Below are 43,613 nucleotides of genomic sequence, written 5' to 3' on the forward strand. Positions count from 1 at the left end.
ATATTCGTCCGGCGCGCCTGGGCGCCGCCTTGCCAGCCAACGACCTGCGCCAGGACTATGTGCGCTCAGTGGTCCGCGAAGATGACGGCGCCCTCGTCGCGACGCCGTTCGGCATCCAGGATTCCTCGATGCTGCGGATGCTGGCGGACGCCAACGGGCTGATCGTGCGGGAGCCGTTTGCCCGCGCTACGGCCCCCGGCGAGCCCTGCCGGGTGTTGATGCTACGCTGAAGACCGGACAGACAAGCTATTGATGATAAATAGTTCTCGGGTTTTACTCCGAGAGCAACGTCCGCGTCAGCGCATGCGCCGGATCGGCGAGGCCGTCGACGACATCGAAATGGTGACGATCAGGCTCTATGACGGTGCTGGTGGTGGCGCCAAGGCCAGTCCAGATATTGGCGAGCAAAACGGTCTGGCGCAGGAACTCGGCACGCTCGCCGCCACCGGCCCAGCACGTGATGCGGGTGCCATCCATCGGCCGCAGCAGCGCCGGGCTTTCAGCCAGCCCCTCCTCCTCGTCGAGCGCCAGCGTCGTGTTCATCCCGGTGCGCATGAGCGGACGCAAATCGTGGACGCCTGAAATCGAGACGACGCGGCGAATTCGCTGTGCCACCTCGCCCGCCAGCGGCGTGGTCGTGGTCACCATGCGGCTGGCGAGATGTCCGCCGGCAGAATGCCCGGTCAGCATCAGCGGGCCTTCGACCAATCCCGCCGCCATGGTGATCGCGGCACCGATTTCCCCGACGATGCCGGCGATGCGGATGTTCGGACACAGGGTGTAGGAGGGCATCGCCACGGCAAAGCCGCTGCTGACCGCGCCACTGGCAAGGTGCGACCAGCCGCTCTTGTCGGACTGCAACCAGTAACCGCCGTGGATAAACACCACCAATCCCTTGGGCGCGGCAACGGGAAGGAAGAGATCGAGCCGGGTGCGCGGTGCATCCCCGTAGGGGATATCCAGCCTTGCCCGGCCGTCGGCCGAGAGCGCATCGCGAAAGGCCTGCGCCGGTTTCGCCCAGGCGGCTGGCCAGCGGTCGCTGTCGGCGATGTTCGCGCCATTGGCGTAGGCATTATCCCAATCGGCGATGTGACGTTCGAACATTGGCCCCTACCCCAAACGGCATTTGTCGCGGCACCAGCAATGGCCATCGGCACGCCAAGCGTCAATGCTTCAGCGCCAAAACATTTTAGGCTTGAAACAAATTTCGACCGGTGCGATCCTCTGCGACGGACAGCGACAATGGGAGGTCCGCCGCTCTGCCGTAAACCGAGGACGCTTGACGTTCTGAGGCAAGGTGTAACAGCGGCACGCGACGCCTTCCTGGAAAGCAGCACTCTCAGATCCACCCTTCGGGCCAGGTGCACTGGCAAGGCGGCAGATAGGACAATGGCGACATGCTTGGGCCTTCAGCGCATATCGACACGTTCACGCGCGATAACCTGCCGCCGTCCAAGCAATGGCCTGATCTCCTGCTCGATGGTTTTGACTATCCAGAACGCCTCAATGCAGGCGTCGAACTGACCGACAGGCTGGTCGAAAAGGGTCTCGGCGACCGCACCGCCCTAATCGGCAACGGCCGCCGCCGCACCTACAAGGAACTATCGGACTGGACGAACAGGCTGGCCCACGCGCTGGTGGAAAATTACGGCGTCGTGCCAGGCAACCGGGTGCTTATCCGCTCGGCCAACAACCCCGCAATGGTCGCCTGCTGGCTGGCCGCCACCAAGATCGGCGCCGTGGTCGTCAACACCATGCCCATGCTGCGCGCGGGCGAGCTTGCCAAGATCGTCGACAAGGCCGAAATCACGACCGCGCTTTGCGACACCAGGTTGATGGACGAAATGACGGCCTGCGCCAAGGACAGCGTGTTCCTGAAGCAGGTCATCGGCTTCGACGGTACCGCCAATCATGATGCCGAACTCGACCGTGTCGCCCTCGACAAGCCGGTGACATTCACCGCCGTCGACACCGGGCGCGATGACGTCGCCCTGCTCGGCTTCACCTCGGGCACGACAGGCGTGCCGAAAGCGACGACGCATTTCCACCGCGACCTCCTGATCATCGCCGATAGCTACGCCCGCGAGATCCTGCAGGTGACACCGGAAGATGTCTTTGTCGGCTCGCCACCGCTCGCCTTCACTTTCGGCCTTGGTGGCCTCGCCATCTTCCCATTGCGCTTCGGCGCGGCGGCGACCTTGCTGGAGCAGGCAACGCCGCCCAACATGATCCACATCATCGAGACCTACAAAGCCACGATTTCCTTCACCGCGCCGACTGCCTATCGCGCGATGCTCAAGGCCATGGACGAAGGCGCCGACCTGTCTTCCTTGCGCGTCGCCGTGTCTGCCGGCGAGACCCTGCCCGCTCCGGTCTTCGAAGAGTGGACGAGAAAGACCGGCAAGCCGATCCTCGACGGCATCGGCGCCACCGAAATGCTGCACATCTTCATCTCCAATCGCCTTGACGACATGAGACCGGCGTCGACCGGCAAGCCGGTGGGTGGCTACGAAGCGCGCATCGTCGACGACGAGATGAACGAACTGCCGCGCGGCATGGCAGGCAGGCTGGCCGTCCGCGGGCCGACCGGTTGCCGCTATCTGGCCGATGACAGGCAGAAGGACTATGTCCGCGACGGCTGGAACCTGACCGGCGACACGTTCATGCAGGACGAAAACGGCTACTTCCATTTCGCCGCGCGCTCCGACGACATGATCGTCGCCGCCGGCTACAACATTGCGGGGCCCGAGGTAGAAGCGGCGCTGCTGTCGCATCCGGACGTCGCCGAATGCGCTGTGATCGGCGCCGAGGACGCCGAACGCGGCCAGATCGTCGAGGCGCATGTCGTCCTGCTGCAAGGTGTGGCGCCGGATGCCTTGACCGCCAAGCGCTTGCAGGACCACGTCAAGGCAACGATCGCGCCCTACAAGTATCCGCGATCGGTCAAATTCCTCGCCGCCCTGCCCAAGACCCAGACCGGCAAGATCCAGCGCTTCCGGCTGCGCACGGAGAAGATCAATTGACCGAGCCGTACGATCCGGCGTCCGAAGGCGCGCAGATGTCGTTCCAGGAGCGCATGTCCTACAGCGACTACCTGCACCTCGACAAAGTGCTCGGCGCGCAGGCGCCGCTGTCTTCGGCGCATGACGAAATGCTGTTCATCATCCAGCACCAGACCTCGGAACTCTGGATGAAGCTGGCCTTGCATGAGATCGGCGCCGCGATCCGTTCCATCCGCGCCGACCGGCTCGAGCCGAGCTTCAAGATGCTGTCGCGTGTTGCCCGGATTTTCGAACAACTGAACAATTCCTGGGATGTGCTGCGCACGATGACGCCCAGCGAATACACCGAGTTCCGCGAGGCGCTCGGCCAGTCCTCCGGTTTCCAGTCCTGGCAATATCGCGCCATCGAATTCATGGCCGGCAACCGCAACCTCGCCATGCTCGGCCCGCACAAACACCGGCCCGACCTCAGCCAGAAGCTGGAGGCGATCCTGGCCGCGCCATCCCTCTACGACGAGGCCCTGCTGCTGCTCGCCCGCAACGGTTTCGACATCGGTGCCGATGCCACGCGCAGCGACTGGCGCGAGACCCGCGTCGAAAACGAGGATGTGCTGGTCGCCTGGCAGACCGTCTACCGCGATCCGCGACGCTATTGGATGCTCTACGAACTGGCCGAGAAGCTGGTCGACTTCGAGGATTATTTCCGCCGCTGGCGCTTCAACCACGTCACGACGGTTGAGCGCATCATCGGCCTGAAACACGGCACCGGTGGCACCTCCGGCGCCTCCTACCTCAAGAAGATGCTCGAGGTCGTCCTATTTCCCGAGCTGTGGACGGTTCGTACCAGGCTCTGACTACGTCGCGATGAGACAGGCAACCGAAGCAGCGCTTGTCGCGGAAACCTTCGGCAATAACCGAGGATAGACCGAAAATGAGTGGAATTCCCGATCTGGCCGCGATCGAAGCGATGGATGCCACGGACCCGCTGCGCGCCATGCGCGATCGTTTCATCCTGCCGAAAGGCGTGATCTATCTCGACGGCAATTCGCTTGGGGCGGCGTCGCATGCCGTCCTTGGCGAGTTGAAGCAGGCGGCGAGCCACGAATGGGCCCAGGATCTCATCCGGGCCTGGAACACCGCCGGATGGTTCGATATGCCGATTGAACTTGGTGACCAGATCGGACGCCTGATCGGCGCGGCGGCCGGCCAGACCGTGGTGTGCGACACGACGTCGATCAACATCTACAAGGTCTTGCATGCGGCGCTGGAGATACGGCATGGCAGGACGGTGATCGTCGCCGAGGGCGACAGCTTTCCCACCGACCTCTACATCGCCGAAGGTGTCGCCTCGACCCGTGATGGCGCCTCGCTGCGTCTTGCGGGCGTCGATGCGCCAACGATCGAGGATCTGATCGACGAAAACGTCGCGGTGATCCTGGTCAATCACGTCAACTACAAATCGGGTGAACTGCGCGACATGGCGGCGTTGACCAGCAAGGCCCATGCCGCCGGGGCGCTGATCATCTGGGATCTTTGTCATACCGCCGGTGCGCTGCCGGTCGAACTCGACCAAGCGAATGCCGACTTCGCCGTCGGCTGCAGCTACAAATACCTCAATGGCGGCCCAGGCGCACCGGCCTTCATCTATGCCGCGCAGCGCCACCATGGCGATATAAGGCAACCGCTCAGCGGTTGGTGGGGACATGCGCGGCCCTTTGCTTTCGAGCGAGCTTATGTCGCCGGCGACGGGATACGCCGTTTCCTGTGCGGTACGCAGCCGGTGCTGTCGATGCGAGCACTCAAAGGCGCGCTTGCCATCTGGAACGACGTCGACATGGCGGCACTGCGAAGGAAGAGCGTCGCGCTGACCGAACTGTTCATCCAACTCGTCGAAGCCAAGTGTGGCGCCTACGGCCTGACCCTCGAGAGCACCCGCGACCCGACCAGGCGCGGCAGCCAGGTGTCGTTCCTTCACGATCATGGCTACCAGATCATGCGGGCCTTGATCGAGCGCGGAATTATCGGCGATTTCCGCGCGCCCTCGACCATCCGTTTCGGTTTCACGCCGCTCTATGTCGGCTACAAGGATGTGTGGCAGGCCGTCGAGGTGCTGGAAGACATTCTGCGCACCGATGCATGGAAGGACCCGCGTTTCGCCATCAAGGACGCAGTCACCTGACCTTGTCGCCGACGGTATATCCAAGTCGCGGCATTCATATCCGCCATAGGGTTGGCGTTTTGTCTTCGTTTCGTTCACGGCAAACCTGCGCGAACAAGGGCTGACGGCTTAGGGCGCGGAGATCTGCGAGGGGTGGTGGCAAGCGCAAGCGCAGGACCGTTTACCAGCTATTAACCAAACAATTTCAACGGCGGCACTTCGCGTCCGCGGCGGGTTCGTGCCGCTCTGCCCCATTGCCCGGTTGGAGATAATTTCCGCCAGCTTAACAAATTCATTAAACTTTAAACGGTTGCGGAACACAACTGGAACAGATAGTGTTTGTTCTGGGTTTGTTTTTCCGATTCCGTTGCAGACCTTCGTTCACTCCGTGGGGGCCGCCATGCTGACGCGCAAGCAACATGAACTGCTGATGTTCATCCATGAACGCCTCAAGGAGAGCGGCATCCCGCCATCCTTCGACGAGATGAAGGAAGCGCTCGACCTTGCTTCCAAATCGGGCATCCACCGGCTGATCACGGCGCTGGAGGAGCGCGGTTTCATTCGCCGGCTGCCCAACCGGGCACGCGCGCTGGAAGTGTTGCGCCTGCCGGACTCGATCGCGCCCGGGCTCAACGCGGCGAAGAAGTTCTCGCCAAGCGTCATCCAGGGCAGTCTCGGCCAGAACGGATCTGGGCAGGGTGGACTTGGCAGGCAAATCAAGCCGGCGTCGTCGCGGATGCCCGCTGGCAATGATGACGACGCTGTCGCCGCTGTGTCGATCCCGGTGATGGGTCGCATCGCCGCCGGTGTGCCGATCGACGCCATCCAGCATCAGACACATTCGATTTCGGTGCCGCCTGATATGATCATGGGCGGCGAGCACTATGCCCTGGAGGTCAAGGGCGACTCGATGATCGAGGCCGGCATCTTCGATGGCGATACCGTCATCATCCGCAACGCCGACACCGCCCAGCCTGGCGAGATCATCGTGGCGCTGGTCGACGAAGAGGAAGCGACGCTGAAACGGTTTCGCCGCAAGGGCGCTTCGATTGCATTGGAAGCCGCCAATCCGGCATATGAGACGCGCATTTTCGGACCTGACAGGGTCAAGGTGCAAGGCAAGCTCGTCGGGCTGATCAGGCGCTACTGAACAGGGGCTGTCGGCCTTTCCGGTTTGCGGTAGGGAGGCAGGCCCCTCGCCTCGCGTGAGAATGCGCGCTGGGCATGCCAAGGCCGATACGGGCTGTCGACCGCGAAGCTCACGGTCGCAGGCGCGATCGCCGATTGTCGATCGAAGAACACGGCAGCACTTCCCTTGCGGGCGAGTTGCCGCTTGGTGATGACGAGAACCAGCGGGTTGTGACAGGGGTCATAGGCGGTTGCATCGTCGATGACGATCAGGTTCGCGAAGGCGCAAGCTTTCCACGCGTCCTTGCGATCCTCGACATGCGCGATGATGGCTCCGGAAGGATGTCTGGCGAGACAGACGCCTTCGGTGCAATAGAAGGGCGCGCCAGGCGGCAGTTCGGCGGCATCCGCCAGGTTGAACTGGCCTTCACCCTTGCTGAACACTTCCGGCACGACGATGCTCTCGGATTTCAGCGCGCGTTTCCAGTTGTCGACGGTGAATTCGTTCGGACGTGGCCGGCTGACGGCGAGTTCGCCGCCACCAATTGGCAGTGCAATCAGCCGGGCATCCTCTGAGATCAGCACGTCCGGCGTTCGCGTCTGCGAGACGGTGAGCAGTCCGGCAAGCGCGACTGGAAGGGCGGCCAGCCGCAACCAGGTCGTCGCCGTCGTCGCAATGACCAGGGCTATAGCCACCAGAATGACGGACTGGCGCGAAATCAGCCCGACCGCGTCGACCGGCGACCGTTCGGAAATCCACGCCGATATCGCGATCATCGCCGTCAGGCCTTTGCCCATCAAGTAGAGGGCTGGCCAATCCAATCCGAACGGCATCAGCAACGCGCTCGCAACCGCCAGGAACATCACGACGGACACGATCGGCATGATTGCCAGATTGGCAAACAGACTGAGCGGCGACACACGCTGGAAATGCCAGATGGCAAACAGCGCCGTGGCACTGCCGGCAATGATCGAGGTCATTGCCAACCCACCTGCCGAGTGCAGGACTTTCCGTGTAAGGAAGCCTGGCAACGACCGCTTCGGCGGCGGCGATCTTGTCTGGCCCGCCCGGTGGTCCGCCCAGCCGGCATAGGCGCCGACCAGGGCCGCGGTCGCGGCGAACGACATCTGGAAACTCGGGCCGATCACTTCATGGGGCGACACCACGATGACGGCGATCGCCGAGATCGCCAGATTGCGCATGGTCAGCGCCGCCCTGTCGAACAGCACGGCAATCAGCATCACCGCCAGCATGATGAAGCTGCGCTCGGCGGCAACAACCACGCCCGAGATGACGAGATAGGCGGCAATCGAGAACAGGGCCGCTGCAGCGGCGTATTTCTTCACCGCACGGCGTGCGGACAAGTCCGGAAACAGCGCCAACGCGCCGCGCAGCAGCCCCATGACGGTCCCCGCGACCAGGGCCATGTGCAGACCGGAAATGGAGATGATGTGGTAGATGCCGGTGCGCCGCATCGATTCGTTGATCTCGTCGGGAATACCGGCTCGCACGCCGACGATGAGTGCCGCGGCAATCTCGCCTTCCGCGCCACCCACAATGCTCCTGATATGGTCAGCTATGGCCTCCCTGGCATTCTCGATCGAGGAGGACAAGCGCAAGGACAAAGGCACATCGTTGTCACCGGCGGCAACAATCCTTGGATTGCCCAGAAAGAACCCGCTGCCGCCAATGCCGGCGAAATAGCTATCGAAGGAGAAGTCGTAGCTGTCGGGCCGCACCGGACCGGTTGGCGGCAACAGCTTGGCGTAGCCCGATATCAGCGAGCCGGCCGTCATGTCCGCCGGGATCCTGCGTGCCGAAAGCCGAACCCTCGTCGGCATGTAGCGCAGTTTCGGCCGGGCCGTCGACACAACGTCGATGGTCAGCCGGATGCGGCCGGTCTCCATCTGGTCGAGCGAGACGACGCGGCCGGTGATTTGGGTCGAGATCTCCGAACCCAGCACTTGGGTCCCTGCCCGCCATGTCTCGACCTTCGCGGCCAGCAGTCCGAGTGTGCACAGAAATGCCGCCATGAAGCACAGATGGGTTTTCGGCCAGGACCGCGAGACAAGCGCACAAAGCCCGGTCAGCACAACGACCGCAATGAGCCTTGCGAAGTCAGGCTCCGCGGCCAGCGAAAAATAGGCGATCGCCCCAACTGCGAGGCAGACGGGCACCAGCAGGAAGCCGATGCCCCGGTCCAGTTCCAGATCGGCCGCCACGGCCACGTCGTGGCGCAGGCGAGGCAGTGATATCGGACCGATCCACCGGCGCACACGCTCGACCACACCGGCTTGGGCAGGCGGGCTAGACGCCGGCATATCCACCCGAGACGGGTCGTTGCCGGGGCGATTCGCCGGCGGCAATGCCGGCAGAGGCGGGCCCGGCATAGGCGCAAACAGGGATCGCTCGCTGACGCCGATGACAGCGTCCTCGCCCTGATCCGAGCCCCGGCCTCGTCCAGCCATCGGGTCTGCCCCTTGCACCCTTGACGCCCTATGCTACATGAACGCCACCAGCGCGAAAGCCCGCGCATCCGCACCCCATCTCAGACGCTTTCCGAGAGTTCCATGTCCGACAAGGTCGTCACCCGTTTTGCCCCTTCACCCACCGGCTATCTGCACATAGGCGGTGCGCGCACAGCGCTGTTCAACTGGCTGTACTCGAAGCACACGGGCGGCACGATGCTGCTGCGCATCGAGGACACCGACAGGGAACGCTCGACCGACGCGGCGACGGCAGCCATCCTCGACGGCCTCACCTGGCTCGGTCTTTCCTGGGACGGCGAGCCTGTATCGCAGTTCGAGCGCGCGCCGCGCCACCGCGAGGTGGCCGAGGAACTCGTGCGCATGGGGAAGGCCTATTACAGCTACGAGACGCCGGCCGAGCTCGAGGCGATGCGTGAAGCAGCGCGTGCCAAGGGCCTGCCGCCGCGCTACAACGGCCAGTGGCGCGAGCGCGATGCCTCCGAGGCGCCAGCAGGCGTCAAGGGCGCGATCCGCGTGAAGGCGCCCACAGAGGGCGAGACGGTCGTCCATGACCGCGTCCAGGGCGAGGTACGCTTCCCCAACAAGGATCTCGACGATTTCATCATCCTGCGTTCGGACGGCAATCCGACCTACATGCATGCCGTCGTCGTCGACGACCACGACATGGGCGTCACCCATATCATCCGCGGTGACGATCACCTGACCAACGCGGCCCGCCAGACCGTGATCTACGACGCCATGGGCTGGAAGGTGCCCTCCATGTCGCATATCCCGCTTATCCACGGTGCCGATGGCGCCAAGCTGTCGAAGCGGCACGGGGCGCTCGGCGTCGAGGCCTATCGTGCCATGGGTTACCTTCCGGAGGCGCTGCTCAACTATCTGGCGCGCCTAGGCTGGAGCCATGGCGACGACGAGATCATGTCGATCAAGGACATGATCGCCTGGTTCGACATCGGCGATGTCAACAAGGGCGCCGCCCGTTTCGACTTCGCCAAGCTGGAAGCGATCAACGGCGCCCATATGCGCCGCATGGCCGATTCGGACCTGTTCGATATCTTCATTGCCACCTTGCCCTATCTCGAGGGCGGGCCGGAAATGGCCGCACGCCTGGACGACCATAACAAGGCACAGTTGCTCGCAGCACTTCCCGGCCTGAAGGAGCGCGCCAAGACGTTGGTCGAGCTGGTCGACGGCGCCGCGTTCCTGTTCGCCAGGCGGCCGCTCCCGCTCGACGACAAGGCCGCCCAGCTGCTGACCGACGACGCACGCAAGATCCTGCGCGGCGCTCACGAAGCTTTGAACGGGCTTTCCGGCGACTGGTCGGCCCCGGCGGCGGAGGCCGCGATCCGTGACTATGCGCAGGCCGGAGGGCACAAACTCGGCGGCGTAGCCCAGCCTTTGCGGGCCGCCCTGACCGGCAGGAGCACCTCGCCTGGCGTGTTCGATGTGCTGGCCGTGCTCGGCCGGGAGGAAAGCCTGGCGCGCATCGCCGATCAAATCGATTAGCGCCAAACTGGCCCAAGAAGATTGGCATTGAAAGGTGGGTTTCGCAGTGCAACATTAGGCCTTGGCCCAATCTGACACGCACTCCCGAAAAATGCGGTGGCGACTACGCGCATTGCGGTAGTTCCGATGTGTCGCTTCGCGGAATGTGCCGTTGCCGGCATGAGGAAACAATAAGGAGTTTGCAATGACCGAAGCTGCGACAAAATTGGAATTTGGCGGCAAGACCCAGGACGCCACGGCGAAGCTGGAGTTCGGCGGCAAGACTCACGAATTCAAGGTGCGAAGCGGCTCGGTCGGGCCCGATGTCATCGACATCGCCTCGCTTTACAGCACGACCGGCGCCTTTACCTACGATCCCGGCTTCACCTCGACCGCGAGCTGCGAGTCGGAAATCACCTTCATCGACGGCGATGCCGGCATACTGCTGCATCGCGGCTATCCGATCGACCAGCTGGCCGAACACGGCGACTTCCTCGAGGTATGCTATCTCCTGCTCTACGGCGAATTGCCCACCAAGGCGCAGAAGGACGATTTCGACTATCGCGTGACGCGCCACACCATGGTGCACGAGCAGATGTCGCGCTTCTTCACCGGCTTCCGCCGCGACGCGCACCCGATGGCGGTGATGTGCGGCGTGGTCGGCGCGCTGTCGGCCTTCTACCACGACTCCACGGATATCACCGATCCGTACCAGCGCATGGTGGCGTCGATGCGGCTGATCGCCAAGATGCCGACCATCGCCGCCATGGCCTATAAATACCATATCGGCCAGCCGTTCATTTACCCGAAGAACGAGCTGAATTTCGCGGCCAACTTCCTGCATATGTGCTTTGCCGTGCCGTGCGAGGAATACAAGATCAACCCTGTGCTGGCGCGCGCCATGGAGCGCATCTTCATCCTGCATGCCGATCACGAGCAGAACGCCTCGACCTCGACGGTCCGCCTTGCAGGCTCGTCGGGCGCCAACCCGTTCGCCTGCATTGCCGCGGGCATTGCCTGCCTGTGGGGCCCCGCGCATGGCGGCGCCAATGAGGCGGCGCTGAACATGCTAGGCGAGATCGGCCATGTCGATCACATCCCGGAATTCATCGCCCGCGCCAAGGACAAGGACGATCCGTTCCGGCTGATGGGCTTTGGTCACCGCGTCTACAAGAACTACGATCCGCGCGCCAAGATCATGCAGAAGACCGCGCATGAAGTGCTGGGCGAGCTCGGCATCAAGGACGATCCGCTGCTCGACATCGCCATGGAACTGGAAAAGATCGCGCTGACCGATTCCTATTTCATCGAGAAGAAGCTCTACCCGAATGTCGACTTCTACTCCGGCATCACGCTGAAGGCGCTGGGCTTCCCCACCACCATGTTCACCGTGCTGTTCGCCGTCGCGCGCACCGTAGGCTGGATCGCGCAGTGGAAGGAAATGATCGAGGATCCGCGCCAGAAGATCGGCCGCCCGCGCCAGCTCTACACCGGGGCGCCGGAGCGCGACTACGTGCCGATCGCCAAGCGCTGATCGCGCGCTTTTGTCTGACTTGAAAGGCGCCGTCAGGGCGCCTTTCTTATCTGACGCAGCACCACGCTCGCCGCGATGTCGCCGGACGGTTTTTCCGTCGCCATGCGCCGTCTGATCTCGTCAAAGCCCTGCTTCTGCCAGGCGCGCATGCCGCTGTCGGCGAACAATGCTTCCAACTGTCGGCACAAATTGTTCGGCTTGACGTACTCGTTGTAGAATTCCGGGATCAACGCGCGATCCGAGATCAGATTGGGCAGCAGCGCCGACCAGACGGACACCAGATACGGCGCGGCGGTGCGCGCAACGGGGTCGAGCCTGTAGCAGGATATCATCGGCACACCGGCCAGCGCCAGCTCCAGCGAGACGGTTCCCGATGCGATCAGCGCGGCATCAGCCTTGCCGAAGGCCTGCCATTTGCGCTGGGGATCAAGGATGATCTCGGGTTTTTCATCCCACCTTGTTACCCCCGCGCGGATGAGTTCCGCGACATGCGGCACCGTCGGCAACATCAGCCGAAGGCGATGCCCTCGAGCCCGCAACAGCGACACGGTCTCTCCAAACGGCTCCAGCAGACGCCGCACCTCGCCGCGCCGCGAACCGGGCAGGACAAGAAGCGTCTTCACCCGGTCCTCTGCAAGGTCGCGCGGGAGATCCTGCGCCTTGGCCGCCGCGAGTACACCGGCATCGTGCATGAGGCGATGCCCGACATAGGTGCCGGGCGGCCCGCCCAGCCGTTCCAGCTCCTTCACCTCGAATGGCAGGATGCACAGGATATGGTCGACATAGGGCTTCATCGCGGCCGCCCTGCTGGGACGCCAGGCCCACACGCTGGGGCAGACATAGTGGATGATGGGGATCGACGGATTGGCTGCACGCACCTTCCTGGCGACGCGCAATGAGAAGTCCGGACTGTCGATCGTGATCAGGCAATCCGGCTTTTCGTCGGCGATGGATTTGGCCAGTTGGTTGATGCGCCGCATCAGGCGCGGCAGGTCGCGCAGGATGGCGCTGAAGCCCATCAGCGCGATCTCGCCGGCATCGAATGGTGGAACCAGCCCCAACGCCTGCAAGTGGCGGCCGCCGAGACCAACCAGTCGCACCTCCCGACCGGTCGCCTTGCCGAGCGAGCGCACAATGTCGGCGCCAAGCAGGTCGCCGGACTCTTCGCCGGCCACGATGGCGATCTTCAACGCCTTGTCAGCCATGATGCGGCTCCGCGCCAGGAGGCAAACCGATCACGAACAGGCCGAGCGCATTGGCACGCGCCATGGTCGCGGGACCTTCGAGAACCAGGGAGCGTCCCGCCTCGACGGCAATGCCCGCAAGCCCGGCGGCGTGCGCCGAATCCACGGTTTGCGGACCGATGGACGGGAGATCGGCGCGCAACTCCTGACCGGGCTTGGCGCATTTGACCAGTACGCCCCGTGTCCTTCCGGCGATGCGGCCGTGTCCGCGAAGCAGCTTCGCCCGGTCGAGCAATCCGGCCGTTCCTTCGATGCCTTCCAGCGCAATGGTCCTGCCGCCCACGGCGATCGCCGCCTGGCCGATATCCAGCGCTCCTATGGCCTTTGCCGCCGCGAGGCCCGCCTCAATATCGAGCCAGTCGGATTTCGTTGGCGCAGCTTCTGTCAGCACACCTTCGCCGGCGACAAGGTTCGGCACGATTTCGTGGGCGCCGACGATCTTTATGCCGCGCGCTTCGAGGCCCCGCGCCACCACTTTCAGCAAGCCGTCATCACCGCGCGCCAGCGCCTTGACCACCAACGGAATGACCGCGAGCAGGCTGAGACTGGGGCGCAATGCAAGCAGGTGTGGCCTGCGCTTGATTTCGCCGGCCAGCACCAGATGGGTGACGCTGTGGCGTCTCAGCAAAGGTATCAGCGAGCCGATGCCTTCCAGGGCCAAGCTTTCGTGCTCGTAGCGGGAGAGTTCCGCCATGCGGTCGACCTCTCCCTCCATGATGATGACAAAGGGAGGATAACCTTGCTCCGCGGCACTCGCCGCGACTTCCACCGGCAGGCTGCCGCCACCGGCAATGATGCCGACCCTGGAACCCGGCGGAAGAAGGAGATCCGTTGTCGCCCTCTCAGTCTTCGTCATCGACATCGTCGCCGTCGCCGCCCTTGAGCGAAGGCACAGCATAATGCCGCTTGCCGCGGCTGCTGATGAAATCGATGATCTTCATCGCGGTCGGTGATGACGCGAACTCCACCTTGGCGAACTCTATGTTCTCGCCGACGGTGCGCGAACGATCGAAGATCATTCGGTAGGCCTTACGCAGCAGCTGGATCTCCGACCTGGGCAGGCCGGACCGCTTCAGGCCAATGATGTTGAGCCCGCGCAGGCTGGCCCGGTTGCCGACGGCGATGGCATAGGGAATGACATCGCCGACGATCGCCGAGCAACCGCCCAGGAACGCGTTGTCGCCGATGCGCACGAACTGATGCACCGCGCTCAGGCCGCCGATATAGACATTGTTGCCGACCTCGCAGTGGCCGCCCAGCGTCGCTCCATTGGCGAAGGTCGCGTTGTTGCCGACCACGCAGTCATGGGCGATGTGCGCATAGGCCAGGAAATTGCCGTTGTCGCCAACCGTCGTCTCGCCCCTGCTTGAATCGGTGCCGAGATGCATCGTGACGCCTTCACGAATCGTACAGCCCGTGCCGATGACCAAGGTGGTGCGGCCACCCTTGTGCTTGGTGTTCTGCGGCGGCCCGCCCAGCGTCGCCATCGGATAGACCTTGGTCGAGGCGCCGATGGTGGTCGCGCCCAGAACCGAGACATGACTGACCAGTTCGACGCCGTCGCCGATCACCGCATCGGCGCTCACATAACAAAACGGCCCAATGCGCACGCCTTGCCCGATTTGAGCGCCTTCTTCCACCACGGAGGAAGCATGGATTGTTGTGTTGATTTTCATAAGCACTCGATCGTCAGTCGCTGGTCACCATCATGGCCGAAATCTCGGCCTCGGCAGCCTTGGCGCCGTCGACCATGGCTTCACAAGCGAATTTGAGCAGGTTGCCGCGTTTCTTGATCTTCTTTACATAGATTCGCAACTGGTCGCCGGGCACGACCGGTTTTCGGAACTTGGCATTGTCGATGGTCAGGAAATAGACCAGCGAAGGCTTTTCCGTGCCAAGGCTGCGAATGCAGATGGCGCCGGCCGTCTGTGCCATCGCCTCGACGATCAGCACACCCGGCATGACCGGCTGATCAGGGAAATGGCCCTGAAAATGCGGTTCGTTTATGGTCACGTTCTTGATGCCGACGGCAGACTCGTCGCCGTCGATGTCGATGATGCGGTCGATCATCAGGAAAGGATAACGATGCGGCAGGAGCTTCATCAGCCCCATGATGTCGACCGCTTCAAGCGTCGTCGCCGCGATCATGTCAGCCATTGCCTCCCTCGCCCTGTTTGCGGTTCCTGGCCAGCTTGCGCAGCATGGCTATCTCGCGCATGGCTTCCGCCATCGGCTGCGCCGGGTAACCGCCCCAAATCTCGCCCGCGGGGACATTGCTCATAAATCCGCTTCTGGCGGCAAGCTTGGCCCCTGCCCCGATGGTCAGGTGATCCGCCAGCCCGACGCCGCCGCCCATGGTGACATTGTCGCCCACGACCACGGATCCCGAGATACCCGAAAGCCCGGCTATAATGCAATTGCGGCCGATGCGGACGTTATGGGCGATCTGCACCAGATTGTCGATCTTGGTGCCCTGGCCGATCACCGTATCGGACATGGCGCCGCGATCGACGGTGGTGTTCGAACCGATCTCGACGTCGTCCTGGATCACGACCCGTCCGACCTGCGGGACGCGTTCCGGGCCCTTGGCTCCGCCGACGAAGCCGAAGCCATCCTGACCGATCCTGGCGCCGCCATGGATGATGACGCGGTTGCCGACCAAGGCATACTGAATACTGGCGCCCGGGCCGACATAGCCGTCGCGGCCGATCTGGCAGGAGCGTCCGATGACAGCATTGGGGGCGACGACCGTGCCGCTGCCGATCGAGGCACCTGGCCCAATGACCACGCCGGCCTCAATGATCGCCCCGGCCTCGACGTGAGCTGTCGGATCGACAAAGGCATGCGGTGAGACACCGGTTTCACTTGTGACGGCGCCCGGCGTCGCGGCCGTCGGGAACAGCAGGCGACCGACCAGCGCGAAGGCCTGTTGCGGACGCGGATGAACCAGAACGGCCATGCCGGCCGGCGCCTTGGCGGCAAACTCAGCCGTACACAGCACCGCGGCCGCGCGCAGCGACGGCATCAGCGCGGAGTTGCGCCTGCCGTCGACAAACACCAGGGCGTGCTCGCGGCTCTCATTGGCGGGAGCGAGCGCTTCGATCGCAATATTGGAGTGGCCGGAATCGACAAGCACCGAGCCGGTCAGATTCGCGACTTCGCCCGCCGTATACCGGCGTGATGGCGCGAAGAACACCGGATCGGTCATTCCAGAAGCTATATCCAGCTAGGTCGGAACATTTCTCCCGGACCAAGAAAATCCGGGAGCATCGTTGGCCGCCGATCAGAAGCGGGTCGATATGCCGAAGTTGAATTCCTGCACGTCGTCGCGAGCCTGCTTCTTGACCGGGATCGCATAGTCGATCCGGATCGGGCCGAACGGCGAGGCCCACATCAGACCAACACCGACCGATGCCCGCAATTCCAGGTCAGTAGACTCCTGAGCGACGCTGGTGACCTTGCTGCCGTAGAGTGTGGCAGCGTCCGCAAACACGGCGCCACGCAGGCCAAAGCTCTCGGGAACGACCGGCAGCGGAAACTGCGCTTCCGCGGAGGCATTGAAGTAAGTGGTGCCGCCGAGATGGTCGCCCGTGACAGGGTCCACAGGGCCGATGCCGCCATAAGCAAAGCCGCGGATCATGCGATCAGTGCTCTGGAACTGATCGAAGATGCGCAATTCGCCATCGCCGCCGTAGCCCTGAACGTGGCCCGCACCGCCAGAAATCAGGCCGACAAGATCAAGCTGCTCCGAGAGCGTCTGATAGATGCTGCCGCGACCGGTCAGCTTCACATATTTGGCATCGCCACCGAGACCGGCAAACTCCGCCGTCGTGGTCGCGTAAATGCCCTCATGCGGGTTCTTCATGTCGTCAATGGTGTTGTACACCAGCCCGAGGCTGATCGATGACTTGATCCATGGGCTTTGGTCTATGCCATCAAGGATGGCTGGCGATATAGTGCAATTTGGACCGTCTGGATCGCCGATAGTGGGCGTGCCGCAGCCGTCATCCAGTTCATACTTCTCACGAGAAATATTATATGCCAACTGGGTCGAGATGCTTTCGGTAATGGGCAAGCCGAAACGGATCGTCGCACCGGTGGTGTCGCTGTTGTAGTTGTTCTTGTATTGCCTGGTCGACTGGTAAATGTCGAAGCCGGCAGCGATACGCCGCCCAAGGAAATAGGGTTCGGTGAAGGACAGGCTATAGTCACGCGAATTCTTGCCGCCGCCGGCCGACACCTTGATGAACTGGCCACGGCCGAGGAAGTTGCGCTCAGTGATCGATCCTTCGACGGACGGGCCGGCCGTATCGCCGCCGGTCGAGTATCCGGCGCCAACCGAGAATTCACCAGTCGACTTCTCGACAACGTCGACCACCAGCACGACCTGATCGGGCTGCGAGCCCGGCACGGTCGAAATGTCGACCTTCTCAAAGTAATTAAGGTTCTCCAGGCGCTTCTTCGCGCGCTGGATGAGCACCTGGTTGAAGGCATCGCCTTCACTGACGTCGAATTCGCGACGAATGACATAGTCACGCGTACGGTCGTTGCCGCGGATCTCGATGCGCTCGACATAGGCCTTGGTGCCCTGGTCGACGGTGTAGACCACAGAGATGGTGTGGTTCTCGAAATTGCGGTCGCCACGCGGCGTCACCTGCGCAAAGGCATAGCCCGAACCGGCCACCTTTTCGGTCAGCGCGATGATGGAGTCCTCGACATTCTTGGCGTTGTAGACGTCGCCCTTATGGGTCTCGACCACCGATTCCAGTGACTTCGCGTCGACTTCCGGGATCGTGCTTTCGACGCTGATGTCGCCGAACGTGTAGCGGTCGCCTTCCTGCACGGTGATGGTGACCGTGTATTTGTTCGTCGCGCTGTCGAGCTCGCCGACTGCGGACACGACCTGGAAATCGGCATAGCCGTGATTGTAGTAGAAGCGGCGCAGCAGTTCCTGGTCGGCGCGCAGCTTGTCGTCGTCATAGACGTCATCGCGCAGAATGAACGAAACCCAGGACGAACGCTTGGTGTTGATGATGTCCGACAGGCGGCGGCTCGAATAGGCGCTGTTGCCGACGAAATTGATTGCCGCGATCTGCGTGCGGTCGCCTTCAGTGATCTGGAAAACCACGTTGACGCGATTGTCGCCGAGATCCATGACCTGGGCGGTCACCCCGGCATCGTCACGACCGATACGCTTGTAAGCGGCCTTCACGGACTCGACGTCGCCATCGAGCGTCGCCTGCGAGAACGTGCCGCGCGGCTTCAACTGGACCGCGGCCTGGAGCGCATTGTCCTTGAGCTTCTTGTTGCCCTGGAACAGCACCTGGTTGACGACCTTGTACTCGGCGACCTTGACCACCAGCGTCGAACCGACCTGATTGATCTGGACGTCGGAGAACAGGCCGGTCCCGAACAGTGCCTTGATCGCGGCATCGATGTCGGAGCTGGAGAAAGCCTTGCCCGGCTTGATGGTGATGTAGTTGCGGATCGTGTCGGCGTCGACGCGCTGGTTGCCGCTCACTTCAACCCGGCTGACGACAGCGGCCTCGGCCGCCGATGTGGCAACGAATTGTACCGCGAGCGAACCTGGCACGACCAGAGCGGCGGACAGGGCCGCCGCGGAAGCGGCGCTCAGAAACTTGGATGCTGCCTTCATCGGGCTTTATAACCTTTTCTCGTAGTCCCCACGGCGAGAAAACCGGACGTGCGGTAATTTCTCCTACCGTATTAACCGGATTTTCCCTACACGCAAGGCTTCTGGTTAATTTGTATTTACTTAACCCTGTCGCGTGGCTTTCGCGTCACTCATATCCCCGTGCATGGTAAACGGCGTCTCAACATCGCGGGTGCCAAAGCCAAATTTCTTAATGATTTCAGCATCCAAACAGATCGTTCCAGAAAACGAAACCCATGAAGCAGACGACCAGAAGCAACCCGGCGCGATAGGCCATTTCCATCATCCGTTCCGACACGGGACGGCGTATGACGGCCTCCACCCCGTAGAACAAGAGATGCCCTCCGTCGAGGGGGGGAATCGGCAAAAGGTTCAGAATCCCGATGCCGACGGACAGCAAAGCGACCAGTTGCACGAGCCATTCGAAGCCAAGTTTCGCCGCCCTGCCCGCCATGTCGGCGATCTTCACCGGGCCGCCCAACTGGCACTTGTCCTCGCGCCCGACGACGAAGCGCTGCATGAACTGGCCGGTACGCTGGATGACGTGACCCGTTTCCTCGACCGCGGCTCCGATCGCCGCGACCGGGGTGTAGGTGATGAGCCTCGGCTGGCCAAGTTCCTTGTTGTTGACGACGCCGATCACGGCGACCTTGACCTTGTTGCCGAGCGCATCCTCCTGCTCCAACAGCCGAGGCGTAGCGGTCACGGTGACTTCCTTGCCGTCGCGCAGGAGGACGAAGGTGATCGCATCGCCGGCACGGCCGGAGACAAGACGCTGGACGTCGCCAAAGGTTTCGACCTTGCTGCCGTCGACGCTGACGAACCGGTCACCGGGCAGGATGCCGGCATTCGCCGCTGGGCTGTCGGCGGTCACCTCCGCCACCATAGGCTCCGCGACATAGCGGCCATAGGCGGCAAACAGCACCGCGAACACGGCGATCGTCAGCAGGAAATTGAACAGTGGCCCGGCCACCACGGTCGCCGCGCGCTTCCAGATCGGTTGCGTATGGAAGGCGACCTTGCGTTCCTCTTCCGTCAGCGTCTCGAGCTCTTCCGAGGTCGGCTGGCTCGATGTGGCGTTCATGTCGCCAACGAACTTGACGTAACCGCCAAGCGGGATCGCGCACAGCTTCCAGCGCGTGCCGTGACGGTCGTTGAAGCCGAGGAGTTCCGGGCCAAAGCCGATCGAGAACGCCCTGACCCCGATCCCGCACCAGCGGCCGACAAGGTAGTGCCCCATCTCATGGACGAATACGACCACGGTCAGCACAAAGAGGAAAGGCACCAGCGTGCCAAGGGCAAAGCCTTCCGTGCTGAAAAGCGCGTGGAGAATCTCGTTCAACTCATACCCTCAAATTCTTCCGCGGCGCGGGTAGCCCGTGACTGTCACAGCAATCCGGGCGAATCCAAGGCGCGGCGCGCATTGGACCTTGAACCGGCGCCCCTCAAACGGGAAACAGCCCCTGCGCTGGATGATCGGCCGTCGCGGAAATCCAACCGATGACGTACAGCGCGAAAGCCGCCGCGACAAGCCCGTCGACACGGTCCATGACGCCGCCATGACCCGGTATCAGCGTGCCCGAATCCTTGCAGCCATGCCGGCGCTTGACCCAGGATTCGAACAGGTCTCCGGCCTGCGAGACGATTGAAAGCACGAGGGCTACAAGGCCAAGCAGTGGCAGATTGCCGGCGCCGGCGACGGCGGCCAGGACAAGCCCGGCCACGACAGCACCGACGGCGCCGCCAAGTGCTCCGCTGCGCGTCTTGCCGGGCGAAATCGACGGCGCGAGTTTTGGACCGCCGACAGCGCGGCCGACGAAATAGGCAAATATGTCGGTCGCCCAGACGACCGCGAACAGGAACAGGATGGCGACGAGGCCTGAACGGTCGCCATCGCGCAGCAAGGCAAGCGACAGGCCTGAAACGGCCGCATAGGCAAGGCCGGATGCTTCCCATTGCCCAACCTTGCGAACCGAGGCCGCGACCGCCGTCGCGGCGACGATGACCACGACAAGGGGTAGCAGCCAGGAGGCCCCGAGACCGGCGACCAGGGCGCAGATGAACACAATGATCAGTGCTTCGGGCAGGAAGCCCAGCGCTGGCGCGCCGGCCTGACGCGACATGCGCGACCATTCATAAAAGATCACCGCCGACATCCCGGCGCACAGCAACCGGAACGGCAATCCGCCAATCCAGGTCAAGCCAAGGGTGACGATGGCAAGCACGATTGCCGAAATGACGCGAAGCTGCAGATTGCTCATCCCGCCGCCGGTCGCGAAGCGACGTCCTGGGGGCCAAGTCCGCCGAAGCGGCGTTCGCGGCCGGCAAATTCGCGCAGGGCCTCGACGAGGTGGTCGCGGCCGAAATCGGGCCAGTAGCAGGGCAGGAAAACGAGCTCGCTATAGGCGGCCTGCCACAAAAGAAAATTCGACAGCCTCAGTTCGCCGCTGGTGCGAATGACCAGTTCGGGATCGGGAATCCCCTGTGTGTCGAGAGAGCCGGCAAAGCTTTCAGCGGTGATCGACTCGCTGTCGAGTTCGCCGCGTGCCGCGGCGGCGGCAAGCTTGCGGGCCGTTCGCACGATCTCGTCGCGTCCGCCATAGTTGAAGGCGATGACCAGCGTCAGCGCTTCGTTCCCGGCGGTCAGCGATTCGGCCTCGTCGAGCAACCCCCTGATGTCGGGCCGCAGCCCTGCCCTGTCGCCGATGATCCTCACGCGCACGCCGCTCTGGTGCAGTTCGGCGAGATCACGCCGGATGAAGAGTTTCAGCAGGCCCATCAGGTCGCTGACCTCGGATTTCGGCCGCGACCAGTTCTCCGAGGAGAAAGCGTATACGGTCAGGAACGAGATGCCGAGGCCGGGGGCCGCGCGCACGGTCTTGCGCAGCGCCTCTACGCCGGCGCGATGGCCGGCAAGACGAGGCAGGCCGCGTGCCTTGGCCCAGCGTCCGTTTCCGTCCATGATGATCGCGACATGCGCGGGCGTTGCCATGTTCTCGCTTTCGGGTCAGCCGTTGGCCAACCCTAAACCTGCATGATTTCAGCTTCCTTATCGGAAAGCAGGTGATCGATCATGCTGATCGTCTCGTCGGTCAGTTTCTGAACCTGGTCGGAGCGCTTGCGCTGATCGTCCTCGCTGATGTCGCCGTCCTTCTCAGCCTTCTTCAGGAAGTCCATGCCGTCGCGGCGCACATGGCGCGCGGCGACGCGGGCGTTCTCGGCATAGCCATGCGAAATCTTGACCAGTTCCTTGCGGCGCTGTTCATTGAGCTCCGGCAGCGGGATCCTCAGATTGGTGCCGTCGACGATCGGATTGAAGCCCAGATTGGATTCGCGGATGGCGCGGTCCACGGCACCGACCATCGACTTGTCCCATACGGACACCGAGATCATGCGTGGCTCCGGCACCGATACGTTGGCGACCTGGTTGATCGGCATTGTGGTGCCGTAGGCCGACACCTGGATCGCGTCGAGCAGGTTGCTGGAGGCGCGACCGGTCCGCAGTGAGGCCAAGTCATGCTTGAACGCGGCGATTGCCCCATCCATGCGCCGCTTCAGATCGTCGTACTCGCCACTCATCTTGTCTCTCCTCGACCCGTCTGACGCGGGTTCATTGCTTCAGGGCCAGGCCCTGTGTTCGAACCTTCGCCGAAGGCCCGCGCCGACTGCGGATCAGGCCGATCAATCGTCGGCCACGACCGTGCAGCGGCCCCGGCCCCTCAGGATTTCGCCAAAACCACCCTGCTCGTGGATTGAATAGACGATTATCGGAATGTTGTTTTCGCGCGCAAGTGCAATCGCCGCCGTATCCATGATGGAAAGGCCACGATTGATGACTTCGCCATGGCTGATACGCTCGAAACGCGTCGCGTTCGGGTCCTTCTTGGGGTCCGCCGAGTAGACGCCATCGACCTGCGTGCCCTTGAACAAGGCATCGGCGCCAATTTCGGCCGCTCGAAGGGCCGCCGCCGAATCGGTGGTGAAGAACGGATTGCCGGTGCCGCCGGCAAAGATCACCACCTTGCCCTGATTCATGTAGGCGGTTGCCTGGCGCTGTGAAAAACTCTCGCAAAGCTCGGGCATGGCAATCGCCGAGAGCACCACGGCATCGACACCGATCTTGTTGAGCGATGTGCGCAGCGCCAGCGAATTGATGACCGTGGCCAGCATGCCCATATGGTCGCCGGTGACGCGATCGCCGCCCTTGGAGGCAACGGCGACGCCGCGAAAGATGTTGCCGCCGCCGATGACGACACCGACCTCGATGCCCAGCGCGCGAGCCTCGGCGATATCGCCGGCGATGCGATCGACGACCGATACGTCGATGCCGAAATGTTGTTCACCCATCAACGCTTCGCCCGACGCTTTCAGCAAGACACGTCGGTAGAGGGGCTTCACCGTCATCTGGGCCTCGTCGTTTGCAAGTGACGCGTCAGGCGCGGCCACCCTCTCGCGCAGGGGCCATCCCAAGACACAGGGGTTCCGATACACGAAGGCCGCCGCGATGTCACGCGGCGCCCAAAGCGGAAATTCAGGGTCGATTTTCCAGCAAACGCCGGCAACGCTGCCGTGGTCCAAGCGGTCGGGGCTCGGCCGGCTGGCTGTGACGGATCGTCAGTTTGCGGAGGATAAGAACTCGGGCGGAAGCGTTGACCGGCCGCTGACGGCATCAGGCGCTCGCATATCGGCCGGACATCGGCCGGGCGCCCCTTGCGGGAGACCCGGCCGAAACCTGCTTCGAAAGAATAGACCGCCCGAAGGCGGCGTTACTTCTTGACCGCCGCCGCGACTTCCGCGGCGAAATCGGTCTCTTCCTTTTCGATGCCCTCGCCCAGCGCGAAGCGCAGATAGGCCGAGATCTTGGCCGGCGCGCCGATTTCCTTCTCGGCATCCTTCAGCGCCTGCTCGACCGTGATGTCGGGGTTGAGCACGAACGCCTGCTTCAAGAGCACAACCTCTTCGTAGAACTTGCGCATACGGCCCTCGACCATCTTCTCGATGATCGCTTCCGGCTTGCCGGACTGGCGGGCCTGGTCGGAGAAGATCGCTTTCTCGCGCTCGACGGCCGCCGGATCGATCTGCTCTGCGGTCAGTGCCATCGGGTTGGTGGCGGCGACGTGCATGGCGACCTGGCGCCCAAAGGCGTTGGCGGCATGCGCATTGCCCGTGGTCTCGATCGCGACAAGCACGCCGAGCTTGCCGAGGCCGTCGGCAACCGCGTTATGGACATAGGTAGCGACCGCGCCGTGCGGAACGGTCAGTTTCGCCGAGCGGCGGAAGCCCATGTTCTCGCCAATGGTGCCGACGGCATCCTTGATGGTGTCGGCAACCGACTTGTCCGAGCCCGGATAGTTCGCGGCGGCCACGGCCTCCGTCGTGCCATAGGCCAGGGCGACCTTGGCGACATTGGCGACGATTTCCTGAAACGCCGCATTGCGGGCAACGAAGTCGGTCTCCGAATTCACTTCGACCACGGCTGCCTCGCGCACGCCGTTGTCGACGCCGATCAGGCCTTCAGCCGCGGTGCGGCCCGCCTTCTTGTCGGCCTTGGAAATGCCCTTCTTGCGCAGCCAGTCGACGGCCTCTTCCATGTTGCCGTTGGTCTCTGTCAACGCCGCCTTGCAGTCCATCATGCCCGCGCCGGTCAAGTCGCGGAGTTCTTTGACCTGTGCAGCCGAAATGCTCATTGTCGCCTCTTTGTCTAGAATGCACCGACGCACCATCGGTACTCGATGGTGCGTCTGTTTAGCGTGCCAGAATATGAGAAAGATGAAGGCCGTTGCCGGCCTTCGATTATCAAGCCTCGGGGGCTTCCGATGCCGGAGCCGGATCGAGCGCCGGCTCGATCGGAGCTTCGACCGAAGCGCCGATGTCGACACCGAGCGCGCCCTGCTGACGGGCGATGCCGTCGATCGCGGCCTTGGCGACCAGATCGCAATAGAGCTGGATGGCGCGGGCCGCGTCGTCATTACCGGGGATCGGGAAATCGATCTTGTCCGGATCGCAGTTCGAATCGATGATGGCGACGACCGGAATGCCGAGGCGCTTGGCCTCGAGGATGGCGATCGCTTCCTTGTTGGTGTCGATCACGAACATCAGGTCAGGCGTCGAGCCCATGTCCTTGATGCCGCCCAGTGCCTTGTCGAGTTTCTCGCGCTCGCGGTCGAGGTTCAGGCGCTCCTTCTTGGTGAGGCCCTGGGCCTCGCCGGCCAGCATCTCGTCGAGCTTGCGCAGGCGCTGGATGGAGTTCGAGATGGTCTTCCAGTTGGTCAGCATGCCGCCGAGCCAACGCGAGTTGACATAGTACTGGGCCGAACGCTGCGCGGCGTCGGCGACGATATCGGACGCCTGGCGCTTGGTGCCGACGAACAGCACGCGGCCGCCTTTGGCGACAGTGTCGGAAACCTGCTTCAGCGCCTGGTGCAGCAAGGGCACCGTCTGCGAGAGGTCGATGATGTGGATGTTGTTGCGGGCGCCATAGATGTAGGGCGCCATCTTCGGGTTCCAGCGGTGGGTCTGGTGGCCAAAGTGAATGCCAGCTTCCAAAAGCTGGCGCATGCTGAAATCAGGCAGAGCCATTCTTATTTCCTTTCCGGTTAGCCTCCACGGACACAGGCATTTTCGGAACTTTGTCCTCGAACGCCACCGGAGGTTTCAGCCGGATTTCTCCCGGGCAGACACCAAAGTCCGTGTGTGGAATGAGCGCGCATATAGAGGGGATGCGCGCCGAACGCAAGCGTCACGGCGTGTTGCGCCCCAGATGCGGCGATCGGCGCATCGCAGTCAGCGCTTCACCTTTCCGTTGCGCACCCGCACGCGGCGAAAAATCGCAACGATCTCCTCGCGGCTGCATTCGATGGCGCCGAGACGCACCGCACGGTCGCGCTCGAAGCCGGTGATGTCATAATGCGGCGCCGATGTCTTGGGCGGCCCCTGGTAGGATGAGCGCTTGACACTGAGTTGGGCGGCAAAGCGATGCAACTCGTCGGTGTCGTCGGCCATCAGGTGGCACCAGCGATGCCCCGCCCAGTTCCAGATCGCCGCGTCGACATAGACCGCCATGAGGCTTGCCCCATCCCTTCATCTTGCCGACCAGGCCAGTCTAGCGAAGATAAATGGGATTCGGATAGAAAATGAAGCCACGGTCGGCTCCGACATCCGCAACCGCGCCTGCGACCCCGTCCTGCGCCACGAGGCCATCGATCCTGCTCAATCTGCTCCCCCTCACGTCTGAGGCAGGCCCGGAAATTGAGGACCGATTGCGCGCGTTCCAGTCGATCGCCGGGTCACGGTGGGATCATAGCGGCTGCAACAGCCGCTTGCGCCTTACTTGGTCGGACAGGCCTTCGGCTGGTCGAACAGCGAAAGATTGACCAGCTTTCCCGTCATCGAGAAGTCGCCATAGTCCATGACGAGATCGCGCGTGATGCCGTTTTCATGCAGTTTGAAGCTGATCCGGTATTCCGGGACTTCTTCGCCCGTCTTGCCGGTGTCGTTGAAGTAGGCGATGTCCACCGGCCAGAATTTGTCGGTGGCGAGTTTCGACAGTGCCGGCGCCTCGGGGTCGGCCTTGTCGGCATCGGTTTTCTTGCCGACGACGACGGTGGTCGTCATCACCTTGTTGGCGTCCTCGGAACCGTCGAACAGGTTGGTCTCGTAGAAACTCTCGCCCTTTTCGGCCTTGCCGATGAGTTCGACCAGATGCTGGGTCGGGAACTGGGTCGTCGATAGTTCGACGCTGCTCTTTTCGGGCTTGTCGATGTCGACCTTGAGCCCCTTGGTGTCTTTCGTGGCGACGCCCTTGACCTCCTTGTCGAGGTTCTGGTCGACGAAGGATTTCGTCACGAACGAAAAAGTCTTGCCCTCGGCGTCCTCGAAAGTGGTGGTCTGCTGGTCCGTCAGCCTGGTGTTGTCGGCGGTGACAATCTGGGTGACGAAGCGGAACTTCACCGTATAGCCCTCGCAGGCCGAGCCGTTGAACTCATAGACCATGCGGCCGGATATGCCCGTTATGCCGGAGCGATCGGATGCCTTGTCGAGGGAAAGGTCGTAGACCGCGCGGTGAGCCTGCAGGGCCGGCACCGCGAACGCAGGGTCTATCGAGAGAGCGGTCGACAACAATACGGCATGGAAGGCAAAGCGCGTTGCGCGCATGAGGTACTCCGATCGTCGCGGCTGATGGCGGGCCGCAGGGAAAGATTGTCCAGCTTAAAAAAAGTCGTGGCGGAAGCGAGGCAAAAATAGCAATTTCGGCCCCGGCCAGCGCGGCCGTTCAAGCAATAGGGAAATACCATGAGTGAAACAATCGAAAAGCGGCTCAGCGGTCTGGGCGTCACGCTTCCAGTCGCGGCCGCGCCCGCGGCCAATTACGTGCCCTATTGCCGGACCGGCAATCTGCTGTTCACTGCCGGCCAGTTGCCGCTCAAGGACGGCAAGTTGCAGGCGAGCGGCCTGCTTGGCCGCGACGTCGACACCGCGGCCGGCAAGGATGCGGCGAAGTATTGCGCGATCAACATTCTGGCGCAGGCCAAGGCGGCACTTGGCGATCTCGAGAAGATCCGCCGCCTGGTGAAGATCACGGTTTTTGTCGCCTCGACGCCGGATTTCGTCGAGCAGCATCTGGTTGCCAACGGCGCTTCCGATTTCCTGGTGGCGGCGCTTGGCGAGCCCGGCAAGCATGCCCGCTCCGCCGTCGGCACCGCCTCCCTGCCGCTTAATGCCGCGGTGGAAGTCGAAGCCATCTTCGAAGTCGAATGAGTGGGCGCCAAGTCATGACCGACCTCTCCTGGCTGACCGCGCGGCCCGTCGCCCATCGCGGCTTCCACGACATGAACAAGTCCCGGTGGGAAAACACGCTTTCAGCCTTCGCTGCGGCGGTCGAGCGCGGCTATGCCATCGAATGCGACGTGCACCTGTCTTCGGACGGTGTCCCCGTGGTCATTCATGACGATGATCTGAAGAGACTGACCGGACAGGACGGCTTCATATGGCAGCGTTCGGCGGCGGAATTGACGGCGCTGAGGATCGGCGGCACGTCGGATCATGTGCCGACGCTGCGCGAAGCGCTCGACCTGGTCGACGGCCGCGTGCCGATCGTGGTCGAACTGAAGGGTATCCCCGGGCGCGACGAAGGTCTGGTGGCGCATGTCGGCAAGATGCTCAAGCGCTATGAGGGCAAGGCGGCGATCATGTCGTTCGACCACTGGCTGATCCGCGACTTTTCGAAACATGCCCCGGGCATTCCGGGCGGGCTGACCGCCTACGGCAAGGACAACCAGCTGATCGAGGCGCATTTCTCCATGCTGGCGCATGAACTCGCCTTCACCTCCTATGCGGCTGGCGACCTGCCGAACCGCTTCGTCAGCTTCGTGCGCGAAAAGCTTGGCATGCCGGTGATCACATGGACCGTGCAGGACCAGCCCGCCGTCGATCTCACTTTCAGATATGCCGACCAGATGACGTTCGAGGGATTCGATCCCGATCAATTGAACGTCGCATAGACAAGCCGGTTTGAAACGGACTTGTGCGCGCACCCGCAGGGCTTAAATAGGCGGTATGGATCAAGGTGATGACGGCGACGGGCAAGCGGCGAATGCGGAGTATTCGATCCGCGTCGCCGCAGGCATCAGTGCTTTCACGTCCGATGAATGGAATGGGTTCGGCGGCACCACGCGCGGCGATGCCGAAAACAGCTATAACCCGCTCGTTTCCTTCGCCTTTCTGAGTGCGGTGGAAGATTCCGGATGTGCCGTGCGGCGCACCGGCTGGCAAGGTCATCACCTGAGGCTGGAGAACGCGAAGGGCAAGCTGCTCGGTGCGGTCCCGTGCTATCTCAAGTCGCACAGCCAGGGCGAATATGTGTTCGATCATGGCTGGTCGGATGCGTTCGAGCGCGCCGGCGGCCGCTACTATCCCAAGCTGCAGTGCTCGGTGCCGTTCACACCGGTCACCGGACCCCGACTGCTGGTCACCAGGGGCGAGGATATCGACACCGTCAAGGCAGGGCTGGCTGCCGGGCTGAAGGCGGTCACGGACAAGCTTGGCGTTTCATCCGCCCATGTCACCTTCGCGCAGGAGAGCGACGTGGAGGTGCTGGAGGCGGCTGGGTTCCTGCACCGCACCGACCAGCAGTTCCATTTCTTCAACGACGGCTTTTCAACTTATGACGACTTCCTCGCCACCCTTGCCTCGCGCAAGCGCAAGGCGATGAAGAAGGAAAGGCGCGAAGCGCTCGCCAACGGCATCTCGATCGACTGGCTGACCGGCAAAGACCTCACCGAGAAGGCCTGGGACGACTTCTTCGCCTTCTACGTGGACACCGGCAGCCGCAAATGGGGTCGGCCCTATCTCAACCGCCAGTTCTTCTCCTTGATCGGCGAACGCATGGCCGACGATATCCTGCTGGTGATGGCCAGGCGCAACGGCCGCTATGTCGCGGGCGCCATCAACTTCATTGGCTCCGACGCGCTCTATGGCCGCAACTGGGGCTGCATCGAGGACCATCCGTTCCTGCATTTCGAGGTCTGCTATCACCAGGCGATCGACTTCGCCATCTCGCGCAAACTGAAGGTGGTGGAGGCAGGTGCCCAGGGCGAGCACAAGCTGGCGCGCGGCTACCGCCCGGTGACCATGCATTCGGCCCACTACATCGCCCATCCCGGCCTGCGCAACGCCGTTGCCGACTACCTCGAGCGCGAACGGCGCGAGGTAGAACGAATGAGCGAATATCTGGAAGGACACACGCCTTTCCGCAAATCGGATCCATCGGACGAGGAGTGATGCGCAGGCTTGGCGCGCCCAACGCGCTTTGTCGTCTTGCCTGATCGTCTTGCCGGCCTGTGACGGCTTCGGTACACGGAAGGCAAGGCACAATCCGGAGCGCGCCATGGCTGAAGCCACTTACGATCCCGACAACATCTTTGCCAAGATCCTGCGCGGTGAGTTTCCCTCGCATCGCGTCTACGAGGACGACGCCGTCGTGGCGTTCATGGATGCGATGCCGCAGGGGCCGGGCCATACACTGGTGGTGCCCAAGGCGCCGTCGCGCAATCTGCTGGATGCCGACCCGGCAACGCTCGGCCCGCTCTTCACGGTCGTTCAGAAGGTGGCGCTGGCAATCAAGAGGGCTTTTGGCGCCGACGGCGTCACCATCCTGCAGTTCAACGAGCCGGCTTCGGGGCAAACCGTCTACCATCTCCATGTGCACGTCATTCCACGCTTCGAGGGCATCCCGCTGAAGCCGCATAGCGGCGGGAGGGAAAAACCGGAGGTGCTGGCTGCAAGTGCCGAAAAGATCCGCGCGGCGCTGGATGATTGAGGACTGATCGCGCCGTCCGACGGCCCTCCGGCAGCAATCGCTTCCCGAACTGGACAGGACCGGCTTGCCGGCCAACGGCTCGAGCCTGGCGCGACGACGGATCCGAACTCGAATCATCTGTTAGCGAAGTATCAAACCCTCTGGCTGTAGGATATGCGGAGACGACGGGTTTGGGTTTTCGAGATCATGGACGGTTCGTTTGCGGTATCGAGACCGTTGGCGAGGGTAATTGCCGGGCGCACTTTCCTGCGCGCCCTGACCGATGCCTATCAGCGGCACCGGCTGCTTCACGCGATGGCCATCGCCGCCCTGCTCTTGGCAGCCGCGGTCGGTATGCAGACGGGAAACATGCCAAATCTCGGCGCCGTGATGGAATACGCGTATTATATGTTCATCGCTTTCTGGCTGTGCGGCTGCGCCTTCGCCGTCGGCAGCTTCTTCCACCTCGCAGTGGTCAAGCGTGATCGTAAGCCGCTCGGGACGTTTCTGCGCTCACTAGGCAACTTCTTCGGCGACGCCGAGCGCGCGGCCAATAGCCTGAATGGTCTGGTTGCAATCATTGTATTCATATCCGCCGTAGGCGTCCTCAAGGGGGCCATTGCGATCCTGTCCCCTTTCGCATGGGATCAGACGTTGGCTCAAGCCGACCGGGCTCTCCATTTCGGTCGCGCGCCCAATGAATGGCTATGGTTTGTCGTCCAGTCACCGTTTGCGGTGAGGATGCTCAACATCGCGTATAATTTCTGGTTTATCGCGCTCATCGCCACCGTCTTCACCGCCTGCATCACACGCAAGGATACGCGGCTGCGGCATCAATTCCTGATGAGCTTCATGCTGATATGGATTCTGGGGGGCTTCTTCCTGGCGATGGGCCTGTCGTCGGCGGGGCCATGCTACTTTGAGCGGCTGGGGCTCGGAAGCGACTTTCATCCGCTGATGCAAGCGCTGGCTGCGGCCGATCGCGTCTATCCGATCTGGGCCCTCAACACACAAGACCTCTTGTGGAGCGGCTATATCGGCGAGACCAGCGGCAGTATCGGGATATCCGCGTTCCCATCCCTGCACGTCGCGATGGCGGTGCTCTTCGCGCTTTACGCAACACGCCGTTCCTGGCTGGCCGGTATTCTGATGTGGACATTCGCCGGTGTCATCATGGTCGGCTCAGTCGTCCTTGGCTGGCACTATGCCCTGGATGGCTATGCGGGAGCGCTGGTGTCGCTCACCATCTGGAAGACGAGCGGATACTTCTTGGCCCGCTTGGCACCGGAGGGGTTTCGGCGTGAAGCGACCTCCTCGTTCTAGAGCAGTTCACCGTTTCACGGAAACGGCAAACCGCTCTAACTCTTTGTTTTGACGCAATTCCGCACGGAAAACCGTTTCACACTTTTCCTGGAATTGCTCTAGTGCCGGCCTGACGACACCTCCATGCGGTCAAAACGGTACCGGACCGGCAAAGGGCGGATTGGATAATTTCTGAAACGCCGTGGGTCGCGGGCCCTGCTGAAGGAGCTCGCTGATCCTTTCCGCGCACTGCATCGGGCTGAGAACCGAAGTGTCGACCTCCAGGTCGTAGAGTCCTGGACTGTGCACTGCCTCCTGCCAGAGGCGCACCGGCAAAGGTGCGGGGTCCGCGGGCGAGCCAATCACGTAGGCATTCTCCTCGGCGCTCTCGGCGCGCCTCTGCAAGATCACGTCGATCGGGCAGCGAACCCCGATGAACAGAACCGGCAGGCCAACCAACCGCCGGGCACAATCGGCAAGACAATCGAGGGGCCGCGAATAGCTGTCATGATGACCGACATCCGCCACGACATTCAACCCCAGCCGGCTGTGGGCGGCGATCGATTCGTAAAGAGCCGCGTAGAGTTGAGACACCAGCAGTTCGAGATCGGGGCGTTCGCCGCCTGGCCGCAGACCAATTCCGGGACGGTACCGCGGCGGCGGATCTGGGCGTAGCTGTCGACGCCCAGATTGGTCCAGACGCCCTCGAAGCTCTCCTGTATGGCGGCAACGATGCTCGATTTTCCTGATCGCGGCGCACCGTTGAGGATGATGATCTGTCCGGACCCGGCCATGTTCCACCTCTCCTCCAATGAGAAAAGCCCCGTTTCCGGGGCTTTTCTTAACTCTGGTTCTTGTCAACCTTTTCGGGGCAGTTGCGGCACCAGGCTGCGCTTGCCGCCATCCTTGCCCTTGGCTTCCGGCTTCTGCGCCGCCACCTTCTTCGGGGCAGGCTTTTTCGCCGCGGCCTTGGGAGGCTTCGGTGCTTCTTCCGGCTCTTCCTTCTTCGGCGTGACCGGCGCCTCATCGGCAAGCGAATCGAGTTTCAGGCCGGTCTCGCCGGTTTCCTTCTTCTCGACGGTGACACGCACCGTGCCGCCCTTCTTGAGCTTGCCGAACAGAACCTCGTCGGCCAGCGGCTTCTTGATGTGCTCCTGGATCACGCGGCCAAGCGGCCGTGCACCCATGCGCTCATCGTATCCCTTGTCGGCGAGCCAGGCGATGGCTTCCGGCGACAGGTCGAAGGTGACGCCCCGCTCGGAGAGTTGCGCCTCAAGCTGCATGACGAACTTCTGCACCACCTGGTGGATAACCGGCACCGGCAGCGAGCCGAACGGGATGATCGCATCGAGTCGATTGCGGAATTCCGGCGTGAACAGCCGGTTGATCGCCTCGACATCGTCGCCTTCGCGCTTGGTCGAACCGAACCCGATCGCCGCGCGCTGAGCATCAGACGCACCCGCATTGGTGGTCATGATCAGGATGACATTGCGGAAGTCGATCTGCTTGCCGTTATGGTCCGTCAGCTTGCCGTGATCCATCACCTGCAACAGGATGTTGAACAGGTCAGGATGTGCCTTCTCGACTTCGTCCAGCAACAGCACGCAGTGCGGGTGCTGGTCGACCCCATCGGTTAGGAGACCGCCCTGGTCAAAGCCGACATAGCCGGGAGGTGCGCCGATCAGCCGCGATACGGTGTGGCGTTCCATGTATTCCGACATGTCGAAGCGGATCAGCTCGACGCCAAGCGAGGACGCCAATTGCTTGGCCACTTCGGTCTTGCCGACGCCGGTCGGGCCCGAGAACAGGTACGACCCGATCGGCTTCTCCGGCTCGCGCAGGCCGGCTCGCGCCAGCTTGATGGCCGAGGTCAGCGCGGTGATCGCGGTGTCCTGGCCGTAGACGACGCGCTTCAACTCGATATCGAGACCCTGCAGCACCTTCTCGTCGTCGGCCGAAACCGTCTTCGGCGGGATGCGCGCCATGGTGGCGATCGTTGCCTCGATCTCCTTGATGCCGATCGTCTTCTTGCGCTTGGCTTCCGGCACCAGCATCTGCGAGGCGCCCGTTTCGTCGATCACGTCGATCGCCTTGTCGGGCAGCTTGCGGTCGTTGATGTAGCGAGCCGACAGTTCCACCGAGGCCTTGATCGCCTCATTGGTGAACTTCACCTTGTGGAATTCCTCATAATAGGGCTTGAGGCCCTTCATGATCTCGATGGCGTCCTCGATGGTCGGCTCGTTGACGTCGATCTTCTGGAAGCGCCGCACAAGCGCGCGGTCCTTCTCGAAGAACTGGCGGAACTCCTTGTAGGTGGTCGAGCCGATGCAGCGGATCGCACCAGAGGACAATGCCGGCTTCAACAGGTTAGACGCATCCATGGCGCCGCCCGATGTGGCGCCGGCGCCGATCACCGTGTGGATCTCGTCGATGAACAGCACGGCGCCCGGATAATCCTCGAGCTCCTTGACGACCTGCTTCAGCCGTTCCTCGAAATCACCGCGATAGCGCGTGCCGGCCAGAAGCGTGCCCATGTCGAGCGCGAATATGGTGGCGTTGTGCAGCACTTCGGGAACATCGCCCTCGACGATGCGCTTGGCGAGGCCTTCGGCGATCGCCGTCTTGCCGACGCCGGGATCACCGACATAGAGCGGGTTGTTTTTCGAGCGGCGGCACAGCACCTGGATGGTGCGGTTGATCTCGATGTCGCGGCCGATCAGCGGATCGATCTTGCCGGCCTTGGCCTTGTTGTTGAGGTTGACGCAATAAGCAGTCAGCGCGTCCTGCTGCTGCTTCTTCTTGCCGCCTTCCTCCTGCGGCTCGGCGCCGTTCTGGCCGCCCTGCTCGTCATCGGCGCCGCGAGGCGAACGTGACTCGGAGGCGCCAGGACGCTTGGCGATGCCGTGCGAGATATAGTTGACCGCGTCGTAGCGCGTCATCTGCTGTTCCTGCAGGAAATAGGCGGCATGGCTCTCCCGCTCGGCGAAGATGGCGACGAGCACGTTGGCGCCGGACACTTCCTCCCGACCCGACGACTGCACGTGGATCACGGCGCGCTGGATGACGCGCTGGAAGCCGGCCGTCGGCTTGGAATCCTCGTCGTAGCCGGTGACCAGGTTGTCGAGCTCGGTGTCGATATAGGTGAGAACAGTGTGCTTCAGCTCATCGAGATCCACGTTGCAGGCGCGCATGACGGCGGCCGCCTCGGTGTCGTCGATCAACGCGAGCAGCAGATGCTCAAGGGTTGCATATTCATGGTGCCGCTCATTGGCGAGCGTCAGCGCCTGGTGAAGCGCCTTTTCCAGGCCTTGGGAGAAAGCCGGCATGTTACCTCACTTCTTCTCCATCACGCATTGCAGCGGATGCTGATTCTGTCGGGCGAAATCCATGACCTGAGACACTTTGGTCTCGGCCACCTCGAATGTATAGACCCCGCACTCGCCCACTCCATGATTGTGAACATGAAGCATGATGCGCGTGGCAGCTTCGCGGTCCTTCTGGAAAAACCGCTCCAGGATGTGAACCACGAACTCCATCGGAGTGTAGTCGTCGTTGAGGATGAGAACCCGGTAAAGGCTGGGCTTCTTGGTCTTGGTTTTTGTGCGCGTGATAACAGCCGTCCCGCGACCGACGCCATTGCCGTCGCCGCCGCCGTTTTGCATTCGCGCCACTCGTCTCGTGGCAGTCAAACCGATCGTCACGTATTCCTGCCTTTTCGAATCCTCATGCGAGCTCAACATGTAGGTGTTCGATGGACGATTTTAAGCCCTTCTGTTTAGCTGACAATATGGCTAGGTGCCCAAAGCCGGCCGTTTTTTTCGATCTTGCCGGCAATTTCGCGATGATGAGGCGGCGCGAGGTCCCCGAACGCAACCAGACATGAAAAACCCGGCCGCGCTGACGCGGCCGGGTTTTGTCCCGGGTCCAATGGACCAAATCTCGGTCACGGCCGGCGAAGGAGCTTCGGCTAGGCGAAACCACTTCGCTCGCGCGAAACTATTTCGCCTTGGCGACGATCGATTCAAACGGCCTGTAAGCTTCCTTGGCCAGTTCGGCATAAAGGTCGCCAATCTTGGTTGCCTCGGCAACGAACGCCTCGTAGGACTTCTTGGCATAGTCGGTCTGGATCTCGATCGCCTTATCAAGCGACTTGGCGGAAAAGATCTTCTCCGCTGCGGCACTGCCTGCCTCGAAGCTCTTCTTGGTGTATTCGCCCGCCTCGGTCGCGATCGCCTGCGCGCCCTTGGACAGCGAAGCAAAGCTCTTCAATCCTGTGTCGGCGAAGTCCTTGCCGTATTTGCTGAAGTCCTCATAGGTCTGGGTCATTTTAACGCAATCCCTTGACGGTTGAGGCGTCCGCATTCGGGGCGCCCTGTGCAATGCACCGTAATATATTGTGCGGCGCACAAAAGTCAATATTCCTCGGCATTTCAGCCCGCCGAGAGGGTCAATCGCTAAAAATCGAATAAAGAAAACCTCAAGCCCGAAGAAAATGGTGAACGCGCCGGTTACCATAAACGGATTGGTAACGCTGCCCCACTAGCTTGCCCAGAAGCGAGGCAGGATCCCTTTGCCGCCTCCAACGCAACGAGAAACTCAAAGGAAGTACCAGTGCGTCAGGCGTTGTCGGGACTCGTTTCCAAATCCACCTCCCCTCTCAGGACGATCATGATCGTCGCCATGGCGATGACATTCGTGGTCGCGGATGCGGCTTCGTCTTTGGCGGCCAGGCAGGCCGCAATCGTCATCGACGCCAAGACCGGCAAGGTGCTCTACTCGGCGGATGCCGACGGCAGGCGCTATCCGGCATCGCTCACCAAGATGATGACGCTCTATCTGACATTCGAGGCGTTGGCGAAGGGCAAGATCAGCCGGTCCTCGCCGGTCGCATTCTCGAGCCATGCCGCCGACCAGGCGCCGACCAAGCTGGGCGTCAAGGCGGGAGGTTCGGTCACGGTCGACACCGCGATCCTGTCGATAGTCACCAAGTCGGCAAACGACTCCGCAACCGCGCTCGGCGAGATGCTGGGCGGCACCGAATCCAATTTCGCCCGCATGATGACCGCCAAGGCGCGGCAGTTAGGCATGAACGGCACCGTCTTTCGCAATGCCAACGGACTGCCCAACCCCGGCCAGTTCACCACCGCACGCGACATGGCGACTCTCGGCATCGCGCTGAGGGAGCATTTCCCGCAATATTACGGCTACTTCGCGCAGCGTTCCTTCATGTATGGACGCCAGCGCATCAACGGTCACAACCGCCTTCTGGGACGCATAAAGGGTGTCGACGGCATCAAGACCGGCTATACCCGCGCGTCCGGCTTCAACCTCGTCTCGTCGGTCTCCGATGGCAACCGCCGCCTTGTTGGCGTGGTCATGGGTGGCACGTCGGGCAGCAGCCGTGACAACCAGATGGCCGCCTTGATCAACACCTATCTGCCGCGCGCTTCGACCCGCGGCGGCGGCGACCTGGTCGCCCAGGGCGACAGCAACAACCCTATCAAGGCGATTGCCAACGCTCTCCTGCCCAAGCGCGACGCGCCGACGCCGGACGACAAGCCTGTCGCGATGGCCAGCGCCGACTCGTCCGTCGGGGATCACCCCGCCATGGACGAGGCCAACGGTGATGGCGAAGAAAATACAGAGGTCGTCGAGCAAAGGCCGGCTGTAGCGGCAAGAAAGGTGAAGACCGTCATCGTCTCCGCCCCCAAGGTCGCCACCGCACAGGCCGTGGCAGCCTACGCCGAGCCCGCGCCTACCGTCGACCCGGTCAACACCGCGTCGGTGCCGTCGGGATGGGCGATCCAGGTCGCATCGTCACCGAAACAGTCCGAAGCCCAGGCTTTCCTCGACAAGACCAGCAGGCAGGCGCCCAGGGTGCTCGCCGATGCTTCCGGTTTCACCGTCGCGTTCGAGAAGGGTGGCGTCACCTATTACCGCGCCCGCTTCGGCGGCTTTGGGTCGAAGACCGCCGCCTGGAAGGCGTGCACAGCTTTGAAGAAGAAGAACATCGAGTGCTACGCCGTCCAGCAGTAAGGCGGCGTGGACCAATCTCCCGGAAAAAAGTTCTGCGTCGAAGGAGACTAGTTGTGATTGGAGAGCAAGACGTCCTTGGCTTCGTTGATCCGCGCCGCCAGGAAAGACGTACCGCCGACATCGGGGTGCAGGCGCTGCATCAGGCGGCGGTGCGCCTTGCGGACATCCGCCGCGGCGGCCCCCGCTTCAAGACCAAGGACCTTGTAGGCCTCCTCCTTAGTCATGGGGCCCGCACCTGGCGCAACACCCAGCCTTTCGCCACCGTTCGTCTCAGCGTGTTTGCGCCAGACGGGAAATCTGCCGTCAAGATACGTCTCTAGAAGCTGCCGACTCTCCGCGTCGCCGGAGAGTTCATGGTGGAAATGCCGCATTTCGGCCAATCCCATAGCACCGAGCATCTTGCCTTCGTGGCGGCCGGCCAGCACCAGTCCTTCGAGGCCGCCTGTATCGTGGTCGAGTTCCATCTCGATGGCGGCGGTCCGGACCGTCGAGCGTTTTCCAGGCGCCAGCGGTGAAACCGGACGCCGCATGCGCGTGGCGCCATACCAGCCGATCGCCACCAACAAGATGATGCCGCCGATCGCTTCACGCCCAACGAGCAGCACCGGAAGGCCGACAAGTGCCAGGAGGAGCGGACCCATCGTTCTCGCTGCGCTGGCCAGCCTGGCGGGATCGGCGCGAAGAAACGCCGTGGCGACGCCAAGAAGCACCAGCAGCACTGCCATAAGAACAATAATCGCGCCTAACATGTCTCACCGCGCCGCACATCCGCAGCCCATTCGAGCAGCCATAAGATCTCCATGGGTGTCGTCGCTACGCCGCGATCATGGCGTTTCCCGGACCGGGAGACGGCATAGCCATACGGCGCGGCCCTACCGCCTATGGCTTGCGGGCTGGCTGCGGCCGATCTGTTTGGGCTCTCATTGCTCATGAATTTCAAGATGTGGCGTTCCCGTGCCGCTTGCAAGTCCAGGGCGGAGCAAGATCGAGGGCCAGCAAAGCGCCGCGACATGGCATGAACGCTCGGGCTTGAGAACCTAGAGCAAGCCGAGATCGGCAAGCTCGCGCCTGAGTTTCGGCGGCATCTCGATGAGCCCCGCCTTGACCTTGCCGAGATCAACCGGCGCATCCGATAGTTCGAGATAGCGCCAGCCCTGGAAAGCACGGCGCGGCTGCCAGTCCGTGCGCACGACTTCCGGATCCAGAACCAGATGGCAACGGCCAATGCCCTCGCCGTCGGTGAACGGCCGGACTTCGGTGATCAGCTGGCGGCACTGCACAATGCCCTTGATCACCCAATACAGCGAACCGCCATCGGTGATCTCGGCGGCGCGCGACGGCACCATGCGGGTGGTGTGATAGTGCTCGATCGCTTCGCCGGCACGCCGCTTTTCGTCGAGACGGAAAGCGATCCACTCTTCCAGATCCTCGACACTGTCGCAGCCGACGCAGAGTTTTAGCATGTTGAGAGCCATGGCTTGAGGTTTAAACCCGCTCACTCAGGCGTCAACAGCCCGATCGACTTCTCCACAGCACCGGCATGGGCCAGTTCCTCAGCACTCGACGACATTGACGGCAAGGCCGCCAAGGCTCGTTTCCTTGTACTTCTCGTTCATGTCGAGGCCGGTCTGGCGCATGGTTTCTATTGCCGCGTCCAGCGGCACGAAATGGATGCCGTCGCCCTTGATGGCCAGCGACGCCGCTGTCACGGCCTTGACCGCGCCAAGCGCGTTGCGTTCGATGCAGGGCACCTGCACCAGGCCACCAATAGGGTCGCAGGTCATTCCGAGATGATGCTCGAGCGCGATCTCGGCCGCATTCTCGACCTGTTCGGGCGTGCCTCCCATCACCGCGCAAAGGCCGGCCGCCGCCATCGCCGACGCGGAGCCCACTTCTCCCTGGCAACCGACCTCCGCGCCCGAGATCGAGGCATTCGTCTTGATGATGCCACCGATGGCGGCGGCGGTCAGCAGGAAGTCACGGATGCTCGGCTGGTCGGCCTCGGGATGGAAATGCAGCCAGTAGCGCAGCACGGCCGGCAGCGTGCCGGCGGCCCCATTGGTCGGCGCGGTGACGACGCGCCCGCCGGCGGCGTTCTCCTCATTGACCGCCATCGCGTATATCGACAGCCAGTCATTGGCGAGCAAGGGATTGGGCCTGTTTTGCCGCCACTCCTCCTGCAGCTTGTCGTGCAGCATCCTTGCGCGCCGACGCACCTTCAGCCCGCCCGGCATGATGCCGTCCTGCGACAGGCCGCGGTCGATGCAGCCCTTCATGGCGCTCCAGATGCCGTCGAGGCCGGTATCGAGCTCCTCGCGTGACATCTGAGTCTCTTCGTTGACGCGCTTCATGTCGGCGATGGAGAGTCCGCTTTTTCCTGCCATCGCCAGCATCTCGACGGCATTCTTGAACGGATAAGGTACGTTCTTGCCCTCCGTTGTCACCGACCCCTTGGCCTTCATGCGCTGCAATTCTTCCTCGGAAACCACGAAGCCGCCGCCGATCGAATAGTAGATGCGCTTGAGCAGCAGCCGGCCACCGGCGTCATAGGCGTAAAACGCCATGCCGTTGGCGTGGCCGGTGAGCGGCGTCTTGCGATCCAGAACCAGGTCGACAGCCGGATCGAAACGATAGGCAGGATGGCCTGGAGGCGTAAGGCGTTTTTCGCCGGCGATGCGCGCGGCGATACCATCGGCCTGGTCGGGATCGACCGTTTGCGGCGTCAGGCCGGCCAGGCCGAGCACCACCGCGCGATCCGAGCCATGGCCGATGCCGGTATAGGCGAGAGAGCCGTGCAGGCTGGCGCCGACGCGATCCACCTCGACGCCGGCTGGACGCGGCCAGTCGCCGTTGAGGATTTCGTCCAGGAAACGGGCGGCAGCCGTCATCGGGCCCATCGTGTGCGAGCTTGAAGGTCCGATGCCGATCTTGAACAGGTCGAAAACCGATAGGAACACGTTGTCTCCTGAAGTCACGTCGGAGGACCACATATAGGAACTCTGACGATGTTTCCGCTCTTTTGAGAATCGCGGCTCGGCGCCTGCCGACCTCGTTTGCTCCGGTAGCGACATTGGCCATCGATCGCCAGGCGCGGCAATCGAAAAGCGACCATCGAAGCCATAGCGCTGAATGTGGTAAATTCGGCCATGGGCGATTCCCTCGACCTTTCGACAGCTGATCTGGCCGCGCTGGCTTTGTTCCTTGTGGCTTGGATGCTGCACACGCTGGCGTCCGACGGCAGACTGATCAGCCGCATGTCGCTGACATCGGCCATGAACACGCAGCGCGAAGCCTGGATGCGGACCATGGCCGAGCGCGAGATCCGCATCGTCGACACCGCCATCATGAGCGGCCTGCAGCAAGGGACTGCTTTTTTCGCCTCCAGCTCGCTGATCGCCCTCGGCGGCTGCTTCGCCTTGCTTGGCGCGTCCGACCGGGTTCTGCAGGTGCTGAGCGACTTGCCTCTGGGCGGCGCGCCATCGCGTGCGGCGTTCCAGATAAAGGTCTTCGGCCTGGTGCTGATCCTGGCGTTTTCGTTCTTCAAGTTCGGCTGGGCCTACCGACTGTTCAACTACTGCACGATCCTGATCGGCGCCGTGCCGATCCCGCATGGCGAAGCCTCGCGCAACCCGGTCACCGAAACGGCGGTCTGGCGCGCGACGCAGATGAATATGCTGGCCGGGAAGCACTTCAATTCCGGCCTGCGCGGCGTGTTCTTCTCGATCGGCTATCTCGGCTGGTTCGTCGACCCTGCGGTATTCGTGCTGTCGACGCTGTTGTTGCTGGGCGTACTGGTGCGCCGCCAATTCTTCTCGGCGGCGCGCCAGGCCGTGCTCGGTCAGCCGCCCGGCGCGGGAAAGGGCCGGTCGATGCGGCCCGACAGCCAGTAGGCGACGAGGCCAATCCACTCGCGGGTTGCCGTGGTGGTTGCCTGCAGCGAATCAGCCGGGTTGTCGCGGAACAGGCCTATGCCTTCCTTGCCGGAAGTGCGGTAGTCGACGGGCCAGGGAACGGTCGGAAAGCCGGCCTTGTCGAACAGCGCCTTGGCGCGCGGCATATGAAAGGCCGACGTGACCAGAAGCCAGGTTTCGCCGGGCTTCGGCGTCACCAGCGCCTTGGTGAACACGGCGTTTTCGTAGGTGTTGCGAGACTTGCTCTCGAGGATCAGCCGCTCCGGCGCGACGCCAAGCGCGCCAAGCAGGCGGGGCGCTGTCGTGGCATCGCCTTCACCGTCGAGAAAGAGCTCGCCATTGCCTCCGGAAACGACCACTTTCGCCTCGGGGAAACGTCTTGCCAGCACTGCTGCCTCGACCATTCGGTCACCGCCGGCATTCAGCTCATAGCCGCCGCGCGCCAGGTTGATCGCGCCTTCGAAGCCGCCGCCCAATACGACGATGCCATCGACCTTTGCCGGCAAGGGCGGGCGCGGAAAGCGCTGTTCGAGCGGAGTGAGCATCATGGCGCCGAGCGATGTCCAGGCTGCCAGAGCAAGGATGAGAAAGGCAACCGCACTGCCGGTGACGGCGAACCGCCGCCGTCCGATCATGGCTGCGAGCAGTCCCGCCAGCAGCAAAAAGATCGCCAGGTTCAGCGGCTGGATGAAGAACCAGAAGATCTTGGAAAGGTAGAAGAACATCGCTCACCCCGCCGGACGAGAGACGTCCTTACCACCATTGTTCCGGCTGGAAGGTGCCGGCCGCCTGCTCGATGACGGCGGCGGTCTGGAACAGGGTTTCCTCATCGAACGGCCGCCCGATCAGCTGCAGCCCGAGTGGCAGACCCTTGGCGTCGAGCCCGGCGGGCACCGAGATGCCCGGCAGGCCGGCCATGTTCACCGTGACGGTGAAAATGTCGTTGAGGTACATCTTGACCGGATCGGCGGCCATGTCCTCGTCGGCGATGCCGAAGGCGGCCGATGGCGTAGCCGGGGTCAGGATGACGTCCACCCCGGCGGCGAAGACGGTCTCGAAATCCCGCTTGATCAGGTTGCGCACCTTCTGCGCCTGCAGATAATAGGCATCATAATAGCCCGCCGACAGCACATAGGTGCCGATCATGATGCGGCGCTTGACCTCGCGGCCGAAGCCGGCGGCGCGGGTCTTCTCGTACATGTCGACAATATCCTTGCCGGGCACGCGCAAGCCGTAGCGGACGCCGTCATACCGCGCCAGATTGGACGACGCTTCGGCGGGCGCCACGATGTAATAGGCAGGCAGTGCGTATTTTGTGTGCGGCAAGGATATGTCGACGATCTCGGCGCCGGCGTCCTTCAGCCAAGCAATTCCTTTCTGCCAGAGCGCCTCGATCTCTTCCGGCATGCCATCGACGCGGTATTCCCTGGGAATGCCTACCTTCATGCCCTTGATCGGCTTGCCAATCGCCGCTTCATAATCCGGCACCGGGCGGTCGACCGAGGTCGTGTCCTTTGCATCGACCGAGGCCATCGATTTCAGCAGGATCGCAGCGTCGCGCACATCGCGCGCGATCGGCCCGGCCTGGTCGAGCGACGAGGCGAAGGCGACGATGCCCCAGCGCGAGCAGCGGCCATAGGTCGGCTTGATGCCGACCGTGCCGGTGAAGGCGGCAGGCTGTCGGATCGAGCCGCCCGTATCCGTCGCCGTGGCGCCGGCGCACAGAAAGGCCGAAACGGCGGTCGCCGAACCGCCGGACGAACCACCCGGCACCAGTTGGGCATTGTCGAGGCTACGCGCGGTCCTGGCGCCGCCAGCCGATACGAAGCCCCCGTCGCCCTGATGCGTCGTCGGCATCACCACCGTATCGACGCGCGACCGCCGCCAGGGATTGATGACAGGGCCATAGTAGGAGGTCTCGTTCGACGAGCCCATGGCGAATTCGTCCATGTTGAGCTTGCCCAGCATGACCGCGCCGTCGGCCCACAGATTCGCGGTAACGGTCGATTCGTAGCGCGGCTTGAAGCCGTCGAGCACATGGCTGCACGCCTGGGTGTGGACACCTTCGGTGCCGAACAGGTCCTTGATGCCGAGCGGAATGCCTTCCAGCGCACCGCCCTCGCCCTTGGTCAGCCTGGCGTCGGAGGCCTTGGCCATGTCGCGCGCCTTGTCGCCGGTCACCGCGACATAGGCATTCAGCGCCGGATTGGCACGATCAATGGCCGACAGATAGGCCTCGGTAAGATCGGTCGCGGTGATTTCCTTGCCGCGCAGCTTGGCGCGGGCCTGCGAGATCGTCAGTCGTGTCAGGTCGCTCATCGGAAACTCTTTTCGTAGAAAACCGACCATTCGG

Annotated in this window: 38 protein-coding genes and 2 pseudogenes; 14 read left to right on the forward strand and 26 right to left on the reverse strand. The window is 62.6% G+C overall.

Going from position 1 to position 43,613, the window contains the following annotated elements; all coding sequences use genetic code 11:
- Nucleotides 1-230 (forward strand): annotated as a pseudogene (locus WC739_RS06665) (molybdopterin molybdenumtransferase MoeA); the annotation flags it as partial.
- A 43-nt stretch (nt 231-273) separates the two neighbouring features.
- Here WC739_RS06665 and WC739_RS06670 read toward each other — a convergent pair.
- Complete coding sequence (locus WC739_RS06670; protein ID WP_372952230.1) at nt 274-1,104, reverse strand: alpha/beta hydrolase; 831 nt, start codon at nt 1,102-1,104, stop codon at nt 274-276.
- Between the two features lie 293 nt (nt 1,105-1,397).
- On the opposite strand from WC739_RS06670, the gene WC739_RS06675 reads away from it, so the two are divergent.
- The 4 genes from WC739_RS06675 (at nt 1,398) to lexA (ending at nt 6,310) form a co-directional block, all read left to right on the forward strand.
- Complete coding sequence (locus tag WC739_RS06675) at nt 1,398-3,023, forward strand: AMP-binding protein (protein WP_372952231.1); 1,626 nt, start codon at nt 1,398-1,400, stop codon at nt 3,021-3,023.
- Nucleotides 3,020-3,856, forward strand: a complete 837-nt coding sequence (gene kynA, locus WC739_RS06680; RefSeq protein WP_372952232.1) for a tryptophan 2,3-dioxygenase — start codon at nt 3,020-3,022, stop codon at nt 3,854-3,856. Before WC739_RS06675 ends, kynA begins: the two co-directional genes overlap by 4 nt.
- 77 nt (nt 3,857-3,933) lie before the next feature.
- A complete protein-coding gene (kynU, locus tag WC739_RS06685; RefSeq protein WP_372952233.1) occupies nt 3,934-5,181 on the forward strand; it encodes a kynureninase in 1,248 nt (415 codons plus the stop codon).
- Between the two features lie 379 nt (nt 5,182-5,560).
- Nucleotides 5,561-6,310, forward strand: a complete 750-nt coding sequence (lexA, locus tag WC739_RS06690) for a transcriptional repressor LexA (RefSeq protein WP_372952234.1) — start codon at nt 5,561-5,563, stop codon at nt 6,308-6,310.
- Here the strand turns inward: lexA and WC739_RS06695 are convergent.
- A complete protein-coding gene (locus tag WC739_RS06695; protein WP_372952235.1) occupies nt 6,304-8,757 on the reverse strand; it encodes a ComEC/Rec2 family competence protein in 2,454 nt (817 codons plus the stop codon). The genes lexA and WC739_RS06695 overlap by 7 nt on opposite strands.
- Before the next feature lie 102 nt (nt 8,758-8,859).
- Here WC739_RS06695 and gltX point away from each other — a divergent pair, with 102 nt between their 5' ends.
- Both gltX and gltA read left to right on the forward strand, forming a co-directional pair.
- The gene (gene gltX / locus WC739_RS06700) at nt 8,860-10,284 is read left to right on the forward strand and encodes a glutamate--tRNA ligase (RefSeq protein WP_372952236.1); all 1,425 of its coding nucleotides are present in this window, start codon (nt 8,860-8,862) and stop codon (nt 10,282-10,284) included.
- Nucleotides 10,285-10,468: 184 nt separating this feature from the next.
- On the forward strand, nt 10,469-11,797 hold the full coding sequence (gene gltA / locus WC739_RS06705; RefSeq protein WP_372952237.1) for a citrate synthase: 1,329 nt from the start codon (nt 10,469-10,471) through the stop codon (nt 11,795-11,797).
- A gap of 32 nt (nt 11,798-11,829) precedes the next feature.
- Here gltA and lpxB read toward each other — a convergent pair whose 3' ends face one another.
- From lpxB to WC739_RS06780, 15 genes are all read right to left on the reverse strand, one after another.
- Nucleotides 11,830-13,002 carry a lipid-A-disaccharide synthase gene (lpxB, locus tag WC739_RS06710; protein WP_372952238.1) on the reverse strand — a complete coding sequence of 391 codons (1,173 nt, stop codon included), beginning with the start codon at nt 13,000-13,002 and terminating at the stop codon, nt 11,830-11,832.
- Nucleotides 12,995-13,897, reverse strand: coding sequence for an LpxI family protein (locus WC739_RS06715; RefSeq protein ID WP_372952239.1), 903 nt, complete (start codon nt 13,895-13,897; stop codon nt 12,995-12,997). The genes lpxB and WC739_RS06715 overlap by 8 nt, the downstream gene beginning before the upstream one ends.
- Nucleotides 13,884-14,717 (reverse strand): acyl-ACP--UDP-N-acetylglucosamine O-acyltransferase, encoded by an 834-nt coding sequence (lpxA, locus tag WC739_RS06720; RefSeq protein WP_372952240.1) that lies wholly within the window; start codon nt 14,715-14,717, stop codon nt 13,884-13,886. Before lpxA ends, WC739_RS06715 begins: the two co-directional genes overlap by 14 nt.
- A 13-nt stretch (nt 14,718-14,730) precedes the next feature.
- Nucleotides 14,731-15,198 carry a 3-hydroxyacyl-ACP dehydratase FabZ gene (gene fabZ / locus WC739_RS06725; protein ID WP_372952241.1) on the reverse strand — a complete coding sequence of 156 codons (468 nt, stop codon included), beginning with the start codon at nt 15,196-15,198 and terminating at the stop codon, nt 14,731-14,733.
- The gene (gene lpxD, locus WC739_RS06730; protein WP_372952242.1) at nt 15,191-16,249 is read right to left on the reverse strand and encodes a UDP-3-O-(3-hydroxymyristoyl)glucosamine N-acyltransferase; all 1,059 of its coding nucleotides are present in this window, start codon (nt 16,247-16,249) and stop codon (nt 15,191-15,193) included. Before lpxD ends, fabZ begins: the two co-directional genes overlap by 8 nt.
- 75 nt (nt 16,250-16,324) lie before the next feature.
- The gene (bamA, locus tag WC739_RS06735; RefSeq protein ID WP_372952243.1) at nt 16,325-18,697 is read right to left on the reverse strand and encodes an outer membrane protein assembly factor BamA; all 2,373 of its coding nucleotides are present in this window, start codon (nt 18,695-18,697) and stop codon (nt 16,325-16,327) included.
- Nucleotides 18,698-18,914: 217 nt separating this feature from the next.
- Nucleotides 18,915-20,057: an RIP metalloprotease RseP gene (rseP, locus tag WC739_RS06740; RefSeq protein WP_372952244.1), complete on the reverse strand. Its 1,143-nt coding sequence runs from the start codon at nt 20,055-20,057 to the stop codon at nt 18,915-18,917.
- A gap of 103 nt (nt 20,058-20,160) precedes the next feature.
- Nucleotides 20,161-20,976 carry a phosphatidate cytidylyltransferase gene (locus WC739_RS06745; RefSeq protein ID WP_372952245.1) on the reverse strand — a complete coding sequence of 272 codons (816 nt, stop codon included), beginning with the start codon at nt 20,974-20,976 and terminating at the stop codon, nt 20,161-20,163.
- Nucleotides 20,973-21,707 carry an isoprenyl transferase gene (locus WC739_RS06750; RefSeq protein WP_372952246.1) on the reverse strand — a complete coding sequence of 245 codons (735 nt, stop codon included), beginning with the start codon at nt 21,705-21,707 and terminating at the stop codon, nt 20,973-20,975. The genes WC739_RS06745 and WC739_RS06750 overlap by 4 nt, the downstream gene beginning before the upstream one ends.
- Before the next feature lie 32 nt (nt 21,708-21,739).
- Nucleotides 21,740-22,294, reverse strand: a complete 555-nt coding sequence (gene frr, locus WC739_RS06755) for a ribosome recycling factor (RefSeq protein ID WP_372952247.1) — start codon at nt 22,292-22,294, stop codon at nt 21,740-21,742.
- A 102-nt stretch (nt 22,295-22,396) separates the two neighbouring features.
- Nucleotides 22,397-23,119, reverse strand: a complete 723-nt coding sequence (gene pyrH / locus WC739_RS06760) for a UMP kinase (RefSeq protein ID WP_372952248.1) — start codon at nt 23,117-23,119, stop codon at nt 22,397-22,399.
- 362 nt (nt 23,120-23,481) lie between these two features.
- Nucleotides 23,482-24,402, reverse strand: a complete 921-nt coding sequence (gene tsf, locus WC739_RS06765) for a translation elongation factor Ts (RefSeq protein WP_372952249.1) — start codon at nt 24,400-24,402, stop codon at nt 23,482-23,484.
- A 109-nt stretch (nt 24,403-24,511) separates the two neighbouring features.
- Nucleotides 24,512-25,294, reverse strand: coding sequence for a 30S ribosomal protein S2 (gene rpsB / locus WC739_RS06770; protein ID WP_372952250.1), 783 nt, complete (start codon nt 25,292-25,294; stop codon nt 24,512-24,514).
- A gap of 204 nt (nt 25,295-25,498) precedes the next feature.
- On the reverse strand, nt 25,499-25,777 hold the full coding sequence (locus tag WC739_RS06775; RefSeq protein WP_372952251.1) for a DUF4031 domain-containing protein: 279 nt from the start codon (nt 25,775-25,777) through the stop codon (nt 25,499-25,501).
- Nucleotides 25,778-26,041: 264 nt separating this feature from the next.
- On the reverse strand, nt 26,042-26,869 hold the full coding sequence (locus WC739_RS06780; protein ID WP_372952252.1) for a cell envelope integrity EipB family protein: 828 nt from the start codon (nt 26,867-26,869) through the stop codon (nt 26,042-26,044).
- 138 nt (nt 26,870-27,007) lie between these two features.
- On the opposite strand from WC739_RS06780, the gene WC739_RS06785 reads away from it, so the two are divergent.
- From WC739_RS06785 to WC739_RS06805, 5 genes are all read left to right on the forward strand, one after another.
- Nucleotides 27,008-27,472: a RidA family protein gene (locus WC739_RS06785; RefSeq protein WP_372952253.1), complete on the forward strand. Its 465-nt coding sequence runs from the start codon at nt 27,008-27,010 to the stop codon at nt 27,470-27,472.
- A 14-nt stretch (nt 27,473-27,486) separates the two neighbouring features.
- Nucleotides 27,487-28,215, forward strand: coding sequence for a glycerophosphodiester phosphodiesterase (locus WC739_RS06790; protein WP_372952254.1), 729 nt, complete (start codon nt 27,487-27,489; stop codon nt 28,213-28,215).
- A gap of 55 nt (nt 28,216-28,270) precedes the next feature.
- Entirely contained in the window at nt 28,271-29,494 is a 1,224-nt protein-coding gene (locus tag WC739_RS06795) for a GNAT family N-acetyltransferase (protein ID WP_372952255.1), read from the forward strand.
- A 106-nt stretch (nt 29,495-29,600) separates the two neighbouring features.
- The gene (locus tag WC739_RS06800; protein WP_372952256.1) at nt 29,601-30,032 is read left to right on the forward strand and encodes an HIT family protein; all 432 of its coding nucleotides are present in this window, start codon (nt 29,601-29,603) and stop codon (nt 30,030-30,032) included.
- Nucleotides 30,033-30,218: 186 nt separating this feature from the next.
- Complete coding sequence (locus WC739_RS06805) at nt 30,219-31,334, forward strand: phosphatase PAP2 family protein (protein WP_372952257.1); 1,116 nt, start codon at nt 30,219-30,221, stop codon at nt 31,332-31,334.
- A gap of 129 nt (nt 31,335-31,463) precedes the next feature.
- Here the strand turns inward: WC739_RS06805 and WC739_RS06810 are convergent.
- The 4 genes and pseudogenes from WC739_RS06810 to WC739_RS06825 form a co-directional block, all read right to left on the reverse strand.
- Nucleotides 31,464-32,107 (reverse strand): annotated as a pseudogene (locus WC739_RS06810) (chloramphenicol phosphotransferase CPT family protein).
- 63 nt (nt 32,108-32,170) lie between these two features.
- Complete coding sequence (gene clpA, locus WC739_RS06815; RefSeq protein WP_372952258.1) at nt 32,171-34,639, reverse strand: ATP-dependent Clp protease ATP-binding subunit ClpA; 2,469 nt, start codon at nt 34,637-34,639, stop codon at nt 32,171-32,173.
- 6 nt (nt 34,640-34,645) lie between these two features.
- Nucleotides 34,646-34,975, reverse strand: a complete 330-nt coding sequence (gene clpS / locus WC739_RS06820; RefSeq protein ID WP_372952259.1) for an ATP-dependent Clp protease adapter ClpS — start codon at nt 34,973-34,975, stop codon at nt 34,646-34,648.
- A 334-nt stretch (nt 34,976-35,309) separates the two neighbouring features.
- Nucleotides 35,310-35,639 carry a phasin family protein gene (locus WC739_RS06825; protein WP_372952260.1) on the reverse strand — a complete coding sequence of 110 codons (330 nt, stop codon included), beginning with the start codon at nt 35,637-35,639 and terminating at the stop codon, nt 35,310-35,312.
- 285 nt (nt 35,640-35,924) lie between these two features.
- On the opposite strand from WC739_RS06825, the gene WC739_RS06830 reads away from it, so the two are divergent.
- Nucleotides 35,925-37,349: a D-alanyl-D-alanine carboxypeptidase gene (locus WC739_RS06830; RefSeq protein ID WP_372952261.1), complete on the forward strand. Its 1,425-nt coding sequence runs from the start codon at nt 35,925-35,927 to the stop codon at nt 37,347-37,349.
- A 47-nt stretch (nt 37,350-37,396) separates the two neighbouring features.
- On the opposite strand, the gene WC739_RS06835 is transcribed toward WC739_RS06830, so the two are convergent.
- The 3 genes from WC739_RS06835 to WC739_RS06845 all read right to left on the reverse strand — a co-directional run bounded on the left by WC739_RS06835 (nt 37,397) and on the right by WC739_RS06845 (nt 40,306).
- Nucleotides 37,397-38,098: a DnaJ domain-containing protein gene (locus tag WC739_RS06835; protein ID WP_372952262.1), complete on the reverse strand. Its 702-nt coding sequence runs from the start codon at nt 38,096-38,098 to the stop codon at nt 37,397-37,399.
- A 288-nt stretch (nt 38,099-38,386) separates the two neighbouring features.
- A complete protein-coding gene (locus WC739_RS06840; RefSeq protein ID WP_372952263.1) occupies nt 38,387-38,824 on the reverse strand; it encodes a DUF1489 family protein in 438 nt (145 codons plus the stop codon).
- Between the two features lie 78 nt (nt 38,825-38,902).
- On the reverse strand, nt 38,903-40,306 hold the full coding sequence (locus WC739_RS06845; protein ID WP_372952264.1) for an L-serine ammonia-lyase: 1,404 nt from the start codon (nt 40,304-40,306) through the stop codon (nt 38,903-38,905).
- Between the two features lie 189 nt (nt 40,307-40,495).
- Here WC739_RS06845 and WC739_RS06850 point away from each other — a divergent pair, with 189 nt between their 5' ends.
- Nucleotides 40,496-41,239 (forward strand): DUF599 domain-containing protein, encoded by a 744-nt coding sequence (locus tag WC739_RS06850; protein WP_372952265.1) that lies wholly within the window; start codon nt 40,496-40,498, stop codon nt 41,237-41,239.
- Here WC739_RS06850 and WC739_RS06855 read toward each other — a convergent pair.
- Nucleotides 41,188-41,985 (reverse strand): YdcF family protein, encoded by a 798-nt coding sequence (locus tag WC739_RS06855; RefSeq protein ID WP_372952266.1) that lies wholly within the window; start codon nt 41,983-41,985, stop codon nt 41,188-41,190. The genes WC739_RS06850 and WC739_RS06855 overlap by 52 nt on opposite strands.
- A 28-nt stretch (nt 41,986-42,013) precedes the next feature.
- A complete protein-coding gene (locus tag WC739_RS06860; RefSeq protein WP_372952267.1) occupies nt 42,014-43,579 on the reverse strand; it encodes an amidase in 1,566 nt (521 codons plus the stop codon).
- Between the last annotated feature and the right edge of the window lie 34 nt (nt 43,580-43,613).

It is taken from the genome of Mesorhizobium sp. (genome assembly GCF_041661565.1).
Lineage (GTDB): Bacteria > Pseudomonadota > Alphaproteobacteria > Rhizobiales > Rhizobiaceae > Mesorhizobium.

What these genes read in the sequence shown, in the direction of transcription:
- WC739_RS06670 (WP_372952230.1), bottom strand. Translation starts at nt 1,104, where the DNA reads ATGTTCGAACGTCACATCGCCGATTGGGATAATGCCTACGCCAATGGC.
- WC739_RS06675 (WP_372952231.1), top strand. Translation starts at nt 1,398, where the DNA reads ATGCTTGGGCCTTCAGCGCATATCGACACGTTCACGCGCGATAACCTG.
- kynU (WP_372952233.1), top strand. Translation starts at nt 3,934, where the DNA reads ATGAGTGGAATTCCCGATCTGGCCGCGATCGAAGCGATGGATGCCACG.
- lexA (WP_372952234.1), top strand. Translation starts at nt 5,561, where the DNA reads ATGCTGACGCGCAAGCAACATGAACTGCTGATGTTCATCCATGAACGC.
- WC739_RS06695 (WP_372952235.1), bottom strand. Translation starts at nt 8,757, where the DNA reads ATGGCTGGACGAGGCCGGGGCTCGGATCAGGGCGAGGACGCTGTCATC.
- gltX (WP_372952236.1), top strand. Translation starts at nt 8,860, where the DNA reads ATGTCCGACAAGGTCGTCACCCGTTTTGCCCCTTCACCCACCGGCTAT.
- gltA (WP_372952237.1), top strand. Translation starts at nt 10,469, where the DNA reads ATGACCGAAGCTGCGACAAAATTGGAATTTGGCGGCAAGACCCAGGAC.
- lpxB (WP_372952238.1), bottom strand. Translation starts at nt 13,002, where the DNA reads ATGGCTGACAAGGCGTTGAAGATCGCCATCGTGGCCGGCGAAGAGTCC.
- WC739_RS06715 (WP_372952239.1), bottom strand. Translation starts at nt 13,897, where the DNA reads ATGACGAAGACTGAGAGGGCGACAACGGATCTCCTTCTTCCGCCGGGT.
- lpxA (WP_372952240.1), bottom strand. Translation starts at nt 14,717, where the DNA reads ATGAAAATCAACACAACAATCCATGCTTCCTCCGTGGTGGAAGAAGGC.
- fabZ (WP_372952241.1), bottom strand. Translation starts at nt 15,198, where the DNA reads ATGGCTGACATGATCGCGGCGACGACGCTTGAAGCGGTCGACATCATG.
- lpxD (WP_372952242.1), bottom strand. Translation starts at nt 16,249, where the DNA reads ATGACCGATCCGGTGTTCTTCGCGCCATCACGCCGGTATACGGCGGGC.
- bamA (WP_372952243.1), bottom strand. Translation starts at nt 18,697, where the DNA reads ATGAAGGCAGCATCCAAGTTTCTGAGCGCCGCTTCCGCGGCGGCCCTG.
- WC739_RS06745 (WP_372952245.1), bottom strand. Translation starts at nt 20,976, where the DNA reads ATGAGCAATCTGCAGCTTCGCGTCATTTCGGCAATCGTGCTTGCCATC.
- WC739_RS06750 (WP_372952246.1), bottom strand. Translation starts at nt 21,707, where the DNA reads ATGGCAACGCCCGCGCATGTCGCGATCATCATGGACGGAAACGGACGC.
- frr (WP_372952247.1), bottom strand. Translation starts at nt 22,294, where the DNA reads ATGAGTGGCGAGTACGACGATCTGAAGCGGCGCATGGATGGGGCAATC.
- pyrH (WP_372952248.1), bottom strand. Translation starts at nt 23,119, where the DNA reads ATGACGGTGAAGCCCCTCTACCGACGTGTCTTGCTGAAAGCGTCGGGC.
- tsf (WP_372952249.1), bottom strand. Translation starts at nt 24,402, where the DNA reads ATGAGCATTTCGGCTGCACAGGTCAAAGAACTCCGCGACTTGACCGGC.
- rpsB (WP_372952250.1), bottom strand. Translation starts at nt 25,294, where the DNA reads ATGGCTCTGCCTGATTTCAGCATGCGCCAGCTTTTGGAAGCTGGCATT.
- WC739_RS06775 (WP_372952251.1), bottom strand. Translation starts at nt 25,777, where the DNA reads ATGGCGGTCTATGTCGACGCGGCGATCTGGAACTGGGCGGGGCATCGC.
- WC739_RS06780 (WP_372952252.1), bottom strand. Translation starts at nt 26,869, where the DNA reads ATGCGCGCAACGCGCTTTGCCTTCCATGCCGTATTGTTGTCGACCGCT.
- WC739_RS06785 (WP_372952253.1), top strand. Translation starts at nt 27,008, where the DNA reads ATGAGTGAAACAATCGAAAAGCGGCTCAGCGGTCTGGGCGTCACGCTT.
- WC739_RS06790 (WP_372952254.1), top strand. Translation starts at nt 27,487, where the DNA reads ATGACCGACCTCTCCTGGCTGACCGCGCGGCCCGTCGCCCATCGCGGC.
- WC739_RS06795 (WP_372952255.1), top strand. Translation starts at nt 28,271, where the DNA reads ATGGATCAAGGTGATGACGGCGACGGGCAAGCGGCGAATGCGGAGTAT.
- WC739_RS06800 (WP_372952256.1), top strand. Translation starts at nt 29,601, where the DNA reads ATGGCTGAAGCCACTTACGATCCCGACAACATCTTTGCCAAGATCCTG.
- WC739_RS06805 (WP_372952257.1), top strand. Translation starts at nt 30,219, where the DNA reads ATGGACGGTTCGTTTGCGGTATCGAGACCGTTGGCGAGGGTAATTGCC.
- clpA (WP_372952258.1), bottom strand. Translation starts at nt 34,639, where the DNA reads ATGCCGGCTTTCTCCCAAGGCCTGGAAAAGGCGCTTCACCAGGCGCTG.
- clpS (WP_372952259.1), bottom strand. Translation starts at nt 34,975, where the DNA reads ATGCAAAACGGCGGCGGCGACGGCAATGGCGTCGGTCGCGGGACGGCT.
- WC739_RS06825 (WP_372952260.1), bottom strand. Translation starts at nt 35,639, where the DNA reads ATGACCCAGACCTATGAGGACTTCAGCAAATACGGCAAGGACTTCGCC.
- WC739_RS06835 (WP_372952262.1), bottom strand. Translation starts at nt 38,098, where the DNA reads ATGTTAGGCGCGATTATTGTTCTTATGGCAGTGCTGCTGGTGCTTCTT.
- WC739_RS06840 (WP_372952263.1), bottom strand. Translation starts at nt 38,824, where the DNA reads ATGGCTCTCAACATGCTAAAACTCTGCGTCGGCTGCGACAGTGTCGAG.
- WC739_RS06850 (WP_372952265.1), top strand. Translation starts at nt 40,496, where the DNA reads ATGGGCGATTCCCTCGACCTTTCGACAGCTGATCTGGCCGCGCTGGCT.
- WC739_RS06855 (WP_372952266.1), bottom strand. Translation starts at nt 41,985, where the DNA reads ATGTTCTTCTACCTTTCCAAGATCTTCTGGTTCTTCATCCAGCCGCTG.
- WC739_RS06860 (WP_372952267.1), bottom strand. Translation starts at nt 43,579, where the DNA reads ATGAGCGACCTGACACGACTGACGATCTCGCAGGCCCGCGCCAAGCTG.